At 57.6% G+C, this 57,671-nt stretch carries 45 protein-coding genes, 1 other RNA gene and 11 pseudogenes (1 of these 57 cut by a window edge); 29 read left to right on the top strand and 28 right to left on the bottom strand.

The window, feature by feature from the left end; translation table 11 throughout:
• Nucleotides 1–106: 106 nt before the first annotated feature.
• Nucleotides 107–1,120, bottom strand: a pseudogene (locus JZM24_RS12865) (MFS transporter); the annotation flags it as partial.
• Nucleotides 1,121–1,919: 799 nt separating this feature from the next.
• A pseudogene (locus JZM24_RS12860) lies at nt 1,920–3,692 on the bottom strand (penicillin-binding transpeptidase domain-containing protein).
• A 573-nt stretch (nt 3,693–4,265) separates the two neighbouring features.
• On the opposite strand from JZM24_RS12860, the gene JZM24_RS12855 reads away from it, so the two are divergent.
• Genes JZM24_RS12855 through JZM24_RS12840 form a run of 4 tightly spaced genes read left to right on the top strand, consistent with a single transcriptional unit; the run spans nt 4,266 to nt 6,869 of the window.
• Complete coding sequence (locus JZM24_RS12855) at nt 4,266–4,406, top strand: hypothetical protein (RefSeq protein ID WP_215669909.1); 141 nt, start codon at nt 4,266–4,268, stop codon at nt 4,404–4,406.
• Nucleotides 4,403–5,110 carry a metal ABC transporter ATP-binding protein gene (locus JZM24_RS12850; RefSeq protein ID WP_215669908.1) on the top strand — a complete coding sequence of 236 codons (708 nt, stop codon included), beginning with the start codon at nt 4,403–4,405 and terminating at the stop codon, nt 5,108–5,110. The genes JZM24_RS12855 and JZM24_RS12850 overlap by 4 nt, the downstream gene beginning before the upstream one ends.
• Complete coding sequence (locus tag JZM24_RS12845) at nt 5,107–5,994, top strand: metal ABC transporter permease (protein WP_215670163.1); 888 nt, start codon at nt 5,107–5,109, stop codon at nt 5,992–5,994. The genes JZM24_RS12850 and JZM24_RS12845 overlap by 4 nt, the downstream gene beginning before the upstream one ends.
• Nucleotides 5,991–6,869, top strand: a complete 879-nt coding sequence (locus JZM24_RS12840; protein WP_215669907.1) for a metal ABC transporter substrate-binding protein — start codon at nt 5,991–5,993, stop codon at nt 6,867–6,869. The genes JZM24_RS12845 and JZM24_RS12840 overlap by 4 nt, the downstream gene beginning before the upstream one ends.
• A gap of 381 nt (nt 6,870–7,250) precedes the next feature.
• Here the strand turns inward: JZM24_RS12840 and JZM24_RS12835 are convergent.
• A protein-coding gene (locus JZM24_RS12835) for an IS3 family transposase (protein WP_215670161.1) occupies nt 7,251–8,443 on the bottom strand; the annotation gives its coding sequence in 2 pieces (ribosomal slippage) (nt 7,251–8,131 and nt 8,131–8,443; 1,194 coding nt in all).
• Between the two features lie 141 nt (nt 8,444–8,584).
• Between JZM24_RS12835 and JZM24_RS12830 the strand changes: the two genes are divergently transcribed.
• Nucleotides 8,585–9,289 (top strand): hypothetical protein, encoded by a 705-nt coding sequence (locus tag JZM24_RS12830; protein WP_215669906.1) that lies wholly within the window; start codon nt 8,585–8,587, stop codon nt 9,287–9,289.
• A 155-nt stretch (nt 9,290–9,444) separates the two neighbouring features.
• Here JZM24_RS12830 and JZM24_RS12825 read toward each other — a convergent pair whose 3' ends face one another.
• Nucleotides 9,445–9,876 carry a YhbP family protein gene (locus JZM24_RS12825; protein ID WP_215669905.1) on the bottom strand — a complete coding sequence of 144 codons (432 nt, stop codon included), beginning with the start codon at nt 9,874–9,876 and terminating at the stop codon, nt 9,445–9,447.
• Between the two features lie 494 nt (nt 9,877–10,370).
• Between JZM24_RS12825 and JZM24_RS12820 the strand changes: the two are divergent.
• The 5 genes and pseudogenes from JZM24_RS12820 (at nt 10,371) to aldA (ending at nt 15,758) form a co-directional block, all read left to right on the top strand.
• A pseudogene (locus JZM24_RS12820) lies at nt 10,371–11,435 on the top strand (DUF1615 domain-containing protein).
• Nucleotides 11,436–12,124: 689 nt separating this feature from the next.
• Complete coding sequence (locus JZM24_RS12815; protein WP_215669904.1) at nt 12,125–12,559, top strand: YsnF/AvaK domain-containing protein; 435 nt, start codon at nt 12,125–12,127, stop codon at nt 12,557–12,559.
• A gap of 35 nt (nt 12,560–12,594) precedes the next feature.
• Entirely contained in the window at nt 12,595–13,422 is an 828-nt protein-coding gene (locus tag JZM24_RS12810; protein ID WP_215669903.1) for a YsnF/AvaK domain-containing protein, read from the top strand.
• Between the two features lie 6 nt (nt 13,423–13,428).
• Complete coding sequence (locus tag JZM24_RS12805) at nt 13,429–13,620, top strand: hypothetical protein (RefSeq protein ID WP_215669902.1); 192 nt, start codon at nt 13,429–13,431, stop codon at nt 13,618–13,620.
• A gap of 695 nt (nt 13,621–14,315) precedes the next feature.
• The gene (aldA, locus tag JZM24_RS12800; RefSeq protein ID WP_215669901.1) at nt 14,316–15,758 is read left to right on the top strand and encodes an aldehyde dehydrogenase; all 1,443 of its coding nucleotides are present in this window, start codon (nt 14,316–14,318) and stop codon (nt 15,756–15,758) included.
• Nucleotides 15,759–15,859: 101 nt separating this feature from the next.
• On the opposite strand, the gene JZM24_RS19210 is transcribed toward aldA, so the two are convergent.
• From JZM24_RS19210 to JZM24_RS12735, 14 genes and pseudogenes are all read right to left on the bottom strand, one after another.
• Nucleotides 15,860–16,462, bottom strand: coding sequence for an MFS transporter (locus JZM24_RS19210; protein ID WP_281418195.1), 603 nt, complete (start codon nt 16,460–16,462; stop codon nt 15,860–15,862).
• A complete protein-coding gene (locus JZM24_RS19205) occupies nt 16,446–17,201 on the bottom strand; it encodes an MFS transporter (protein ID WP_281418194.1) in 756 nt (251 codons plus the stop codon). Before JZM24_RS19205 ends, JZM24_RS19210 begins: the two co-directional genes overlap by 17 nt.
• A 395-nt stretch (nt 17,202–17,596) precedes the next feature.
• Nucleotides 17,597–18,199 (bottom strand): Ail/Lom family outer membrane beta-barrel protein, encoded by a 603-nt coding sequence (locus JZM24_RS12790; protein WP_215669900.1) that lies wholly within the window; start codon nt 18,197–18,199, stop codon nt 17,597–17,599.
• Nucleotides 18,200–18,615: 416 nt separating this feature from the next.
• The gene (gene npr / locus JZM24_RS12785; protein ID WP_215669899.1) at nt 18,616–18,888 is read right to left on the bottom strand and encodes a PTS phosphocarrier protein NPr; all 273 of its coding nucleotides are present in this window, start codon (nt 18,886–18,888) and stop codon (nt 18,616–18,618) included.
• A complete protein-coding gene (rapZ, locus tag JZM24_RS12780; protein ID WP_215669898.1) occupies nt 18,885–19,739 on the bottom strand; it encodes an RNase adapter RapZ in 855 nt (284 codons plus the stop codon). The genes npr and rapZ overlap by 4 nt, the downstream gene beginning before the upstream one ends.
• A gap of 92 nt (nt 19,740–19,831) precedes the next feature.
• A complete protein-coding gene (gene ptsN / locus JZM24_RS12775) occupies nt 19,832–20,311 on the bottom strand; it encodes a PTS IIA-like nitrogen regulatory protein PtsN (RefSeq protein WP_215669897.1) in 480 nt (159 codons plus the stop codon).
• A gap of 105 nt (nt 20,312–20,416) precedes the next feature.
• Nucleotides 20,417–20,704, bottom strand: a complete 288-nt coding sequence (gene hpf / locus JZM24_RS12770) for a ribosome hibernation promoting factor (RefSeq protein WP_215669896.1) — start codon at nt 20,702–20,704, stop codon at nt 20,417–20,419.
• A gap of 23 nt (nt 20,705–20,727) precedes the next feature.
• On the bottom strand, nt 20,728–22,161 hold the full coding sequence (rpoN, locus tag JZM24_RS12765) for an RNA polymerase factor sigma-54 (RefSeq protein ID WP_215669895.1): 1,434 nt from the start codon (nt 22,159–22,161) through the stop codon (nt 20,728–20,730).
• 47 nt (nt 22,162–22,208) lie between these two features.
• Nucleotides 22,209–22,934, bottom strand: a complete 726-nt coding sequence (gene lptB / locus JZM24_RS12760; RefSeq protein ID WP_215669894.1) for an LPS export ABC transporter ATP-binding protein — start codon at nt 22,932–22,934, stop codon at nt 22,209–22,211.
• 15 nt (nt 22,935–22,949) lie between these two features.
• On the bottom strand, nt 22,950–23,492 hold the full coding sequence (gene lptA / locus JZM24_RS12755; protein WP_215669893.1) for a lipopolysaccharide ABC transporter substrate-binding protein LptA: 543 nt from the start codon (nt 23,490–23,492) through the stop codon (nt 22,950–22,952).
• Nucleotides 23,461–24,039: an LPS export ABC transporter periplasmic protein LptC gene (gene lptC, locus JZM24_RS12750; RefSeq protein WP_215669892.1), complete on the bottom strand. Its 579-nt coding sequence runs from the start codon at nt 24,037–24,039 to the stop codon at nt 23,461–23,463. Before lptC ends, lptA begins: the two co-directional genes overlap by 32 nt.
• On the bottom strand, nt 24,036–24,599 hold the full coding sequence (kdsC, locus tag JZM24_RS12745) for a 3-deoxy-manno-octulosonate-8-phosphatase KdsC (RefSeq protein WP_215669891.1): 564 nt from the start codon (nt 24,597–24,599) through the stop codon (nt 24,036–24,038). Before kdsC ends, lptC begins: the two co-directional genes overlap by 4 nt.
• Nucleotides 24,600–24,613: 14 nt before the next feature.
• Nucleotides 24,614–25,600, bottom strand: coding sequence for an arabinose-5-phosphate isomerase KdsD (kdsD, locus tag JZM24_RS12740; RefSeq protein ID WP_215669890.1), 987 nt, complete (start codon nt 25,598–25,600; stop codon nt 24,614–24,616).
• A gap of 33 nt (nt 25,601–25,633) precedes the next feature.
• Nucleotides 25,634–26,585: pseudogene (locus JZM24_RS12735) on the bottom strand (calcium/sodium antiporter).
• A 248-nt stretch (nt 26,586–26,833) separates the two neighbouring features.
• On the opposite strand from JZM24_RS12735, the gene mlaF reads away from it, so the two are divergent.
• The 7 genes and pseudogenes from mlaF (at nt 26,834) to murA (ending at nt 32,142) form a co-directional block, all read left to right on the top strand.
• Nucleotides 26,834–27,643 (top strand): phospholipid ABC transporter ATP-binding protein MlaF, encoded by an 810-nt coding sequence (mlaF, locus tag JZM24_RS12730; RefSeq protein WP_215669889.1) that lies wholly within the window; start codon nt 26,834–26,836, stop codon nt 27,641–27,643.
• Nucleotides 27,644–27,651: 8 nt separating this feature from the next.
• Nucleotides 27,652–28,434 (top strand): lipid asymmetry maintenance ABC transporter permease subunit MlaE, encoded by a 783-nt coding sequence (gene mlaE, locus JZM24_RS12725; protein WP_215669888.1) that lies wholly within the window; start codon nt 27,652–27,654, stop codon nt 28,432–28,434.
• Nucleotides 28,435–28,438: 4 nt separating this feature from the next.
• Nucleotides 28,439–28,984: pseudogene (gene mlaD, locus JZM24_RS12720) on the top strand (outer membrane lipid asymmetry maintenance protein MlaD); the annotation flags it as partial.
• A 294-nt stretch (nt 28,985–29,278) separates the two neighbouring features.
• Nucleotides 29,279–29,914, top strand: a complete 636-nt coding sequence (gene mlaC / locus JZM24_RS12715) for a phospholipid-binding protein MlaC (protein WP_215669887.1) — start codon at nt 29,279–29,281, stop codon at nt 29,912–29,914.
• Nucleotides 29,907–30,215 carry a lipid asymmetry maintenance protein MlaB gene (mlaB, locus tag JZM24_RS12710; RefSeq protein ID WP_215669886.1) on the top strand — a complete coding sequence of 103 codons (309 nt, stop codon included), beginning with the start codon at nt 29,907–29,909 and terminating at the stop codon, nt 30,213–30,215. The genes mlaC and mlaB overlap by 8 nt, the downstream gene beginning before the upstream one ends.
• A gap of 359 nt (nt 30,216–30,574) precedes the next feature.
• Nucleotides 30,575–30,829, top strand: coding sequence for a BolA family protein (gene ibaG / locus JZM24_RS12705; RefSeq protein WP_215669885.1), 255 nt, complete (start codon nt 30,575–30,577; stop codon nt 30,827–30,829).
• A 53-nt stretch (nt 30,830–30,882) separates the two neighbouring features.
• Nucleotides 30,883–32,142 (top strand): UDP-N-acetylglucosamine 1-carboxyvinyltransferase, encoded by a 1,260-nt coding sequence (gene murA / locus JZM24_RS12700; RefSeq protein ID WP_215669884.1) that lies wholly within the window; start codon nt 30,883–30,885, stop codon nt 32,140–32,142.
• A gap of 249 nt (nt 32,143–32,391) precedes the next feature.
• Here the strand turns inward: murA and degS are convergent, their stop codons facing one another.
• From degS to zapG, 3 genes are all read right to left on the bottom strand, one after another.
• Entirely contained in the window at nt 32,392–33,456 is a 1,065-nt protein-coding gene (gene degS / locus JZM24_RS12695; RefSeq protein ID WP_215669883.1) for an outer membrane-stress sensor serine endopeptidase DegS, read from the bottom strand.
• 85 nt (nt 33,457–33,541) lie between these two features.
• The gene (gene degQ, locus JZM24_RS12690; RefSeq protein WP_215669882.1) at nt 33,542–34,912 is read right to left on the bottom strand and encodes a serine endoprotease DegQ; all 1,371 of its coding nucleotides are present in this window, start codon (nt 34,910–34,912) and stop codon (nt 33,542–33,544) included.
• 191 nt (nt 34,913–35,103) lie between these two features.
• A complete protein-coding gene (gene zapG / locus JZM24_RS12685; RefSeq protein ID WP_215669881.1) occupies nt 35,104–35,463 on the bottom strand; it encodes a Z-ring associated protein ZapG in 360 nt (119 codons plus the stop codon).
• A gap of 206 nt (nt 35,464–35,669) precedes the next feature.
• Here zapG and zapE point away from each other — a divergent pair, with 206 nt between their 5' ends.
• The 5 genes from zapE to sspB all read left to right on the top strand — a co-directional run bounded on the left by zapE (nt 35,670) and on the right by sspB (nt 39,363).
• Complete coding sequence (zapE, locus tag JZM24_RS12680; protein WP_215669880.1) at nt 35,670–36,806, top strand: cell division protein ZapE; 1,137 nt, start codon at nt 35,670–35,672, stop codon at nt 36,804–36,806.
• A 250-nt stretch (nt 36,807–37,056) separates the two neighbouring features.
• Nucleotides 37,057–37,485, top strand: coding sequence for a 50S ribosomal protein L13 (rplM, locus tag JZM24_RS12675; RefSeq protein ID WP_215669879.1), 429 nt, complete (start codon nt 37,057–37,059; stop codon nt 37,483–37,485).
• A 15-nt stretch (nt 37,486–37,500) separates the two neighbouring features.
• Nucleotides 37,501–37,893: a 30S ribosomal protein S9 gene (gene rpsI / locus JZM24_RS12670; protein WP_215669878.1), complete on the top strand. Its 393-nt coding sequence runs from the start codon at nt 37,501–37,503 to the stop codon at nt 37,891–37,893.
• Between the two features lie 323 nt (nt 37,894–38,216).
• Nucleotides 38,217–38,858 (top strand): stringent starvation protein SspA, encoded by a 642-nt coding sequence (sspA, locus tag JZM24_RS12665; protein WP_215669877.1) that lies wholly within the window; start codon nt 38,217–38,219, stop codon nt 38,856–38,858.
• A 4-nt stretch (nt 38,859–38,862) separates the two neighbouring features.
• On the top strand, nt 38,863–39,363 hold the full coding sequence (gene sspB, locus JZM24_RS12660) for a ClpXP protease specificity-enhancing factor (RefSeq protein WP_215669876.1): 501 nt from the start codon (nt 38,863–38,865) through the stop codon (nt 39,361–39,363).
• A 204-nt stretch (nt 39,364–39,567) separates the two neighbouring features.
• On the opposite strand, the pseudogene JZM24_RS12655 reads toward sspB, so the two are convergent.
• Together JZM24_RS12655 and gltB are read right to left on the bottom strand one after the other, a co-directional pair.
• Nucleotides 39,568–40,972: pseudogene (locus JZM24_RS12655) on the bottom strand (glutamate synthase small subunit GltD family protein); the annotation flags it as partial.
• Nucleotides 40,973–40,982: 10 nt separating this feature from the next.
• Nucleotides 40,983–45,387: pseudogene (gene gltB / locus JZM24_RS12650) on the bottom strand (glutamate synthase large subunit).
• Between the two features lie 691 nt (nt 45,388–46,078).
• On the opposite strand from gltB, the pseudogene mnmL reads away from it, so the two are divergent.
• The 4 genes and pseudogenes from mnmL to mtgA all read left to right on the top strand — a co-directional run.
• Nucleotides 46,079–46,963: pseudogene (mnmL, locus tag JZM24_RS19755) on the top strand (tRNA modification radical SAM protein MnmL/YtqA); the annotation flags it as partial.
• Nucleotides 46,964–47,104: 141 nt separating this feature from the next.
• The gene (gene arcB / locus JZM24_RS12645; protein WP_246580049.1) at nt 47,105–49,447 is read left to right on the top strand and encodes an aerobic respiration two-component sensor histidine kinase ArcB; all 2,343 of its coding nucleotides are present in this window, start codon (nt 47,105–47,107) and stop codon (nt 49,445–49,447) included.
• 232 nt (nt 49,448–49,679) lie between these two features.
• A complete protein-coding gene (gene elbB, locus JZM24_RS12640) occupies nt 49,680–50,333 on the top strand; it encodes an isoprenoid biosynthesis glyoxalase ElbB (protein ID WP_215669874.1) in 654 nt (217 codons plus the stop codon).
• Nucleotides 50,330–51,061, top strand: a complete 732-nt coding sequence (gene mtgA, locus JZM24_RS12635; protein ID WP_215669873.1) for a monofunctional biosynthetic peptidoglycan transglycosylase — start codon at nt 50,330–50,332, stop codon at nt 51,059–51,061. The genes elbB and mtgA overlap by 4 nt, the downstream gene beginning before the upstream one ends.
• A 7-nt stretch (nt 51,062–51,068) precedes the next feature.
• Here the strand turns inward: mtgA and dolP are convergent, their stop codons facing one another.
• The 4 genes and pseudogenes from dolP to JZM24_RS12615 all read right to left on the bottom strand — a co-directional run bounded on the left by dolP (nt 51,069) and on the right by JZM24_RS12615 (nt 54,727).
• A complete protein-coding gene (gene dolP / locus JZM24_RS12630) occupies nt 51,069–51,644 on the bottom strand; it encodes a division/outer membrane stress-associated lipid-binding lipoprotein (protein ID WP_215669872.1) in 576 nt (191 codons plus the stop codon).
• Nucleotides 51,645–51,653: 9 nt separating this feature from the next.
• Nucleotides 51,654–52,244, bottom strand: a complete 591-nt coding sequence (gene diaA / locus JZM24_RS12625) for a DnaA initiator-associating protein DiaA (protein WP_215669871.1) — start codon at nt 52,242–52,244, stop codon at nt 51,654–51,656.
• Between the two features lie 39 nt (nt 52,245–52,283).
• Nucleotides 52,284–52,579, bottom strand: a pseudogene (locus tag JZM24_RS12620) (YraN family protein).
• 15 nt (nt 52,580–52,594) lie between these two features.
• Nucleotides 52,595–54,727, bottom strand: coding sequence for a penicillin-binding protein activator (locus JZM24_RS12615; RefSeq protein ID WP_215669870.1), 2,133 nt, complete (start codon nt 54,725–54,727; stop codon nt 52,595–52,597).
• Between the two features lie 62 nt (nt 54,728–54,789).
• Between JZM24_RS12615 and rsmI the strand changes: the two are divergent.
• Both rsmI and rnpB read left to right on the top strand, forming a co-directional pair.
• Nucleotides 54,790–55,656 (top strand): annotated as a pseudogene (gene rsmI, locus JZM24_RS12610) (16S rRNA (cytidine(1402)-2'-O)-methyltransferase).
• A gap of 73 nt (nt 55,657–55,729) precedes the next feature.
• Nucleotides 55,730–56,108: RNase P RNA component class A (rnpB, locus tag JZM24_RS12605), an RNA gene on the top strand.
• Nucleotides 56,109–56,197: 89 nt separating this feature from the next.
• On the opposite strand, the pseudogene JZM24_RS12600 reads toward rnpB, so the two are convergent.
• Nucleotides 56,198–56,881 (bottom strand): annotated as a pseudogene (locus JZM24_RS12600) (pirin family protein); the annotation flags it as partial.
• 109 nt (nt 56,882–56,990) lie between these two features.
• Here JZM24_RS12600 and JZM24_RS12595 point away from each other — a divergent pair.
• Nucleotides 56,991–57,671, top strand: the 5' portion of a protein-coding gene (locus tag JZM24_RS12595) for a LysR family transcriptional regulator (RefSeq protein WP_215669868.1). It continues 210 nt past the right edge of the window; 681 of the gene's 891 nt are visible here — the first part of the coding sequence; its start codon is at nt 56,991–56,993; its stop codon lies off the right edge, out of view.

The following is a 57,671-nucleotide window of genomic DNA, read 5'->3' as shown; positions in this document are numbered from 1 at the left end:
AGACACAGGCGCACATTTATCCTGTGCCGTTTATTTCACCACGGCACACGGGCAGGCCAATGCGTGGTTACTTGCGAACGGGCGTTTTCCTCGCCACGCGATCGCCGGCATCGGCCGGTAAACGTAGCAGGTCTATCAGCCCGACGGCGGTCACCAGCAGAATTGGCCGGAAACCGAAGCGGCGCATGAGCGGCGTTGTCGCCGGTTTCATCGCCAGATTGCCGGCAAACACCGCCAATACCAGTATCCCTGCGTGAAAAGGATCCATGCCGAATCCCACCTGAAACAGCAGCGGCAACAAAAAAGGGACCGTACTGACGGTGATACGAAAGAGCGTGCCGCCGCCCATGGTAATGCGGAAGGTATGAATGCGCAGCGCATCCAGGCGCACCATCGGATGCCGCGCGCGGCGCAGGTGACGTAAGGCAATCAGTAAGGCGGCGAGTCCCACCGCCAACAACAGCCAGACCGCCGGCCAGTTGACCGGCAACTGGCTGCAAAGCTCCAGCGCGGTAACCAGACAAAGCGTTGCCAGACCCATAGAAACAAAGCCCATTTTGTCGAACGGTTGCGGGTGGCTTTCTCGGCTATTGGGAATGATGAGCCAGGCGATAATGATCGCCACAATCCCCAGCGGGATATTGATAAAGAAAATCCAGCGCCAACTGGCGTAGCTGGTAATAAATCCCCCCAGCGGCGGCCCGAGGATCGGGGCAACCAGAGCGGGCCAGGTCAGGGTGGCGATGGCGACAATGAGCTGACTTTTCGGCGTATTGCGCAACACCGCCAAGCGGCCAACCGGCACCATCATGGCGCCGCCGATGCCCTGAAGCACGCGCATGGCGATAAACTCGCCGACATTGTGCGTCAACCCGCACAGCAAAGATGACAAGGTGAAAATCAACAGGGCAAGGCTGAAGACATTGCGCGCGCCGTAGCGATCCGCCGTCCAGCCGCTGACTGGAATCAGCACCGCCAGGGTGATCAGGTAGGCGCTCATGCCGATATTCAAATCTACCGCCGCCACGCCGAAATCCCGTGCCATCTGCGGTAGGGCGGTGGCTATCACCGTGCCGTCGAGATATTCCATAAAAAACGCGCCCGCCACCAGCAGCGCCATGCCCGAAATGCCCCCCGAGACGTGCTGTGGCAGCGAAGGCTCGTCTTTCGGGGGGGTGGGTCGCGTTGCGCTGCTTGCGCCTGTTTACTCCTGGCCATAAAGTTCATTTACCGTCAAAGAGACTTATCGAAAGGTCGCCGCCGACATGCGGCTGTCGTTCTATTATTCACCCGGTTCATCCGTGCGCAAGGCGTCGTGACAGCAGTTCTGGTCGTTTTCCGGGCGATGTCGGCGCTGCGCCGGCGCGAGTCGCGGAAAGCGCTCGGGCCGTCTGACGTCCGCCGGCCGAGGGGGCGCCACGGAACCTGGAGCGGAGTCAATGACCCTTGTCTGCCTGAACGTCGCGGAAACGGGTTAGTTAAGCTTCCGTGCGACTTGCATAAGGGTAAACAGCGTCTGTCTGCCGCCCGCCATGGCATCTGCCGGTCTGCCATGACCTCTGTCGGTCGCGCGCATGGTACCGGAACCGCTGCCGTCTCATCCACGGTGTGGAAGTGGCGGTATGGAACTAGATTGGTACCAAATTGGTGATAATTAGGTGCCTTTATAGTGATCTTTAAGGGTTAGGCCGGTGCTGGCTTCCCCGTTTCTTGCGCGTGCTGCCTTAGGGTTGTTGATGGTGCCGTCAGTATTGCTGCTGCGCCGTCTGCGTCCGTGTTGCATCCACCTTAAGCGAAGCCTGAGGCCGTTTATGTCCTTAGCGCATCCACCCTAAGCGAAGCCTGGTGCCATCTGCGCTACGGGTCGCCTCCAGCGGTGTTGCTGGTCTGGGGCAGTGTGCGTCTAACGGCTCTGGCGGTTACGCGTCGCCGGCCCGGGCGTCGTTCATCACCATGGTTTTGCCGGCGGTCGGTGCCGGATTATCGGCTGCCGGCTTCTCGGGCATGGCGTCGGGCGCGATATTCATATGCCGCGACACATCGCCCATCGCCTGACCGAATATCGGTGAGGCCACCGAGCCGCCGAAATGATCGCCGGCGGTCGGATGATTGACGACGATGACCATCGCCACCTGCGGATTGCTGGCCGGCGCTACGCCGGCGGTATAGTTAATGTAGCCGCCATCGTATTTGCCGCTGGGGCCCATCTTCTCCGCGGTACCGGTTTTGATCGCCAGTCGATAACCCGGTACCGCCGCGCGCACGCCACCGCCGCCCGGCAGCGCATCGCTCTCCATCATATGCAGCACGGTACGCACAATGCCGGCATCGATGATCCGTTTGCCCATCACGGGTGGCGTCACGCGGGTGATGGACAGCGGTCTATAAACGCCCAACGAGCCGATGGTGGCGTATTCGCGCGCGATTTGCAGCGGCGTGGCGCGCAGGCCATAGCCGAAGGCAAAGGTGGCGCGTTCGATATCCGCACAGCGCAGACGGTTAAAGGGGAAATAGCCGCTGGTTTCACCGGTGATACCCAGCCCGGTGGGTTTGCCTAAACCAAAGGCTTGATAAAGATTGACCAGCACGCTGGCGGGCATCGCCATGGCGATATGCGAAACCCCGATATCGCTGGATTTCTGCAAAATGCCGGTAATGGTCAGTCGTGGCCAATGGCCGACATCGCGGATCAAATGGCCGTTGATACGATAAGGGGTAGTGTCCAGCACTGAATTGGGTTGGATCAAATGCTGCTGCAATCCGGCCATCACCACCAGCGGTTTTACCGTGGAACCCGGCTCGAAGCTGTCGCTAATAGCGACATCGCGCATGCTTTGCGGCGTCGCATCGGCAAAATTATTGGGATTGAAGGGAGGATAAGAGGCCATCGCCAGGATTTCGCCGGTGCTGACCTTGACCAGCACTGCCGCGCCGGAATCGGCTTTATTTAATATCACCCCGGCGCGCAAATGGGAATAGAGGGCATATTGATCGAATTTATCGATACTCAGCGTCACATCGGGCGCCTGTTGGGGCGCCGTATAATTGACCAAAGCGATTTCATTGTTATCGCCGTCCTGACGGTATTGCCGCATGCCCGGCTTACCCTGTAGCAGATTATCGAAACCGCGCTCGATACCATTTAGCCCCTGATTGTCGGCGCCCACGATGCCGATAAGCGGCGCCGCCGCCTCGCTCATCGGGTAATAGCGGCTGTCGTCGAACAGGCTGCTGATGCCTTTGAGATGCAGCTTCATAATATCTTGGGAGATACCCGATTCAACTTTGCGTCCGACAGAGACATAGCGGCGGGACGGATCCTGCGCGATGGTCTTTGCTAACGCCACCGGTGGTATTTTCAACGCCTCCGCCAGATAGCGCCATTTATCATCGTTGAAATCGGGATGGGCGGCCAGGATCACTTTCGGATCGGCAATGATGGTGCGCGAGGGTACGCTGAGCGCCAACACTTCGCCGTTGCGATCGGGTAAGAGTGCCGCGGTTAGTTTGAATTGGCATGGTGCGCAGCGAGCGTCGGCCTGTTTCTCAAGCATTGGCCGCTTAAAAAGTTGCAAATAGCCGACCCGAGCCAATAGCAGTAGCAAGCAGCATAAGACGCCCAAGCATAACAATGTAAAGCGGGAACCTAAATAAGGCATAGGGGCGCGCAGCGTTTTTTTGGCGGTCGACATAACGCTCTCTTAGGAAAATCAGCGGTTGTTGAAGCAGGTGAAAGTGTTACTGAATATCACCCGCGGGCGGTAGAGAATAAATGTTTCAGAAATTGAGCGCTGAAAGCCTGCGATAATAGCGCCAGAGAATTTCGCGGCCATGTTCGTCCCCCTCGGGGCGGGGTTCACGGCAAAAGACCCTGGTGTGCTAGTGCAAGTCTCCACCGTGGCGGCATAAGATACCGTTGCGAGAGAAATCATATTTTAGCCGTCATACGCGCATTTTAAACGCATGTTCGCCGTTGTTCATCGCTAATACTGCGGTACGGCGTCATCGTCAAGCGAAAATATCGCCGTGGCTTGGTGCTGTCGCGCCCGCCGTTATGCCGCACTGTCGGCAATGAAGCCGGTGAGTGCCCCGTGCTTGCCGGCGAAATTTGTCTCAACTTCAGACAGCGGCAGCGGCCCGGCCGCTGCGCCTGCCTGCTGCATATATGTTTAGAAACAAAATCCTTCAGAGGCACAGAAACCATTGCCGGCAATTCGGCGGTTGTGATATGTTATATTATAACATTTACTTTCTCGGGTAACATCATGTCCTTTGATTGTTCTTCTCGGCGCCTGACGATGGGGCGGAAGTGGCTTATTGCCTCGGGGCTGACGCGGATGCTAATGGCGCTGGCGATTCTTGCGATGCTGTGGGGTGCCATCTCCTGGTCGACGATGCTGCCATGATAACGTTGCAAAATTTGGTAACGGGATATCAAGGGCAGGGCGTAGGCGTAGCCCTGGACGGCCGCTTCGATAGCGGCAGTATGACCGCCATTGTGGGGGCCAACGGTTCCGGTAAATCCACTCTGCTGAAAACGTTGGTCGGCCTGCTGCCGCCGGTGCAGGGAACGTTATCGTTTGGCCCCGCCGGCCGGCCACGCATGGGCTATTTACCCCAGCAGGCGGAAATGGATCGCCAGTTCCCCTTGACGGTGTTTGATGTCGTGGCGATGGGCTGCTGGCCGGCCGGTGGCCTGTTGCGCCGCATCAACCGAGCCGGCCAGGCGGCTATCTGGCAGGCGCTGACACGCGTCAGCCTGGAGGTATTGGCCCAGCGCGCCATCAGCACGCTGTCCGGCGGCCAGTTCCAACGCATGCTGTTTGCCCGTTTGCTGGTGCAGGAAGCGCCGCTGATCCTGCTGGATGAGCCTTTCAGCGGGATCGATAAACCTACCTGCGGCCTGTTGATGACGGTCATTGAACAACTGCACCGCCAGGGACACACGATTATCGTGGTACTGCATGACAATCAGCTGGTGGCGCGGTATTTTCCTCAGACGCTGTGGCTCTCATCGGAACAGCCCGCGTGGGGCCCTTCGTCGCGGGTGCTGGCGCCATGGCCGGATTCGCCGGCCCCGATGCGTCCCCAACACCTGCAAAGTGTCTGAAAATGTTGCATTTATTGTTTGAGCCTTTTATCAATTACGGCTTTATGCGTCGCGCGTTGGTCGCCTGTTTCGCCCTGGCCCTGAGCACGACCCCGCTGGGTGGTTTTTTATTGCTGCGCCGCATGAGCCTGGTAGGGGATGCATTATCTCATGCCATATTGCCGGGCGTCGCCCTCGGTTATCTGCTGTCCGGCATGTCGCTTATCGCCATGGGGGTGGGCGGCTTTATCGCCGGATTGGTGGTGGCGGTTCTGTCCGGCTGGGTCAGCTCGATGACGCCGCTTAAAGAAGACGCCAGTTTCGCCGGTTTTTATCTGGGATCGCTGGCGTTGGGGGTGACGCTGGTATCGCTGCGTGGATCCAGCGTCGATTTATTGCATTTACTCTTCGGATCTATTTTGGCGGTGGATGCCGATGCCATTCGTTTTGTTGGCGCGATCGCCAGCATCACTTTCCTCAGCTTGGCGCTGATGTATCGCGCTCTAGTTATCGAAGCGTTTGACGCCGCCTTTTTACGAGTCAATCCCACTGGTTTTCCGCGTTTGATTCAGGCGCTGTTTTTGGCGCTGGTGGTGCTGAATCTGGTGGCGGGCTTTCAGATTCTGGGCACTCTGATGTCAGTCGGGTTGATGATGCTGCCGCCTGTGGCCGCGCGCTGCTGGACGACCAGCCTGCCCAAGATGCTGGCGTTGGCGACCGCTATCGGCGTGTTCTGTTCATGGAGCGGGCTTCTGTGGTCATTTTACGCTTCACTGCCGGCCGGTCCGACTATCGTGTTATCGGCCAGTCTGGTGTTTTTCCTCTCGGTATTATTAGAGCCGCGCGGTGGTATCGTACTGCTGCTGCGTCGGCGTGGCGTCGTAGTTAGCAAGGAGAAGATATGAAACGTTTTACGCTGTTATTTGCGATGGCTTTGATCATAGTCAGCCCGGCGGCGCTGGCAAAGACGGTAGACGCGGTGGCCAGCTTTTCTGTGCTGGCGGATATCGTCAGACAGGTTGGTGGCGATCATGTCAAGGTCACTGAGCTAGTCGGGACGGATGGCGATCCCCATGCCTTCGAACCGGCGCCGAAGGACAGCCAGTCGCTGGCGAAAGCGGACGTGGTGTTTGTCAGCGGGTTGGGGCTGGAAGGCTGGATCGATCGTCTGGTGACCGCCTCTGGCTATCGGGGTAAGGTTGTCACCGCGTCCACGGGGGTTAATCCCCGTCAAATGGAAGAAGATGGCAAAACCGTGACCGATCCCCATGCCTGGAACAGCGCGCGCAATGGCGCCTTGTATGCCCGCAACGTCATGAACGCGCTAATAGCGGCCGACCCGCAGGATGCAGACTATTTCCGTCAGCACGGCGAAGCCTACATTCAGAAATTGGAAAAGCTTGACGCATGGGCCAAGGCGGAATTCGCTGCCATCCCACAGGCGAAACGTAAAGTGTTAACCAGTCATGATGCTTTCGGTTATTTCGGCGCGGAATATGGCGTGCAGTTCCTTTCGCCAGTTGGGTTTTCCACCGAAGCCGAGGCCAGCGCCAGCGATGTGGCGGGATTGATCGACCAGATTAAACAGGAGCATATCGCCACCTATTTCATCGAGAACCAGACCGATCCGCGATTGGTGAAACAGATTGCCAGCGCCAGCGGCGCCAAACCCGGAGGCGAGCTGTACCCGGAAGCCTTGTCGGCCGCGGGCGGCCCTGCCGCCACGTATGAAGCGGCGTTTCGCCATAATGTCACCACACTTGCCGGCAGCATGAAGTAAACCCCCCGCCGTCGTCGCCGTGACCGGGTGACATGCCCGACCACGGCGGCGACGCAACCTTCTCTCACTAATGACGCTTTAATAGATTGTATGCATTAGGCGGTTTCAGCCGCATCGCTAGGGTAACCACGGATGGGCTGAATGAGGAATTACCGAAAGCGCTAACTCTCCTGAGGCATATTCTGGCATCGCCCGCCTTTCATCGAGGTCAAAGGCACGTTTCTGCTTATGGCAGACTCTTTACCCTTGCTCATTAAAGCCACAAAAACGCATCAGCAAAAAAATAAAAACGCCTAGGGGGGCGCTTATCGGGATAATGTCAAGGGTGCCCATGACGCAGTCATTGATCTTGCCCCGCCATCTCCGTACAGCTTTTGTATCTTAAGTTAACGAAGCACGCTGCCGCCGGTATTCTCTCGGAGAATGATATCCCAGCGCGCTGTGCGGATGGTTTTCATTGTAATGCGTGAAAGCTGCTGCAAGGTTTCGCAGGGCTGTTCTCGCATCCGGTTTTGGCATGAACTCGATATAGTCTTCCTTCATCGTCTTCACGAACCGTTCGGCCATTCTCTGCGGGCTGCTCACCGCTGTTGTGCAGGGCTCCAGATCCAGTTCTCTGGCGAACCTCTGCGTTTCATGCGCGGTATACGCTGAACCGTTGTCCGTCAACCACTGCACCGCTGTATCGGGTAACCTGTCGCCGAAGCGCTTTTCTACCGACCTCAGCATCACATCCTGCACGGTCGAACTGTCGTAGCCTACAGTGCTCGCAGCCCAGTCTATGGCCTCTCTGTCGCAGCAGTCCAGTGCGAAGGTGACCCGTAGTTTTTCACCGTTGTCGCAGCCGAACTCGAAGCCATCTGAACACCAGCGCATATCGCTTTCTGCCACCGCGATCCTGCCCTTATGCTCACGCTTCGGCCGCTCTGGTTTTCCATGTAATAACATCAGGTTATGCTCACACATGATCCTGTAAAGTCGTTTCGCATTTACCGGCGGCAGTCCCTCTGCGCGACGTTGTTTACGCAGGATTCCCCACACCCGCCGATAGCCGTAGCTGGGCATATCGATGATGATGTCGAGGATGTCCGACAGTATTTCAGCGTCTGCTTCGTCATTACGCCGGTTACAGCGCCTGTCCTGCCAGTCGGCAGAACGCTTAATCCGCAGTGACAGCGGCGCACGCGACCCGCTCATGGCGCGGCTGACCTGTGCTATTCCCCGGCCTTTGGCAACAAGGGCGTGTGCGCTATCCATTTTCGTGACTGGCCGTACTCCACGGCTTCTTTTAGGATCTCAATCTCCATCGTCTTCTTACCCAGAAGGCGCTGGAGCTCCCGGACCTGCTTCAATGCAGCTGCAAGCTCAGAGGCAGGAACAACGTCCTCCCCGGCGGTGAGGCTGCCTTCCTGATATTGCTTTTTCCACTTAAACAGCAGGCTGGGCTGGATACCGTGCAGTCGTGCGAGATGGGAGACATTCATGCCGGGCTCCATCCTCTGCTGAATAATGGCCATTTTTTCCTGAGGAGTTTTACGTTTACGGACTTCTTGACCTAACAGGATCCCGGTCATATCAAAATTGGCGTTAGTGTTAGACATATATTCAAGCCTATCTCTTATCTGGAGATACAGCTACTGTCTGGTGTTTCAGGGGGATAAATCATTCTTCCCCATACCAGCCCTATTTATCACTATCTCCTCGATGTTCTGGGATTGACCTTTGCAGAGGATACGAATATCCAGTTTGCGGCGCGCTGGCTGCGTTATTACACCGAACGTATTGACGAGGAATTCACGGCCACACCGCTGGCCGAAAAAGTACTGTTTGTTTCACACAAAGTCTGTCGCGCTCGCAACAAAGACAAACATTCCCTCATGGGGCTTACCTTACGCAACGATAAAAACCGGCGACTTTTTATTTTGGCTGATAGCTTTGATGACGATATTCCTATCCTGCACAGAATGCATTTGTTACATGAAGCTTCACAACGCCTCGCCAGCGTAAACTATTTGCATGCGCCCGTGGGGGCCGATAACGGACAGCTAAGCGAATGCGTTAACGTCTATGAAGACAGGGAGGACATCCGCGATCCGAAATTGGTTTATTACAGCGCGGATAGTCATTTTATCAATCGTTACCGGCGGGCGTTGCTTAACCCTGACCCGGAGCACGCTGAGCCGGACAAGGCGGTGCGGCAACGGAGGAATAATGCCGCTAAGGTTATGAGTAAAGCGGTATTTATCAAGCAGGTGTGGCAGGATAATTTGCTTAGGGCCAACCTGTTGCTGGACGATGCCAATACGATGGCGAAGATTATCGATGATGTGGGCACAGGAAGGCGTTTTATCCCCGACGGGCGCAGGCGCGACTCTCAAGCGATCGCCTATCGCAACTGCCGCAAAAACTCTACGCGTTAATTATTGCCTCTGGACGGCGACACAAACCGGCAGCGCAGACGAGTTACTGTTTTCCCGGGCATTGCAACAGTGCTGTAACACGACGCGTTAGCACAGGCGGCGGGAGTTAAAGTAGCCTGGTGCGGCAGCCTACGGGCCGTAAAGGGAATGTTGACTCAGGGCATCTCCCGCTGCCAGCGTAATTTTTTGCCAAAACCCAGCGTGTTGTCGGTCATTTTTACCTCCAGCAGATTCAATTGCCAGAGCGGGGAGGGGGAGGAAATCGCTTTGGCCAGCGGGAAGCGATGATAGTAGCAACCACGCGCCTGCCGTTCGGCCTCGCCTTCCAGACAGGTAATAATGCCGCGGTACTGTACGCCTTTTATCAGTGCTACCGTTTTCTGTTGTCGCGCAATAGTTCCCGCTACCCGCGCATTTTGGCGCATCAATTCGCCGTGGCGAGTTTGGTTAGAGGTCAACAACCATAGCGCCATCGCCGGCGCGTGGAACACATAAAAGCAATTGGCGCACCAGAGATCATCCATGTTGCCGGCGCACAGCGTCAGAACGTGCTGTTTGCGGCAAATGGCCGCCAGCTGATCATCCATTACGATTGCACTCCAGGTTGAACTGTCTCTTGCTGCCACAATTCGGCAGGCGTTGGCGCGTTCGCCGCTTAGCCCTGCGCCCTGGTCCCTCGTAATGTATCAGGGCCAAGCTGCCGGTCCCGCAGCGCTATGGCGTTACCGGCTGAACATCAAGACTGGCCTGTCGGACGGTACGCCGTGGCCGACGCGCCATTGTTGGCCGAAAATACTATACTGCTTTCGGCGCAGGACGCAACGTTTCCGGGCAACTATCGCCGGCCGGCGGCCCGGGGCTCTGCGGACAGCGCACCCCGTCAACTGCCTTGGGGCGAACAAAGGGGGTTAGCATCAACAGTAAGGACAATAGGTATCACTTTTTGCGCATCATTGGATGGTTTAAGTTATCTACGGCTCGCCCACTGCCTCACTCCGTCGGCGCCCGCACATGGCAGCACGACATCAGGCTCAATCCCGTCATTCACCTCGCACGCAGGCGGGGAATTAAGGCGCTTGTGATGTTAACCTTAATGCTGGGCCTTGCCGGCTGCGGCAGCCAGCAGGGTAAGCAAGCCGGCAGCGCCAAACCGGAGGCGGTGCGGGCACAAGTCCTGCGCCTGTTACCCGCCAGCGCACGCGACAGGCCGGGTTGGGCCGCCGATATCGCCACCGCGCTGTCGTCGCAGTCGATCCCCGCCAGCACGGAAAATATCTGTTCCGTCCTGGCCGTTATCGGCCAGGAGTCCAATTTTAACGCCGACCCCACCGTACCTGATTTGGCAAATATCGCCAGGCGCGAGATCGACCGCCGCGCCAAGGCACGGCATATCCCGGCGTTTGTGGCCCACGCTGCATTATTGCTTCCCTCCTCCGACGGTCGTCGCTACAGCGAACGACTGGATAAGGTACGCAGCGAGAAAGATCTCAGCGATCTGTTTGATGATTTTATCGACGGGGTGCCGATGGGACAGCAATTGTTCGGTAACCTGAACCCGGTTCATACTGCGGGCCCCATGCAGGTCAGCATCGCCTTTGCCCAGGCCCACGCCAGCCATTACCCCATGTCGGGGACGCCGCGTCAGGAGGTGTTCACCCGCCGCGGGGGGATTTATTTTGGCGTCGCGCATTTGCTTGGCTATCCGGCCGGCTATTCCCAGCCGCTCTACCGTTTTGCCGATTACAATGCCGGCTGGTACGCCAGCCGTAACGCCGCTTTTCAAGCTGCGGTTAGCCGCATTACCGGTAAAACGCTGGCGCTCGACGGCGGTGTGATCGACTACGCTTCAGACAGTCCCGGGGAGACGTAGCAGGCGCTGCTTTCGGTGCAACAAGCGCTGGGATTAAGCGACACGGCAGTCCACCGCATGCTTCAGCAGGGGGAGCGAGAAAGCTTTGCGCAAACGGCCCTCTATCGGCAGGTGTTCGCTCTGGCGGAGCGCGGCGGTAAACGGTTACCGCGGGAGAGGCTGCCCGGCATTAAACTGGCAAGCCAGAAGATCACCCGCGAATTGACAACCGCCTGGTTCGCCAAACGGGTCGATAGCCGTTTTCAGCGTTGTGCTGTCGCCGAGCATGGCGGATGACATCCGAAACGGATTTTTACGACGCACAAGCTCCCGTGCCGCCGTGTTGGTGAAGGGGGCAATGGCCCGGTTTTTTCGGTTGTTTCCTCACGGACTGTCGGCCCCCTTCGCGGGGATAAAACGCCTTTTCGGTCTGACGGGCGGCGAAATTGATCGGAAAACAGCGTATCTGGCTCTATTTGTGTCCACCAGCCCGCCCCGAACACCTGCAGGTATGGCGGCCCAGGCACCAACTCCACAGATGCCGCTAGCAAGCGCTAAAAATCCGGCATCTCCTTTTTGATCTCCTTCCACGGGCGTGCGCTAGCAACGGACCCGCTGCTGTTGTGCCGGTGTGCTCCCGCCTAAGCCAGAGATAGCCGTGAGCAACATCCCTACGCTGGGTGTTGCCAAAAAAGGCTGATGCGGTAATGAGATACCCGCAGTCATTATCGTCGGTCTGTCTTTTAGTAGAAAAACGTTTCTATCGCTAATGTGTTTTGCCAACGCTGCTTCGGTTAGGCGGTAAGGATAAGGGATAAACATATTTCACTTCCCACCGGCGAGCCCGCCTTTTTTGGGCTATTGTTGAAATGAGTAAATAATTATTTGACTCATAATTAATCAGATATTTTACCCGGTTAATAAGAGAAAATATCAGCATTATTAATCAAATAGCGCCAGTGAGGACGAGGGGGTAGAATCGAGCGATGAGCAATCAATCGGCGGATAACTCGCCGCTGCCTGCGCAAACAGAGGGGGAAGCGTCGGGAACCACTCAGTCGACTCTGTCATTAGCCCAAGAGCAGGTGGCGGTGGCGAAACGGCAGGTGGTGCAGGGCCGTGTAACGATAACGCGCCGGACGACCGAGCGTGAGGAAGCTATTGAGGCGTGGCTGAAACAGGAAAACATCGAGATACATCGTGTCGAAAAAGGGACGCCGCTGGAAAACCATCCCGCGATCCGCGAGGAAGAGGGCGTCATGATTATTCCGGTGGTAGATGAGCATGTTGAAGTGGTGCGCACATTGGTTTTCCGGGAAGAGATCCACATTCTTAAAGTGACGACCGCCGTCCCTTATCAGGAGAGTGTGACGTTGCGTAGTCAGGATATTACCATGGAAAAACAGCGGGATAATGATTAAGCGTAACAATTTACCCCTTTAACGAGGTAGCAATTATGGCACACGAAAAAATCGTAACGTTGTTCGATACCCTCCCGCAGGCGAAAGATGCCCGGCGGGAACTTGAGGCGGCCGGTTTTGCTAATCACGACGTCAGCATTATCTCCGGCGAAAACTTGCAATCGGAAGGGAAGGCAATTCGTCATCCCAGCCTGTGGCAGCCCCTGTTCGGTACCGGCGTCGATAAAGACAATGCACAACTGTATACGCAGGCGCTCGCTATTCTGGAAGCGAGCGGTGCCGCGGCTGGCGCCGGTGCTGACTATGCAGGCGGTACCGACACCGGCTATGGCCGCGATGGCGCAGAGTATGGCACGTCATCCCCTCTGGATGTACCGCAGGCCGGCGCTGCCGCTCCCGACTATGAAGATGAGGCGCTGTTGCCCGTTAGCCGCGAGGTATTGCCGGATGCGCCGGGTGCTGCACGCGATGGCTCACCGGCGTATGGCGAAGACGAGGATGCATTACGCCGTACTGCGCACCCCCATGACGCGCCGCGTGAGGAAGTCTTGCGCCTGGCGGAAGATCAGCTGGAGGTGGGCAAACGCGTCGTCAAAGAAGGCGCAACGCGCGTGCGGCGCTATGTGGAGGAGGAGGATGTGCAGGCTGATGTGGCGCTACATGAGCAACATGCCGATATCTTCCGGCGCGCCAGGGACGAACCTGCCTATCTGGATGAGGTTGACTGTTCGGATAAAACCGTCGAAGTTACCGAAACCCGTGAAGAGCCGGTTATCAATAAAACCGCCGGCATCGTGGAGGGTGTGGTGGTGCGCACCGACGGTTCCGATCGGGTCGCGCGGGTGAACGAAATCCTGCGCTAACAGGAAGTGGACATTGAGCATATTGATGATAAGCGCACCGGTGAGGAGGCATATTCGGCGACCGGCGGACATCTGTTGCGCGCTGAGGATCATTTATTAACAGAGGACGATGATCCGCTGTTGGTCGATAAAGACCGTCTCGCCGATGATGAAGGTAACGGCGCCCTCGACTCGCTGCGGGATCCCAAACGGAAATAGAGTTGGCCCTGGATTATCCGCCCATCGGGAATCTCGAAGCGGCATCCACAGCGCTGATGGAACGTTGTCCCCCCCGGGGGGACGCCAAAGCCGGGGGCAGGGTAACGCCGTTGTGGCAGGCGGTGCGGTCGCCAGGCTTTGCAGCGTGCGAACCGTACTGTTGTGACCGGCGGTGCGATCGCCGAGCCATCAAGTCAGCGGTGCTGCAGGGTTCGTTTGTGCACGGAATTAACAAAATGTGATGCTCTTCATAATTTGACAAATTTCTTGCTGCAGTGACCCTAGGATTTCCTTTTCCGGCCAGCGGAAAGGAATGCCGCGGCCAGGCCGTGATTTGTGACCGAAATCGTGTTTCTCTTTGTACTATTGCCAACTTGACCGCCTAAATGGCAGAACCGAAAAGGCGCACCGAGGGCTACGTCCGTTATCATTATCGGTTATTCCCGGCGTAGGGGTTGTCAAAACCTGTCGGCGCCAGAAGGCAAACCTGGCGCGTATGAGAAGTAATAGTCTGTTTTCAAAGCGCTTATATCTATCACTTCTTGCTGGCGCGGGTGAAACCCGTCGCCGCCCGCTGCCGTATTTTGCCCCTGTGGCGTCTGCCGCCCAATGAATTGCTTTCTCAACGAGGGCGCGGTAAAACGTGAGGCAAACGCGTAACATTTTCCCAACATTTCTTTAATGGAGCGGCTCTCATGACAGTTAAGCAGCAGAAAATGTATATCGACGGGCAATTCGTCACCCATCAGGGCGATAAGTGGATTGAGGTGCTCAACCCTGCGACCGAAGAGATAATCTCCCGCGTTCCCGACGCCGGGGTGGAGGATGTCAGAAACGCCATTGATGCCGCCGAGCGCGCCCAGGACGCCTGGGAGGATTTGCCGGCTCAGGAACGTGGCGTCTGGCTGCATAAAATCGCAGCGGGCATCCGCGCCCGCGAGCAGGCGCTCACCGACATCATTATCGCCGAAGGCGGTAAAACTCGCGCCCTGGCCAATACCGAGGTGTTATTCACCGCGGATTATCTGGATTATATGGCGGAATGGGCGCGGCGTTATGAAGGGGAAATCGTACAAAGCGACCAGCGTGACGAAAATATCTTCGTCTTCAAAAAAGCTATCGGCTTAACTACCGGTATCCTGCCGTGGAACCTCCCGTTCTTTCTGGTGGCGCGTAAAGCGGCGCCGGCGCTGGTGACCGGCAACACCATTGTGGTGAAACCCAGCCAGTTAACGCCCAATAACGCCATTGCGTTCGCCGAAATCGTCCACGAGGTCGGACTGCCGAAGGGCGTGTTCAATCTGGTGACCGGCCGCGGCTCCGTCGTAGGCAATGAACTGGCCTCCAACCCGAAAGTCGGCATGGTCAGCCTGACCGGCAGCGTGTCGGCGGGGGAACAAACGATGGCCGCTGCAGCGAAAAACATTATCAAGGTATCGCTGGAGCTGGGCGGCAAGGCGCCGGCTATCGTCATGGCTGACGCGGATTTGACGCTGGCGGTGAAGGCCATCGTCGCGTCTCGGGTGATCAACACCGGGCAGGTGTGTAACTGCGCCGAGAGGGTGTATGTGCAGGAAAGTATCAAGGACGCGTTTATCAGCCGGCTGACCCAGGCGTTTAAGGAGGTGACCTTCGGCAACCCAGCCGAACAGGACGCGCTGGATATGGGGCCGCTGATTGATGAAGTCTCCCTCAAAGGGGTGCAGGAGAAAGTAGACCGCGCCGTCTCCCAAGGCGCAACCCTGGTGACCGGCGGTAAACGGGCCGAAGGTAAGGGCTTCTTTTTCCAGCCGACTCTATTGGTAGACGTGCGCCATGAGATGGACATCATGCATGAAGAAACCTTCGGCCCGGTCTTGCCGGTGACCACCTTCTCCACGCTCGATGAGGCGGTAAACATGGCCAACGATTGCGAGTTTGGGCTAACATCGTCGATTTACACCACCAATCTTAATACCGCCATGACGGCTATTAAAAAGCCGAAGTTTGGCGAAACCTACATCAACAGAGAAAACTTCGAGGCGATGCAGGGTTTCCACGCCGGCTGGCGTAAATCGGGGATCGGCGGCGCCGACGGCCGACATGGCCTGGAAGAGTATTTGCAAACCCATGTGGTTTATCTGCAATACCAATCCTGATCTTTATACATAGGACCAGGGCGGACGCTCTGGTCCCGGGGATTGGCGCCGAGAACCGCCATGGGCTGGAAGAGTAGTTATCAACGTTTCGCATCGCGGCGTCAGACCTTTTTGCTCGCCATGTCCGGTGGTGGCGTGCCGCGGTGGCCATCCGTACGGCGGCATAACAGGTAGACGGCGGCGACGACCGATACGGCGGTAAGCGCATACAAACCGCCCGTGGTGCTACCGGTCTTCTGCTCCAGATAACCGAACACGGCAGGGGCAAAAAAACCGCCCAAATTACCGATCGAATTAATGAGTACAATCCCGGGAGCAACAATACTGACCGGCAGCGAGCCCTGGGGCATCTGCCAGAAGAACGTGGCGCTGGTTTTGGAGCCGATGCAGGCGATGCACATGGCGACAAAGCCAAACCAGGGATTGCCCAGGGTCGCTAAAAACGTGCAGAGCGCGGCGATAAGCATCGCCAGCGCTTTGTCCAGCACATGGCGGAAACGGTCACTGATTTTTCCCACCAGATTGATGGCGATAATAGCGCAAAGCCAGGGGATCGCGGTGAGCAGGCAGATATCGAACTCGCCAAACCCGTGAATGTGGCGAATAATTTGCGGTAGCCAGAAGACCAGTGTGTAGCCAGTCATCGTCATGGTGAAGAAAATCGAGCAATAAAACAGCATCTGCCGGTCAAAAAGTAGTGCCATGCGTGAGGGGGCCGCCCGACTGCAGGCGACTGCGCGTGGCTTCCTCTTCCGCCAGCACTCTGGTAAGGGCGTCGCGTTCACGCGCGCTCAGCCAACGGGCCTGCCGGGGAGAAGACACCAGAACAAATGAAGCGATAACACCAATTGCTATCGAAAAAAAACCTTCCAAAAACATCACCCATTTCCAGCCGGGGATCGTCAGCACATTATGCATGCTGAGGATGGCACCGGTTATCGGCCCGGAAAACAGAAACGCCGCCTCTGAAGCGCTTAATATCATCGCGGTTGCCCGTCCCCGGTAGGCGTTGGGTACCCACTGGCGAAAATAAAATAATATTCCCGGGAAAAAGCCGGCTTCGGCCACGCCGAGCAAGAAACGTAAAATATAGAACTGAACCGGAGAGGTAATAAAACCGGTGCAAAACACCACTAATCCACAGGTAATCATAATGCTGGTGAGCCAGACGCGGGCACCGTAACGTGCCATGAACATATTGCTCGGCACTTCAAACAGCGCATAGCCAACAAAAAACAGGCCGGCGCACAGACCAAAGGCAGCCGCGCTGACGCCGGCATCTGCCGCGAGTTGCGCTTTAATGAAACCGATATTGGACCGATCGATTTGATTGACAATAAGCATAATAACCAGCATCGGTATTATGCGTTTAAAAAACTGTCGACATGCCTGACGAATCATTTCTTCTTCGTCAGCGGGTTCAACGGCGGAATGGCGACTCATGACTAGCCTCGTATCGGATAGCTTGAGTTAGTCGAGAGTTTTGTCCGTCCCATAGCGCAAGGCCATATTACATATGCCCAATGTTAAACAATGCAAACCTGCCTTCTGTGACCTAACGCGATTTTTTATCTTGTTAGTCAACCATTTGCTGACTTGACGTTTGCCTGAAAGGGGGCCACGGCGATAGCGACCCCATGTTTAATTTTTGGACAGCTGTCACACAATCCGTCCGCTCCGCTTCCGTGGCTTCTGGCGCTACCGCACTGACGGCGCTAACAATGTCAACCGTGCAAACGGTGCCAACGGTGTTAACGGTGCTAATAGTGCTAATGGTACCAACGGTGCTAAAGAGGCTTACGGTGCTATGGCTGATACGGCGGTATGCCGCTTAGCGTTCAGAAACGATAACCGACGCCGAACAGCAATGAGTTCCGGGTGAGGGTGAGCCCGTCAGGATTGAAGCGGCTGGCTTCATAGCCCAAGTCAATGATCATATGTTCCACCGGGTTGATTTGTACGCCTGCGCCATAGGCGAAAGAGGCTCTTTGAAGCCGAGAGAGGCTATGACCTATAGCCTGCGCAGCGCCAGTCTTAAAGGTGGATTGTTTGGCGTGAAATGAATAATTATCGTAATTCACGCCGATAACGCTATAAACAGAGACGTAGTCATTGAAACGCCAGGTGGGGCCTGCCGTGAGCGATACCGCGCTATAGCGATAGCGTAAATCCTCCTGAAGCTTATTTTCGACCACCCGGTGGCTGTAGGCGTTGGCGGTCATATAGCTCAGCGAGCCGATGAGGCTGAGAGGCTCGCCCCATTCATAACGATATTTGATATTGACCCCGTCCAGCCGGCCAGTGTGAGATGGCCCGCCATCGATATCGTTTGCTATATTACTGTGCAGGTAGCCGGCGCTGAGATTATGGTAATCGGCTAAGGCTTTCACGGGTAACGCTAAGGCGGCGCCAAGGACGAGAATTGAAAACTGTGTTTTCATGAATTAATCCCTTATTAACAGTTCCTTTTTAAACAAAACACCTGCAGATGGCTACGGTGGCGAATAGCTTATTCATATTACCCGGTTAACGTAAATCCCGGTTAAATAACCCAGTTTGCTGCGGTTGGGGGATAAAGTAAAACGGTACAGCTTACGTGCAGTCAACGCTCATCCTTTAAGTGCTAATTTTATTTTGGATTGGGATTAAAGTTATAATTTAAACTGAAACACAAAATAAGACAGTAAAATTCAGAAGGAAGGTAGTATTGGAAATAGAATTTAGTTAGAATTGAAAATGAAAATGGGATTGGAAGTAATATCAGAATTGAAAGGTAATGTGGCGTTGGCATTGAAAAAAAACGTAAATACTCTACTGGTTCGCAGCTTTAGTCACAGCCCAAACCGGGGGGAAGGGGTCAGTCTTCGTCGAAACCGGCGTTAAACAGTTCGATCACCGCCGCCAGCGCCGCGATCTCGTCCGGCCCGGTGGCCTCGACTTCGATCATTCGCCCTTTGGCGGAATCCAGCATCAGTAAACCGATAACGCTGCTGGCCTCCGCCTCGGTACCGCTGTCGTTGCGCAGCATGACTTCGGCATCGAAACTTTGTACCAGTTCAAACAGATTCATTGCCGGCCGGGCATGCATACCCAGACGGTTTTTGATCTCTACCGTTTGTTTGACCGTCATGATTTGCGCTTTTCCAGAGTGCGGTGGCGGGACTGGACATTCTTGCCGCGAGAGCGAAAATAGTCCGCCAGCTGTTCGGCGATATACACAGAGCGGTGTTTGCCGCCGGTGCAGCCTATCGCCACCGTGAGATAACTGCGGTTATTGGTTTCAAGCATTGGTAGCCACAGCTCCAGATAGCTGCGGGTCTGATAGATAAAATTATGGACTTCGGTATGGCGATCTAAAAACGCCGCCACGGGACGATCCAGGCCGGTCATCGGTCTGAGCTTGGGATCCCAGTGCGGATTGGGCAGAAAACGCACGTCGAACACGTAATCGGCGTCGATGGGGATGCCGTGCTTGTAGCCGAAGGATTCAAACACCATGGTCAGTTCCCGCTCGCGCTTGCCCAGCAGGCGGGTACGCAGCATTTCGGCCAGTTCATGCACCGACATCTCCGAGGTATCGATCACCAGATCGGCGCGCGAGCGCAGCGGCTCAAGCAGCGAGTCCTCTTCATCGATGGCGCTTTCCAGCGACAGGTTGCGGGCGGAGAGCGGATGCAGCCGGCGGGTGTCGCTATAGCGGCGGATGAGGGTATTGCGATCGGCGTCCAGAAACAGCAACTGCGGGGCAAAGGCCTGCGGCAGGTTATCCATGGCCTGTTCAAAAATCTCCGGTGATTCGGGCATATTGCGCACGTCAATGCTCACCGCGGCGGAGATCTTGCTCGCCGCCAGCGTGCTGGCCAGTTGTGGCAGCAGCACCACCGGCAGGTTATCAACGCAATAAAAGCCCATGTCCTCCAGCGCGCGCAGCGCAACGGATTTACCTGAACCTGATCGACCGCTGACTATCATCAGCACCATGACGATACACTCCTCTGCCTTGCTTATTCATCCCCTGGCGATGCGGCCATGCCTCGCCCAACCTATCCCGCTTCCAGGACGGCGCCGCGGCGTCAGTCGCCGTCATCCGTTTCGGTCATAATCTGATACAGTTCCTCATCGCTTTGCGCGGCGCGCAAGCGGCGGCAGACGGTTTTGTCCGCCAGTCTCTTGGCCACCAGCGACAGAGTGTGCAAATGCACTTTGCACTGCTCTGCCGGCACCAGCAGCGCGAACAACAGGTCCACGGGCTGATTATCGATGGCGTCAAACGCTATTGGCTGTTCAAGCCGGATAAACACCCCCACCGCGCGCAGCGTGTCTTCTTCCAGCTTACCATGGGGAATGGCGATGCCATTGCCGATACCGGTACTGCCCATGCGCTCGCGCGTCAATACGGCGTCAAACACCACTTGCGGCGCCAGGTTAAGTTGTTTCGCCGCCAGTTCGCTGATAATTTCCAGCGCTCTTTTCTTGCTCTGGCAGTGGACGTCGCTGCGGGTACATTCAATGTTCAACACTGAATCGATTTGCATTGCTGTATTGTTCGTCATTTCGGGTCACTTAGGCGCTGGTTAACCTTTAAGACTCATCGGCCCGTTACCATAGGGATAACGAGCCGATGTGAGGTTTAGGTAGCGTTGTCGGCTACGGTTAAATTAATATTGTTTCAGCTTCTCTTTATGCTTGTTCAACTGCCGCGTGAGTTTATCGATCAACAAATCGATGGCGGCGTACATATCATCCGCTTCCGCAGTCGCGTGCAGCTCACCGCCGTTGAGGTGCACCGTCGCTTCGGCGATCTTCTGAACTTTCTCGACCTTCAGGACAATATAAACCTGATTGATGCGATCGAAGAACTGTTCCAGTTTAGAGAATTTTGTTGTTACAAATTCCCTTAAGGCGTCGGTGATGTCAACATGCTCTCCGGTAATGTTCAGCTGCATAGTGTCTTCCTTCTCTGTTGAGGTCAAACCAATTGTTTTCGCTGGTTCGACGGCGGGATGGATAAAGACTCTCGGTACTTCGCTACGGTACGCCGCGCCACCATGATACCCTGCTCGGAAAGCAGGTCGGTGAGCTTACTGTCGCTAAGCGGCTTCGCCGGGTTTTCCGCGGCGATTAATTTTTTCACCAGTGCGCGGATAGCCGTGGAGGATGCTTCGCCTCCCCCTTCGGTATTGACGTGGCTGGAGAAAAAATATTTCAATTCAAAGATGCCGCGCGGGCTGTGCAGATATTTTTGGGTGGTGACGCGCGAAATCGTGGACTCGTGCATATCCACCGCCTGGGCGATATCCGCCAGCACCATCGGCCGCATAAACTCTTCCCCCTGTTCAAAAAACGCCATCTGCCGCTCGACAATACAGCGCGTCACCTTCAGCAGCGTTTCATTGCGGCTTTCCAGACTTTTAATCAGCCAGCGCGCCTCCTGCAAATGGCTGCGGATAAACTGACCGTCCGCATCGTTACGGGTGTTGCTGCCCAGGGCCGCGTACTGCTGATTGATGCGCAGCGCGGGAATGCTGTCGGTATTGAGCTCCACCACCCAGCGGTTTTGCAGTTTGCGCACCAGCACATCGGGGATCACATATTGTGACTCGCCGGTGTTGATGGACTGCCCAGGACGCGGATCCAGCGACTGAATCAGCGCCATGGCCGGTTTCAGGACATCCTCTTTCAGCTTAGTAGAACGTAGCAGGGTGCGGAAATCATGGCTGCCCAGCAGGCCGAGATAATCGCTGACGATAAGCCGCGCCTCGGTGAGATAAGGCAAATCGGCCGCGAACTGCGAGAGCTGAATCAGCAGGCAGTCGCGCAGATCCCGCGCCGACACGCCGACCGGATCAAAGCGCTGGATGCGTTTTAAAACCGCCTCCACCTCATCCAGGGTGACGTTTTCGTCGCCGATGCTGTCAAGTATGTCGTCCAGCGGCACCGTCAGATAGCCGGTGTCGTCCACGGCGTCGACGATAGAGGTGGCGATAGCCCTATCGGTATCGGAAAAGGGAGTAAGCTCTACCTGCCACATGAGGTAGTCCTGCAGGGTCTGGGTGGTTTCACCCTGATAGACGGGCAATTCTTCGTCGCGATAGTCGGTACCGGTTCCAGACGGCGTCCCGGCGGAGTACATCTCGTCCCAGGTGGCGTCCAGCGGCAGCTCTTCCGGCATGTCCTTTTGTTCCATAGCCTTGCGGGTGTCGATCGATTCGCTGTCGGGCGCGTCGTGCGCTTCGACCTCGTCATGTAAATCGGCCTGTTCAAGCAAGGGGTTATTTTCCAGCGCCGTCTGAATTTCCTGCTGGAGTTCAAGCGTGGACAATTGCAACAGACGGATAGCCTGTTGCAACTGCGGGGTCATGGCTAACTGCTGACTCAGCCTGAGTTGTAAACCTTGCTTCATAAAATGCGTCAACTATCCTCACGAACCACGGCGGTAACGCCACCTTATCAGAGGCGGAACTCTTCGCCCAGATAAACCCGTTTGACCTGCTCGTCGAGCATGATGTCGGCAGGGGAGCCATGGGCGATGAGCTTACCCTGGCTGACGATATAGGCCCGTTCGCACACGTCGAGTGTCTCCCGCACGTTATGGTCGGTGATAAGAACGCCAAGGCCGCTGTCGCGCAAATGTTCGATAATTTTTTTGATGTCGATGACCGAAATCGGATCGACGCCGGCAAAAGGTTCGTCAAGCAGGATAAATTTAGGGTTGGCGGCCAGCGCCCGCGCGATTTCTACCCGGCGTCGTTCACCGCCGGACAGCGACTGGCCGAGGTTGTCGCGTAAATGGTTGATATGGAACTCTTCCATCAGCTCTTTTGCGCGGTCGTTGCGCTGTTCGCGGGTGAGATCCTGGCGGATTTGCAGCACCGCCATCAGATTGTCGAACACCCTCAGGCGGCGGAAGATCGAGGCTTCTTGCGGCAGGTAGCCGATTCCGCGGCGGGCGCGGGTATGCAGCGGCAGGAGGCTGATATCGTCATCATCGATGACAATACGCCCGGCGTCGCGGGGGATGATGCCGACGACCATGTAGAACGTGGTGGTTTTGCCCGCCCCGTTAGGCCCCAGCAATCCCACAATTTCGCCAGAGCTTACCTTCAGGCTGACGTCTTCCACCACGCGGCGCCCTTTATAGGCTTTAGCCAAATTTTCTGCGATTAATGTTGCCATGGATCTTATACCCGATTATTTCGCCGTCGCCTTGGCGCCGCTTTTATCCTGCAACTGCGCCGGTACCAGCACGGTGGTGACCCGTTTGCCTTTGTCGCTGAACGCCTCCATCTGCTGTTTCTTGACCAGATAGGTAATGCGATCGCCTTTCACGTTGCTGTCCAACTGCTCCAGATAGGCATTGCCCGTCAAGATAACCAGATCGTTGGCGGTTTCGTAGCGTACCTTCTGCGAATGTCCGCGTACCGGCTCGCCGTCGTCCTGCAACTGATAGAAGGTGACGGGATTGCCGTAACCTTCCACGACTTCGTTACCGTCCTTGCCGTCGGGACGGGTGATGACCACCTTATCGGCGCGAATATCGATTGAACCGCGCTTGACCACGACCTCACCGGTAAGGGTCACGGTATTGGTCGCCATATCCACCGCCTGCTGCGCGGAGTCGATATGAATCGGCTGCTGATTGTCGCTGGTCAGCGCCAGCGCCTGTGCGCTGGCAAGCATTAAACCGCCGGCCAGAAGCAGGCTATGGCGTATGTTGTGAATTCTGGATTTCATAAGAGGTCTTAACCTTTTCAATCAACTCGGCGGTCTTGTTGCGCAGATTGCCGCGCACCTTCATGCCGGTGGAGTTAAAGCCGGTACCATATAAGGTTACCTCATCATCCGAGGAAACGTCCTGCGTGACCAGGTTAACCACCGCGTTATCTGTTGTTATGCGTTTAAGCTGTGAGGCATCGTTCAGGCTGTCCACCTGAACATGGCCATACAGGTAAAGCATTCTGTCCTGGGTCAACTTGGCTTTATCGGCCTTTACCGTCCAGGTCGGCACTTTGCTCTCATCGAACGTGGTGGCGACCGGCCGGGTAAACCAGGTGATCTGCTGCTCGGCGAAATGATTCACGTGATCGGCCACCAGCTTGTAATTAAGCCCCCCCGCCGGGTTATAGACCACCGTGGTGGTATATTCGCTCTGATAGGTAGGCTCGCCGTTGTTCACCGGCGTCTGGGCCGGCGACGTGTCGGTATCCGCCAGGTTCCAGCCGATAAGCACCAACACCAATAATCCCAGCAGCGCCGTGGTCCAACGCGTTGTCTTGCTCATACCGACTGCCCTTTGGCATCCTCCAGCTTTCCCTGTGCCAACAGCAGCAGGTCGCAGACTTCCCGCACCGCGCCGCGACCGCCGGCAATGCGGGTAACGTAATCGGCCCTGGGCAGCAATAGCGGGTGCGCATCCGCCACCGCCACGCTCAGGCCGACCTGGTCCATGACCGGGGCATCAATTAGGTCGTCGCCCACGTAGGCGACCTGTTCCGCCGTTAACTTAAGTTTACTCAGAAGCGCTCTAAAGGCCAAAGTCTTATCCGATTGCCCATGGTAAAGATGCCTAATGCCAAGCGTGGCGCAGCGGTCCTCCAGCAGCCTGGCGGAGCGGCCGGTAATGATAGCGACCTCAATGCCCGATGTCAGCAGGCAGCGAATGCCGTAGCCATCGCGCACGTTGAAGGCTTTAAGTTCTTCACCGTGATTGCCCATATAAATCAAGCCGTCGGACATGACGCCATCCACATCGCAAATCAACAGACGGATACGCCGGGCGCTTTCCAGCACCTGCAGCGCTACCGGCCCATAGCATGTCTCGACGATGGGGGTCTGTTGCATGACGTTATTCCTTGTTATATCACGCCGGCGCGTAGCATATCATGCATATGCACTACACCTAATAGATGGTCATCTTGCGCCACCAGCAGCGAAGTGATGTGGCGCGCCTGCATGAGATTAAGCGCTTCCACCGCCAGCATGTCGGGCGCGACGCGTACGCCACCCGGGGTCATGACATCGGTAATGCGCGCCTGATTGAGATCAATACCCATATCAAACACCCGCCGCAGGTCACCATCGGTGAAAATCCCGGCGATGACATTGTGCGCATCGCAAATCACCGTCATGCCAAGATTTTTGCGGGTGATCTCAAGTAGCGCATTGCGCAGCGAGGCCGTGCGGGCGGTGAGCGGCATTTCATCGCCGCTGTGCATGATATCGCTTACGCGTAGCAGCAGTTTGCGTCCTAATGCGCCGCCCGGATGGGATAAGGCGAAGTCCTCGGCGGTAAATCCCCGCGCCCGCAGCAGCGCCACCGCCAGCGCGTCGCCCATGACCAGCGCGGCGGTGGTGCTGGCGGTTGGCGCCAGGCCCAGCGGGCAGGCTTCTTCAGGCACATGCACGCACAAATGAATTTCCGCCGCTTTTCCCATGGTGCTCTCCGGTTTGCCGGTCATGCAGATGAGGGGGATGTGCAGACGTTTGAGCACCGGAATCAGCGCCAGGACCTCGTGGGATTCACCAGAATTGGACAGCGCGATGACGATATCCTGCGGCGAAACCATGCCCAAATCACCATGGCTGGCCTCGCCGGGATGGACAAAAAACGCCGGCGTACCGGTACTGGCGAAAGTGGCGGCCAGCTTGCGGCCGATATGGCCGGATTTGCCCATGCCCATCACCACCACTTTGCCGGCGCAGCGAAACAGCGCTTCGCAGGCGCGGCGAAAATCGTTGTTGATATATTGATCCAGCTGCGCCAGACCCGCCCGCTCAATAGCGAGAACTTCCTTGCCGGCGGCGATAAAGTCAAAGGCCGGCGCTAATGTATTCTGCGACATAAAACATATCCTGATTATTCGCGGCGCTGGAAGCTAGATTAATAGCACTGCGAGATAGGCGATGAACCCACACACCAGCAAGGCCCCCGACAGGCGATTTATCCGGCGTCGTTTGCGCAGGCACAGGGCGGCGAGGATAACGCTCGCCGCCAGCATGACCCAATAATCGCGGGCAAAAGCATCGGGATTGAACGGGCCGGGGGAGAGCAGCGCGGGAACGCCCAACACAATAACACTATTGAAGATATTGGAGCCAATAACATTGCCCAGCGCAATATCATTTTCTCCCTTGAGCGCTCCGGCGACAAGCGTCGCCAGTTCCGGCAGGCTGGTGCCGATCGCCAGCACCGTCAGGACGACCACCAGATCGCTCAGGCCAAAATAGCGCGCCAGCACGCTGGCATTATCGATAACCATCCGCGCCGAGATAGGCAGAATAATAAACGCCAGCACCAGCCACAGGACGGCGACGGTATTATTGCTATCCTGCGGCAGCTCCGCCAGTTGTTCGCGGGTCAGCGTGTCGCTGCTCTCGCGCAGCGCCAGCCGGGAGATGGTCACGATAATCAGCAAATAGCCCTCCGCCAGCAGCAAAATGCCGTCCAACCTGCCGAGGCTATGGTCCGCCAGCAGCAGGCCGCACAGCAGGGTAATCAGCAGCAGGAGCGGCAACTCGCGCCGCACTATCTCGGAGCGGAAGGTGACCGGGCGGATAAGCGCCGCGCAGCCGACAATCAGCATGACATTGATAATGTTGGAACCCAGGATATTGCCGACCGCCATGTCAGTCTGGTCGTTAAGCGCGGCGGTAACCGACACCAGCAATTCCGGCAGAGAGGTGCCGAAGGAAACGATGGTGCAGCCGATGAGGCCAGGGAGCAACACCGAGCGAGCGGCTTAATACGGCCGCACTATAGACCAATCTGTCCGCGCCATAAACCAATAGAATGAGGCCAATAATGAATAATGACGTGGCAAAAAGCATGATAAATCCTTGGCTTGAGCAAAAACCTGTTCCGTTGGCGCATCATAGCCCTTTAAGGGTGACGAAAGGCGGTCAATAAACGCAAACTGGCATTAATTTTGACCGTCTAACGGCTAAAAGTAAAACACGACGATAAAGTTATCCGCGGCGACGGGCCTGATTGGTCGAGAAAAGTTCGATGAAATGGCTTGCTTGCTTTACTATCATCACTGCAGACCGTGGGTGTAGGAAGAAAAGGACAGTCAACTATGAACCAGAGCGATAACCTGGTCGAGATTCGCGGATTAAGCTTTCGTCGGGGCGATCGCGTTATTTTCGATAATATCAGCATGCAGTTTCCGCGCGGCAAAGTGACGGCGATCATGGGACCATCGGGCATCGGTAAAACGACGCTGCTGCGCCTCATCGGCGGTCAGTTGCCGCCGGACAGCGGCGAAATCTGGGTAGATGGCGACAATATACCCACCTTGTCGCGCCGCCGGCTGTATGAGGTACGAAAAAAAATCAGCATGCTTTTCCAGTCCGGTGCGCTGTTTACTGACATTAACGTCTTCGAGAATGTGGCATTCCCGCTGCGGCGGCATACGTGTTTGCCGGAGCCGGTGCTGCGCAGCACGGTGCTGATGAAGCTTGAGGCAGTGGGGTTGCGCGGGGCGTCATCGCTGATGCCGGCCGAGCTGTCCGGCGGTATGGCGCGCCGTGCGGCGATGGCCCGGGCTATCGCGTTGGATCCTGAGCTGATTATGTTCGATGAGCCGTTTGTGGGACAAGACCCGATCACCATGGGGGTGTTGGTCAAGCTTATTGACGAGCTGAATCATGCGCTCGGCGTTACCTGTATCGTCGTGTCCCACGACGTGCCGGAGGTATTGAGCATCGCCGATTACGCCTATATTGTGGCCGAGCAGCACGTCGTGGCGGAAGGGACGCCGGCCAGCCTGCGTGACAATCAGGACTCGCGGGTGAGGCAATTTCTCGACGGTATCGCCGATGGGCCTGTTCCCTTTAACGTTCCCGCCGAAGATTATCAGACCCAGCTATTGGGCGCAGGGAGTTAACCTCAGTCATGGTACGAGAAGCAATCGCGTCCTTCGGACGCCGGGGGATCAACATCTGCCACGGTTTTGGCCGGGCCGGTGTCATGCTATTTAATGCGCTGATAGGCAAACCGGCGCTGCGCGAACAATGGCCGCTGCTGGTCAAACAACTTTACGGCGTCGGCGTATTATCGCTGGTGATTATTATGGTATCTGGCCTGTTTATCGGTATGGTGCTGGGGTTGCAGGGCTACATTATCCTCACCACCTACAGCGCGGAATCCAGCCTGGGCATGCTGGTCGCGCTATCGCTGTTGCGCGAGCTGGGGCCGGTGGTGACCGCGCTGCTGTTTGCCGGCCGGGCGGGTTCTGCGCTTACCGCCGAGATAGGCTTGATGAAGGCCACCGAGCAGCTTTCCAGTCTGGAGATGATGGCGGTGGATCCGCTGCGCCGGGTAGTGGCTCCGCGTTTTTGGGCCGGCGTTATCAGTATGCCGCTGCTGACGGCGATTTTCGTTGCGGTTGGCATCTGGTGCGGCGCCGTGGTCGGCGTCGAATGGAAAGGAATCGACAGCGGCTTCTTCTGGTCCGCAATGCAGGGTGCCGTGGACTGGCGGCAAGATTTGGTAAACTGTGTCATCAAGAGTGTGGTTTTCGCTATCACCGTCACCTGGATTGCGCTTTTCAATGGTTACGACGCAATCCCGACCTCCGAAGGGATAAGCCGCGCAACCACTCGCACGGTGGTGCACGCTTCGCTGGCGGTGTTGGGATTGGATTTTGTGCTGACGGCACTGATGTTTGGGAACTGAGTGAATGCAAACCAAAAAAAGTGAAATCTGGATCGGCGCGTTTATGATTATCGCCCTCTGCGCCATCGTGTTTCTTTGTTTGAAGGTGGCGGATATCCGTTCGGTGAGCAATGCCGCAACTTATCGAATCAGCGCTTCTTTCGATAACATCGGCGGTCTTAAGGTGCGTTCGCCGGTGCGGGTTGGCGGGGTGGTTATCGGTCGGGTCACGGATATTACCCTCGATCCGCAAACCTATACGCCGAAAGTCACCATGGACATTGAACAGACCTATAATCATATACCCGATACCAGTTCCCTGGCGATCCGCACCTCGGGCCTGTTGGGGGAACAGTATCTGGCGCTGAATATCGGTTTCGATGATCCGGAAATGGGCACCTCTATTCTGAAAGACGGCGGTGTGATCCAGGATACCAAGTCGGCCATCGTGCTGGAGGATTTGATCGGTCAGTTCCTCTACAAGAGCGGAAGCGGCGACAATAACGCCGCCGGCGCGGACCAGACTAACGGCGCCGATAACGGCAATGTGACCGGCGCAGGCCAGACTAACGGCGCTAATAGCGGTAATGGCGCAGGCGCAGGCCAGACCAATGGCGCCGATAGCGGTAATGGCGCCGGCGCGGGCCAGACCAACGGCGCTAATAGCGGTAATGGATCCTCCGGCGCAGTCCAGAGTAGCAGCAACGGCGGTGCGTCCGCTCAATAGCGTTATTCCCGCGGTCGGATAGGTTTTACGGCCGTCGCCTTATCATTGATACCAGGCGACGCGCGTATGTCGTCAGCGTCACCACCCGGTTGTCCCGTCCCACCAGGCGCGGCGGCGCAACCCTAACAGGAGAAATGCATGCTTAAACGTTTATTAATGGTGGCGCTGCTGGCGATTGCGCCACTAACACAGGCTGCCGATCAGACCAACCCTTATCGTTTGATGAATGATGCAGCGAGCAAAACCTTTACCCGCCTGAAGAATGAACAGGGCAAAATCCGTCAGGATCCCAATTATCTGCGCACCGTGGTGCGGGAAGAGTTGCTCCCCTATGTGCAGGTGAAATATGCCGGCGCGTTGGTGCTGGGGCGCTATTACCGCGAGGCGACGCCGGCGCCGCGCGACGCCTATTTCAAAGCGTTCCAGGACTATCTGGAACAGGCCTACGGCCAGGCGCTGGCGCTTTATAGCAACCAAACCTACCAAATCGCGCCGGAAAAACCGTTCGGTGACGCTACGATTGTGGCTATTCGCGTCACGATTATTGACCAGGGCGGCCGGCCGCCGGTACGCCTTGATTTCCAGTGGCGTAAAAACAGCGTCTCTGGCAACTGGCAGGCCTACGACATGATAGCCGAAGGGGTCAGCATGATTACGACCAAGCAAAACGAGTGGGCCTCCACGCTGCGCACCAAAGGCATCGACGGGCTGACCCAGCAATTGCAGGCCGCCGCCAGGACGCCGATTACCCTGGATAAGCAGCGCAATGGCTGAGGGACTGAGCTTGCTTACGCAGGGGCAAACATTAATCCTGCAGGGAGAGCTGGATCGCGATACGCTGCTAACGCTTTGGCAACAACGGCAGTCGTTGCTTGACGGTGTCCGTTTTCTGGATGTCTCCGATCTGCGGCGCGTTGATTCCGCCGGGGTGGCGCTGATGCTGCATTTTTATCATTATCAGCAGCAGCGGGGCGCTACGCTTGCGCTTACCGGCGTCACCGATAGACTGCGTACGCTTATCGCGCTGTACAAACTGCAGGCGATCCTGCCCTGCACGCCGTCTGTGGGCACCTGACCCGTCCCTGCAGCGCCTCGCGCCTCGCATTGACAGGCTGACCCTTCACTGCGGCGCCTCGTGCGCTACGTTGATAGGCTGACCCGTCACTGCGGCGCCTCACGCGCTGCGTTGAAGGCCGTCGCGTCACTGCGCCGGCGTCACACGTACCGTTATCATCATCCTAGCTTTTTTGGCAAACGTCGCGCACGATGGTTTAACAGGTCGTCGCGCCGCTCCCCGCTGCCTTGTCTACCGTCATGGTGATCCCAGGCGGGACGACGTAAAGAATCACGTTTAATTGCTTTGCCTGTTCCCGAGCGCGGCGGATTCCTCTAAGATAGCGGTCTGATTCCCGACCCTGAAAAGACAGACTTTATATGGAAACAAGTGAAATCAAAGCGGTGCTGATGAAAGCCCTGGCGCTGGACGAAGCCCACGTAAGCGGCGACGGTAGCCATTTTCAGGTTATTGCGGTCAGTGAGCAGTTCGCCGGCATGAGCCGGGTGAAAAAACAGCAAACGATATATGCGCCGCTGATGGCGTATATTTCGGATAACCGCATCCACGCCTTATCGATCAAAGCCTACACCCCAGACGAGTGGCAGCGCGATCGCAAGCTGAACGGTTTTTAAATGTTGATCCTGGCGGCCAACAGCCTTCCCGTTAAATACAGAGAGCAGTCGTAATGGATAAATTTCGTGTCCAGGGTCCTACCCGGTTAAGCGGCGAGGTCACCATTTCGGGCGCCAAAAATGCCGCGTTGCCGATTTTATTCGCCGCGTTGCTGGCGGAAGAGCCGGTTGAGATACAAAACGTTCCCAAGTTAAAAGATATCGACACCACCATGAAACTACTCGGCCAGCTCGGCGCCAGAGTTGAACGGAATGGGTCGGTGCATGTGGACGCCAGCGACGTTGACGTTTACTGCGCGCCCTATGAGCTGGTGAAAACCATGCGTGCATCGATTTGGGCGCTGGGGCCGCTGGTGGCTCGTTTCGGCCAGGGGCAGGTCTCTTTACCGGGAGGCTGCGCCATCGGCGCGCGTCCCGTGGATTTGCATATCAGCGGCCTGGAGCAGTTGGGCGCCACCATCAAGCTGGAAGAGGGCTACGTCAAAGCTTCGGTGGACGGCCGTTTGCGCGGTGCGCATATCGTCATGGATAAAGTCAGCGTCGGCGCCACGGTAACGATTATGAGCGCCGCGACATTGGCAACCGGCACCACCATCATTGAAAATGCCGCCCGCGAACCGGAGATTGTCGACACCGCCAATTTCCTTATTACTCTGGGCGCGAAAATTAGCGGTGCCGGTACCGATAAAATTACCGTCGACGGCGTTGAGCGACTCGGCGGCGGCGTCTATCGCGTACTGCCCGATCGCATTGAAACCGGCACTTTTCTGGTGGCGGCGGCTATCTCCCGCGGCCGCGTGGTGTGCCATGCCACCCGCCCCGATACGCTGGATGCCGTCCTGGCCAAGCTGCGCGAAGCGGGCGCGGATATCGCCGTCGGCGACGACTGGATAAGCCTGGATATGCACGGCCAGCGCCCGAAAGCGGTTACGGTGCGCACCGCCCCGCATCCCGGTTTTCCCACCGATATGCAGGCGCAGTTCAGTCTGCTTAATCTGGTAGCCGACGGGACCGGCGTAATAACCGAGACTATTTTTGAAAACCGTTTCATGCACGTCCCCGAACTGATTCGGATGGGGGCACATGCGGAAATCGAAAGTAACACCGTTATTTGCCACGGCGTTGAGACGCTGTCGGGGGCACAGGTGATGGCGACCGATTTGCGCGCCTCCGCCAGCCTGGTGCTGGCCGGCTGTATCGCCGAGGGCGTAACGGTGGTGGACCGCATTTATCATATCGATCGCGGTTACGACTGCATCGAGAAAAAATTGCGGCGTATGGGCGCCAATATCGAACGGATCAGCGGCGAGTAAAGCCGCGCTCGCCGTTTTGCTCACGGGCGCGCGCTGCGGTTTGGTGTCCCGCTCGCCGGGGTGGCCTTTGTGGTTTGGTGTCTTGCTCGACGGGTCGGCCTTTGTGGGCTGGCGGCTGGAACGGCCGTGAGCCGATTGTGTACCTTCTGCCGCCCGCCCTTAGCTGCCGCCGTATGCCGGCGGGCGCAGCGCTTTACCTGCCACTATGCCCTACCGCCGCCGTAACGTCACTGTTGCGGACACGGCAGGTTAATTTGAGGCCGGGTACTCCTGAATAGTGACCTCCACCGTCAACTTCTTGCCGTTACGCAGGATCTCGACCGGAATGCGCGATCCGGGACGAATTTCCGCCACCTGATCCATCGTTTCAATGGCGGAGATGGCAGGTTTGTGGTTTACGCTCAGGATCACATCCTCCACCTGAATGCCGGCTTGCGCCGCCGGGCCGCCGTGGGTCACTTCGTTGACGATGATCCACTGAATACGATCAAGGCCGCCGCCGTTGTGCATCGGTGCCACTTCACGGCCGCCGATACCGATATAACCGCGGATCACCCGGCCGTCGCGAATCAGCTTGTTCATCACCTTGGTGGCCAGCGCGGTAGGAATGGCAAAACCGATCCCTTCCGGTGTTTCGCCGTTGTTGCTTTTATCGAACGACAGGGTATTGATGCCCACCAACTCCCCTAGCGTGTTAATCAGCGCACCGCCGGAGTTGCCGTGATTGATAGACGCGTCGGTCTGCAGGAAATTTTGCCGCCCGGAGGGGCTAAGGCCGATGCGGCCGGTGGCGCTGATAATGCCCTGGGTGATGGTCTGTCCCAAATTGTAGGGATTACCGATGGCCATGACGACGTCGCCGATGTGAGGCTGCCGGTTGGGATTGATGGGGATCACCGGCAGGTTACTGGCGTCGATTTTCAGCACCGCCAGATCGGTCAGGCTGTCCGAACCGACCAGCAGCGCTTCAAAGACCCGGCCATCCTGCAATGCGACAATAATCTGCTCAGCATCGTTGATAACATGTTTGTTGGTCAGCAGGTAGCCTTTCTGATTCATAATCACGCCAGAGCCTAGCGTGCGAATTTCCAGCTGATTGTGGGCGCTGCTGTTCATGCTGCGATTGTAGACATACACCACCGCCGGCGCAGCGCGTCGCACCCCCTGATTGTAACTGACGGGCTGTTCGCTATCGTTATTATCGTCAGGGTGCAGTAATTGGCCGGTAGTGGAGCGAAGCGTAGGCACCAGTACCAGCAACATGGCTGCGACAATGAAACCGATGATCACGGCACGAAGCAACTTTAGGAGCATGGGACTCGCAGGGGTAATGGAAAAAGCGGCAGGATAGCACGAGTTAAACGGACACCGCAGCGCCGGCGTCCGTTTTTTTAATTGCTTAGCGCAATAACAAGAAAATACTCGCGTCGCCACGCACGATATTCAGCGCCATGACCGACGGTTTGGCCTCCAGCACTTTGCGTAGCTGCGCCACGCTTTGTACCCGTTCTCGGTTCAGACCGACAATCACATCGCCCTTTTGCAAACCGATTGCGGCGGCGGGGGAGTCTTTTACCACTTCCTCCACCTGAACGCCCTTAGTGCCGTCTTTCAACTGGCCATTGCTGAGGGAAGCCCCTTGCAGCGCTGGGGTGAGGATCTCTTCGCTGGTAGTGGCGGATGAACTGTCATCCAGGACCACCGAGGCCGTTTGCGCTTTGCCGTTGCGCAGCAGGCCAAGCTTGACGGATTTACCGGGCGCGGTAGTACCGACCTTGACCCGCAGTTCGGCGAAACTCTGAATCGGCTTGCCTTCCACCGAAACAATGATATCGCCGGCTTTGATACCGGCTTTGGCGGCGGCGGAATTCGGCAGCACTTCGCTGACGAAGGCGCCACGCTGAGCATCGATATTGAAGGCTTTGGCAATATCGGCGGTCAGCTCGGTGCCTTTGATGCCCAATTGGCCGCGTTTGACTTCGCCATATTCAATTAATTGCTGACTCAAGTTTTTGACGATATTGCTGGGGATAGCGAAACCGATACCGATGTTACCGCCCCACGGCGCCAGAATGGCGGTATTGATACCAATCAGCTCGCCGTTGAGGTTGACCAGCGCGCCGCCGGAATTGCCGCGGTTAATGGAGGCGTCGGTCTGGATGAAGTTTTCCAGGCCCTCCAGATTAAGGCCGCTGCGGCCCAGAGCGGAAACGATACCTGACGTGGCGGTCTGGCCGAGACCGAACGGGTTGCCCACCGCGACGGCGAAATCCCCGACTTTCAGAGTGTCGGAGTCGGCCATGGTCACCTCGCTGAGGTTTTTCGGCGCCGGCAAATGCAATAGCGCCAGATCGGTCTGCTCATCGTGCCCGACCAGTTTGGCATCAAATTCACGGCCGTCATTAAGCTGCACTTTAATCTTGTCCGCGCCGTTGACCACATGATTATTAGTGATCACATAGCCTTTCGCGGCGTTGATGATGACCCCCGAACCCAACCCTTCAAACGGGCGCGTCCCACCGTTGCCACCCGGGGTGTCGGGCCAGAAGAAGTATTTGAACTCCTTAGGCAGCGCGGGACGTCGGATCGGTTGGGAGCCCTCGACGTGAACGCTTACTACCGCTGGCAGAACTTTAGTCAGCATGGGCGCCAGGCTTGGCATGGATTGCCCCGCCACTTCGGCCGGCAACGCCGCACGCGATGCCGAAAAGGGAATCAGGCTCAGCCCGATGCTGAGTGCCAGTGCGCTGAAGAGTGGTGTCGTTTTCATTGTAACCTTAACTCGCTCGTTTTCATATCAGATACCCTGGTCCAGGCACCCGGTGACGGCATCATAATCGCCACTATGACCCTGCCGGGCGGGGAAAATTCAGCCTAGGGGCGCGCCGACGCTGGCAACACCACGGGTTGTGGGCGCTATTTTCGCAAGCCGCGCGTCGTGCGCAGCAAGACGCTGGCGCTTTACGGGTAATCCCGCGGCTGCATTTCCGCCGGGATTTGATCGTTGTCCGCTTCCGCCTCGGTAAGGCGATAGCGGAACGGATTATCTTTACTACGCTGATCCGGCAGCAGGCTATTGGAGCTCTTGGACATATGCTGATAGAGCTGACGGTAATCGTCGGCCATATTGTCCAGCAATTCCGCGCTGCGGGCGAAATGGCTGGTCAGCTCTTGACGATACTCGTCCAGATCGGCTTTGCTTTTCTCCAGCTCGTGCTGAAGCGTTTGCTGCTGACGCAGCTTACGGTTACCGAAACGCATGGCGACCGCACCGATAATAATGCCCACCACCAATCCGATCAGCGCATATTCCCAGGTCATAATGACTCCTATTTTTGACTTCGTTGTCCCGTAGGGTTTAATACACAGCTAGCTTCACTATAACCGCTAACGCGCCATCAGTGGAACCGGAGAGTGTGACGACGGGTTACCAGCCGGGGCGCCGGGCTATTGTGTTCGACCGCGCCGCTGTTTAGGATGTGCGGCACGCGCTTTTTTTAACCTTTCATTCAGGGAACGTCAGCCACATGCAAGCCACTTCGCCGTTGTCCCTTTATCAGCAGATGCTGGCGCAAGGGGAGTATCAGCCCGATGACGTCCAGGCCGCCGCCATCGCCCGTCTGGACCACATTCACCAGCAGTTGAGTGCGGCGCAAACCGCCGCCAGCGCCCCATCGGGCCTGCTCGGCCGGCTGGGCAAAAAATGGCTGGGCAAAAGCGAGCGCGCAACCGACGAACCGGTCCCGGGTTTATATATGTGGGGCGGGGTGGGCAGAGGCAAGACCTGGCTGATGGATTTATTTTACCGCAGCCTGCCCGGCGAGCGTAAACTGCGGCTGCACTTCCACCGCTTCATGCTGCGGGTGCATGAGGAGATGACCCGCCTGCAGGGCCACCAGGATCCGCTGGAGATCATTGCCGACGGCTTCAAGGCCGAAACCGACGTACTCTGTTTCGACGAATTCTTCGTGACCGATATTACCGACGCGATGCTGCTTGGCACCCTGATGCAGGCGCTGTTTGCGCGCGGGATTACGCTGGTGGCCACCTCCAATATTCCACCGGACGATCTTTACCGTAACGGCCTGCAGCACGCGCGTTTTCTGCCGGCCATAGAACTTATCAAACGCCACTGCGCGGTCATGAATGTGGATGCCGGCATTGATTACCGCCTGCGCACCCTGACGCAGGCCAATTTGTGGCTCACTCCCCTTGGTTACGAGACCGACCGGGCGATGGCGCAGATGTTCAGCGCCTTGGCGGGGAAACACCTTGCCCTGGACGGCGATGCGCCGGCGCTGGAAATCAATCACCGCCCGCTGCCGACATTAGGCGTGACCGATGGCGTGGTGGCGCTGGATTTCGCCGAGTTATGCGGCGGCACGCGCAGCCAAAACGACTATATCGTGCTGTCTGAACGCTTTCACAGCGTTCTGCTGCATAATGTGCAGCCGATGGGCGGCGATCAGGAGAATACCGCCCGCCGCTTTCTGGCGCTGGTGGATGAGTTTTACGAACGCCGCGTCAAGCTGGTGGTCGGCGCCAGCGTGCCGATGTCGGCGTTGTATCATGGACAGCTGCTGCGCTTCGAGTATCAGCGCTGCCTGTCGCGTTTGCAGGAAATGCAGAGCGAGGAGTACCTCAGACTGGCGCATCAGCCTTAGCGAGGTGTCCCAGGCTGGCGCATCAGCCCTGATAAGGTAAAAAAGGGGTCGATCTTTGTGGTCGACTTCTCTATAATCTAATCTTGCGACCCCACGTTACATTGAGGTTTTTTCCCAAAACTTCAATTGCGCCAGCAACGGCTACTCGAAGGGGTAGGTTTTCTGGACTGAAAGCCGTGTGAGCCTCATAACTGTTCATTGAAGCGTTTGGGTGTTCACCAACGTGTAACTTAAATTGGGTAAGCTTTTAATGAAAACTTTTACAGCAAAGCCGGAAACGGTCAAACGTGACTGGTATGTTGTCGACGCTGAAGGGAAAACCCTTGGCCGTCTTGCTACCGAACTGGCTCGTCGTCTGCGCGGCAAGCATAAAGCGGAATATACGCCGCATGTGGATACCGGTGATTATCTTATCGTTCTGAACGCTGACAGAGTAGCCGTTACCGGCAACAAGCGTAACGACAAGATCTACTATCATTACACCGGCCACGGCGGTGGTATCAAACAAGCGACCTTTGAAGAGATGATTGCTCGCCGCCCTGAGAGTGTGATTGAAATCGCGGTTAAAGGCATGCTGCCAAAAGGCCCGCTGGGTCGTGCTATGTTCCGTAAACTAAAAGTTTACGCCGGTACCGAGCACAACCACGCGGCACAGAAACCGCAAGTTCTGGACATTTAATCGGGATTATAGGCAATGGCTGAAAATCAATATTACGGCACTGGTCGCCGCAAAAGCTCTTCCGCTCGCGTCTTCGTTAAGGCGGGCAGCGGCAACATCGTTATTAACCAGCGTAGTCTGGATCAGTACTTCGGTCGTGAAACCGCCCGCATGGTGGTTCGTCAGCCGCTGGAACTGGTCGACATGGTGGGCAAACTGGATTTGTACATCACCGTTAAGGGTGGCGGCATCTCTGGGCAGGCAGGCGCCATTCGCCACGGTATTACCCGTGCGCTGATGGAATATGACGAAACGCTGCGCGCAGATCTGCGCAAAGCCGGTCTCGTTACTCGTGATGCCCGTCAGGTTGAACGTAAGAAAGTCGGTCTGCGTAAAGCACGCCGTCGTCCGCAGTTCTCCAAACGTTAATTTCGCAGTATTCACTGCAGCAAAAAAGCCCGGACCCGTCCGGGCTTTTTTATTTATCGCGTCCTGACCCGCCTGGAATATCCACCGCAGCCAGTTATTCACGCTGATTTGCCATATCGTGCCCCACAAAACAGGCAAAATCTGATAAACTAGCCAACGCTTATATGCCTGTTTACTCGGCTGGCGTTTTGTTAACCAGTTGCAAGCTTTTCGGCTCCGGTTGCCGCGGGCAAAGTGGCTACGGGTTAACGGCGGACAAATCAGGAAAATAACCCTGGGTTAGGGTTATTCGCGGTATTTTCTCAATAAACTTGGAGGTTTTCATGGCTGTCGCTGCCAACAAACGTTCGGTGATGACGCTGTTTTCCGGCACGACCGACATTTTCAGCCATCAAGTACGCATCGTGCTGGCGGAAAAAGGGGTGAGTGTCGAAATTGAGCAGGTTGAGATGGATAATCTGCCGCAGGACCTGATTGACCTTAACCCTTACCGCACCGTGCCGACGCTGGTCGATCGCGAGCTGACGCTTTATGAATCCCGCATTATCATGGAATACCTGGATGAACGGTTTCCTCATCCGCCGCTAATGCCGGTTTATCCGGTGGCGCGCGGTACCAGCCGCCTGATGATGCACCGCATCGAGAACGATTGGTATACGCTGATGCGCAAAATCGAGCAAAGCAGCGGCAGCGAAGCGGACAATTCCCGCCGTCAGCTGCGCGAGGAACTGCTGGCGGTGGCGCCGGTGTTTAACGAAGCGCCGTTCTTTATGAGCGAAGAGTTCAGCCTGGTGGATTGCTACCTGGCACCGCTGCTGTGGCGTTTACCGCAGCTGGGTATTGAACTGGCCGGCGCGGGGGCCAAAGAGCTGAAAGGGTATATGACGCGCGTATTTGAACGCGATGCCTTCCTGGCCTCGCTGACCGAAGCCGAGCGCGAAATGCGCCGGCAGACCAGGGGGTAATGGGATGGAGGTGACTCAGCTTTCGCCGCGCCGACCATATCTGTTGCGGGCTTTTTACGAATGGTTGCTTGATAATCAGCTGACGCCGCATCTGGTAGTGGATGTCACCGTGGATGGTGTGATGGTGCCAATGGAATTTGCCCGCGACGGGCAAATCGTGCTGAATATCGCACCGCGCGCCGTGGCGAATCTGACGCTGGGCAACGACGACGTGCAGTTTAATGCCCGCTTTGGCGGTGTACCGCGCCAGGTAGTAGTGCCGATGGCGGCCGTGCTGGCTATCTACGCGCGCGAAAACGGCGCCGGCACCATGTTCGAGCCTGAAGTGGCCTACGAGCAGCTGGCCCTGGCAGACGACGACAGCGCTAGAGAGCCGGCGCCGGAAACCGTCATGTCGGTGATCGATGGCGACCGGACGGATAATGCGCAGGCTGACGACCCCGAGGACGAGCCGCCCACGCCGCCACGCGGCGGTGGACGTCCATCATTGCGCGTGGTGAAGTAAGCAACTGCGGCGCCGGGGCGTTTTGCGCCGCAGACGAAACGCTGTGCGAGCCGCACCACATACACCTAAAGCCGCATTGGGCATCGTCGGGGTTTTTCTCGCCGCAAACGAAACGCTGACTGAGTCGTACCCTAGACATGCAAAAGCCGCACCCGGTATCGCCGGGGCGGCTTTTTTCTCGACGCAACGCAGAAGAAAGCGTTTATACTTCCAAATAATCCATGATGCTTTTCGCCCTTCAGCGATGGCGGTGACTACCAGATCAGAGCCGAGTACCGCGTCTCCGCCGGCGAAGATTTTTGGATTGCTGGTCTGGAAGGCGGCCGCGCCGTCTTCCGGCGCCATGATCCGGCCGACTGTCCATCTCGACGATGAAATCGGCCAGCCAGCTCATCGCGTGCGGGCGAAACCCGAAGGCAACGACCACCGCATCGGCATCAACAATATGCTCGGAGCCGGCGACGATTTCCGCGCGGCGCCGGCCATGGGCATCCGGCGCGCCCATGGCGGTTCGCACCATCTTCACGCCGCAAACCCGGCCATCGGCGTCCACTTCGATGCTTACCGGCTGCAGATTGAACATGAATTCCACACCTTCCTCGCGCGAGTTCTTTACTTCCCGGCGCGAGCCCGGCATATTTTCCTCGTCGCGGCGATAGGCACAGATAACCCGGCTGGCGCCGTGGCGAATCGAGGTGCGAACACAGTCCATCGCGGTATCGCCGCCGCCCAGCACCACCACGCGCTTGCCGCTCATGTTGACGTAGGGTGCATCGTCGGGGTTACCAAAGCCCATCAGCTCGCGGGTATTGGTGACCAGAAACGGCAAGGCGTCGTATACGCCGGGCGCGTCCTCGTTGTCCAGCCCGCCGCGCATGGAGTGATAGGTGCCGACGCCCAGGAAGACCGCATCGTATTCCCCCAGTAAATCGCTGAGCTGCACATCTCTACCGATTTCGGTATTCAGACGGAACTCGATGCCCATTTCGGTGAAGATCTCGCGGCGCTTGATCATCACCTCTTTCTCCAGCTTAAAGGCGGGGATACCGAAAGTCAGTAGGCCGCCGATTTCCGGATAACGGTCAAAGACGACCGCTTGCACGCCGTTGTGCGCCAGAACGTCAGCGCAGGCCAGCCCCGCCGGACCGGCACCGATAATCGCCACCCGCTTGCCGGTGGCAACGACGTTGGCGACGCTCGGTTTCCAACCCATTTCAATAGCTTTATCGTTGATATAACGCTCGATATTACCGATGGTGACGGCGCCGAATTCATCGTTCAGCGTGCAGGAGCCCTCGCACAGGCGATCCTGCGGGCAAACCCGGCCGCACACTTCCGGCAGACTGTTGGTCTGATGGGACAGTTCGGCCGCTTCGATAATCCGTCCCTCGTTGGCAAGTTTCAGCCAATTGGGAATGTAGTTATGTACCGGACATTTCCATTCACAGTAAGGGATGCCGCAGGAGAGACAGCGGTACGCCTGCGCTTTGGATTGCGAGTCGGAGAACGGCTCGTAGATTTCCACAAATTCAATTTTACGCACCTTCAGCGGCTTTTTCGGCGGATCCACACGCTGCAGGTCAATAAATTGATAGACATTTTGACTCATCATTAACCTCTTACTGCGCTTGCACGCGTAATTCTGCCGCGGAGCGGCTGCGGTGGCCCAACAACGCTTTCACATCGCTCGATTTTGGTTTCACCAGCGCGAAGCGACCCGCCCAGGCCGGCCAATCGGCCAGCAGCTCCTCGCCGCGGTGCGAGCCGGTCAAATGAACGTGCTCGGTAATCAACCCGCGCAGGTGCTCTTCGTGAATGGCCAAATCCGCCACGGCTAACACTTCCACCAGTTCCGAATTCACACGTTTGCCGAAATCGCCATGTTCATCAAGCACGTAAGCAAAACCGCCGGTCATGCCCGCGCCGAAGTTGACGCCGGTACGGCCTAGCACGCACACAATGCCGCCGGTCATGTACTCGCAGCCGTTGTCGCCCACGCCTTCCACCACCGTGATGGCGCCGGAGTTACGCACCGCGAAACGCTCACCGGCCCGGCCCGCCGCAAACAGCTTGCCGCCGGTGGCGCCATACAGGCAAGTATTGCCAATGATCGTCGCTTCGTGACTCAAAAACGCCGAACCGACCGGCGGCCGCACTACGATGCTGCCGCCCGCCATGCCTTTACCGACGTAATCGTTGGCGTCGCCGGTCAGCGTCAGCTCCACGCCGCCGGCGTTCCAAACGCCGAAGCTTTGGCCGGCGGTGCCGGTAAGGTGCGCTTTAATCGGATCCGCGGACAGGCCCTGATCGCCGTGGATATCGGCGATGGCGCCCGACAGCGACGCGCCTACCGAACGATCGGTGTTATGAATATCGAAGTAAAAGGTCTTGCTTTGGCGCGCGTCGACATAAGGCATCGCCTGCTGCAGCAAGCTTTTATTCATCGAGCCCGGATCAAACGGCGGGTTGCGCTCCTCGGTGCAATACAGCGCCTTGCCCGGGTGCGGCGTGGCGGTGGCGAGCAGCGGCGCCAGATCCAGCTTATTCTGCCGGGCGGTAATTCCATCGAGCTCGCACAGCAGATCGGTGCGGCCTATTAGATCAACCAGACGGGTCACGCCCAGCTCCGCCATGAGTTCGCGGGTTTCCTGCGCGATAAAGTGGAAATAATTCGTCACGCGTTCCGGCAGCCCGTGGTAATGATCGCGGCGCAGCTTTTCGTCCTGGGTCTCAACCCCGGTGGCGCAATTATTAAGGTGGCAAATACGCAAATATTTGCAGCCCAGCGCCACCATCGGCCCGGTGCCAAAGCCGAAACTTTCGGCACCGAGGATGGCCGCCTTGATGATGTCCTGGCCGGTTTTAAGGCCGCCGTCCACCTGCAGGCGGATTTTATGGCGTAGTCCGTTAGCCACCAGCGCTTGCTGGGTTTCCACAAGACCCAATTCCCAGGGCGAGCCGGCGTGTATTTTACCGAGGAGAGCGGGCTGGCGCCGGTACCGACGTCGTAGCCGGCGATGGTTATCAAATCCGCATAGGCTTTGGCCACGCCGGTGGCGATGGTGCCGACACCGGGTTCGGACACCAACTTGACCGAAATTAGCGCCTTGGCATTGACCTGTTTGAGATCGAAAATCAGCTGTGCCAGATCTTCTATCGAGTAGATATCGTGGTGCGGCGGCGGAGAAATCAGCGTGACGCCGGGCACCGAATAACGCAGGCGCGCGATATAGGGGGTGACTTTATCACCCGGCAGCTGGCCCCCTTCGCCGGGCTTGGCGCCCTGCGCCACCTTAATCTGAATGACGTCGGCATTGACCAGATAAGCTGGCGTCACGCCGAAGCGGCCGGACGCCACCTGTTTAATACGCGACACTTTATCGGTACGGTAACGGGCCGGATCTTCACCGCCCTCGCCGGAGTTGGAGAAACCGCCCATCCCGTTCATCGCCTGGGCCAGCGACTCATGGGCCTCCGGGCTGAGCGCGCCGATGGACATGGCGGCGGTATCGAATCGCTTATACAGATGCTCCGCCGGCTCTACCTGATCCAGCGCCACCGCCTGGCCGTTGGGTTTTAACTGCAGCAGATCCCGCAGCGTCGCGACCGGGCGCTGATTGACCAGACAGGCATACTGGCGATAGTCCCGCCTATCGCCGCTGCGCACCGCCTGTTGCAGGGTGTTCACGACATCGGGATTATAGGCGTGGTACTCGCCGCCGTGGACATATTTAAGCAGCCCGCCCTGATCAAGCGCTTTGCGCTTCAGCCAGGCCCGTTTTGACAGGTTCAGTAAATCAGGCTCGAAATCGCTAAAGCTGGCGCCGCCGATGCGGCTGACCACGCCATGGAAGCACAGATCGGTCAGATCGCGATGCAGGCCGACCGCCTCGAACAGCTTTGAGCAACGGTATGAGGCGACGGTCGAAATGCCCATTTTGGACATGATCTTGTACAGCCCCTTATTGATGCCGTTGCGGAAGTTCAGCATTACCGTGCGGTAATCTTTATCGATGGTGCCGTTATCCACCATGCCGGCCAGACTTTCATAAGCCAGGAACGGATAAATCGCGGTGGCGCCAAAGCCCAGCAGCACCGCAAAGTGATGCGGATCGCGGGCGCTGGCGGTTTCCACGATCAGGTTGGCATCGCAGCGCAGGTTTTTTTCCACCAGGCGGGTATGGATGGCGCCCACCGCCATCGGCGCCGGCACCGGTATGCGGCCCGGCGCGATAGCCCGGTCGGTCAACACCAGCAGCACCGTGCCCTGGCGCACCATTCAAAGGTGATATCCAGTTTATTAGCGCGGTAATGATCGCCGGCCTGGGTGGTGAGCTGGGTAAAGTCGGAATACAGTAATATCGGCGATTTGAACGCCAGCCGGTACGCTTGGCCTTCCGCTTCGCTAAAGACATTCATTTCACGACCGATACAGGTGGCCAACGACATCACATGGGCCTCGCGCAGCGAATCGATAGGCGGGTTGGTCACCTGGGCGAACTGCTGGCGGAAATAGTCATAGATGACCCGCGGCCGGCTGGAGAGCACGGCAAACGGTGTATCGTCGCCCATTGAACCGGTCGCTTCTTGACCGTTTTCCCCCAGCACGCGGACGATGGCGTCGAGCTCTTCAAAGGTATAGCCAAACTGTTTTTGGTAGCTGCCAAGCAGATCATTATCCAGAGCACGGAATCCGACCTGATCGTCCGGCAAATCCTCGAATGGCGTCAGGCGGCGCACATTGCGCTCCATCCACTCTTTGTACGGGTGGCGGCTTTTCAGATCGTTATCGGTTTCCGCCGAATGCAGAATGCGCCCGCTGGTGGTGTCTATCACCATCAATTCCCCGGGCCCGACGCGGCCTTTTTCCACCACTTCGTCCGGCTGGTAATCACAGATGCCTATTTCGGAGGCGCAGGTGATAAGCTTATCCGTGGTAATGACGTAGCGTGCCGGACGCAGACCGTTGCGATCCAGGTTACAGGCGGCGAAGCGACCGTCGGACATCACCAGGCCGGCCGGACCGTCCCAGGGCTCCATGTGCATCGAGTTAAAATCGAAGAAAGCGCGCAGCTCCGGATCCATGTTGGGGTTGTTCTGCCAGGCGGGCGGCACCAGCAGGCGCATGGCGCGGATGAGATCCATCCCGCCGCTTAAAAACAGCTCCAGCATATTATCCAGCGAACTGGAATCCGAGCCGGTTTCATTGACAAACGGCGCGGCGTCCTGCAAATCGGGGATCAACGGCGTTTTCAGTTTGTAGGCGCGAGCGCGCGCCCATTGCCGGTTACCGGTAATGGTATTGATTTCGCCGTTATGGGCCAGATAGCGGAACGGCTGGGCCAGCGGCCAGCGCGGGACGGTATTGGTCGAAAAGCGCTGGTGGAACAGGCAAATGGCCGATTCCAGACGTAAATCCGCCAAATCCAGGTAAAAGCGCGGCAGGTCTGACGGCATGCATAGGCCTTTATAGACGGTCACCAGATTGGACAGGCTGCAAACATAGAAGCTGTCGTCGGTGACGCGCTTTTCAATACGGAGGCGCGCCACATACAGGCGACGTTCCATATCGCGCGGACGCCAGCCGGCCGGGGCGTTGACAAAAATTTGTTCGATGCGCGGCAGCGAAGACAGCGCGATATCGCCCAGCACGTCGGCATTAATGGGGACTTCACGCCAGCCGGCGATGGACAGGGTCTCGTTTTGCATATCTTCTTCGACGATGCGGCGGCTGGCGCGGGCTTCTTCTTGGTCCTGACTCAAGAACATCATGCCAACGGCGTAATTTTTCGCCAGCCGCCAGCCGCGCCCCTGCGCCACCATACGATAGAAGCGATCGGGTTTTTGCAATAATAACCCGCAGACGTCGCCGGTCTTACCGTCGGCCAGGATCGCGCCACGATGCTGCATGCGGGCCAGCGCATGAATGGCGGTGCGTACGACTTTATGGCTGGGCTCGCCCTCTATGTGGGCAATCAGGCCGAAGCCACAGTTGTCCTTCTCGTGCGTATTATCGTACAACATATCGTGAACCTCCACAGGCTCCAGCTAACTCACACAACCTGCTGCGAGGAGGCGAATCGGTATGGAACGGCAGCGGATGGCAGGATGAAACCATCTCTGCGCTCTGCTGTACCGCTCTCAATCAATACCTCTCGTGGCGGTCAGACACTGATAAACGACTAGTATTAAGGAGGAGTCTTCAATAACTGCATAAATATGACGAGTCGTTGCCCCGTCAGGATTTCTTCCAGCGGCCCTCCAAACTAACGATAATCACCACGCAGGTCAAATATCCATGTAAAGGGCGGTGATAAGGGAAATTTATGGATTAACTATTTGATAGATAATAATAAAGTGTGATTTTCACTCCTATTTCAGGGGGGTGTAAGGGGGGTTGAGTGATGCAATGTCTCACTATAGTGCAGCGTCGTCATCTATGCACCATGCTAGTGATCGGTGTTTTTTCAGCATGATATTCTGCTGTGAGATTTTTTCCGATGCATGGCACTGTATTACAGGATTAGTGCGCTTTTGAATGGATCATGGAGGTGGAATAAGAATTATTAATCCAGGGTAAAGTGATTTAATTCTCGATTGCAATGCATAATTATGCCGATGTTGTGGGTCGGGCAGGGTAATTGATCCCGGTCAGCCTTTGGCGATGGGAAAAAGCGTAAGCTGCGGGGCGATGGACACACCGGATCCCTAGACTATGCAGTTACACCAATTAGTCAATATGTTTGGCAACGATCTTCAGCGCCGCTACGGCGAGAAGGTCCATAAACTCATCCTGCACGGCGGGTTTAGCTGCCCTAACCGCGACGGCACGCGGGGACGCGGGGGCTGTACTTTTTGTAATGTCGCGGCGTTCAGCGATCCCACCAGGCAGGATTATCCCGTTGCCGAACAGCTTGCCGGCCAGATTGCAGGGGTCGATCGCGCCAAACGCTATCTGGCTTACTTCCAGGCCTATACCAGTACTTATGCAGAAGTGCAGGTATTGGACCGTCTGTATCGACAGGCGCTCGGTCAGACACAAATTGCCGGCTTATGCGTCTGGACCCGACCGGACTGCGTGCCTGCCTCAGTGCTGGATCTTCTGGCCGGTTACCGCGATAGGGGTTATGAAATCTGGCTGGAGCTGGGATTACAAAGCGCACAGGATAAAACCCTGCGGCGCATCAATCGTGGTCATGATTATGCCTGTTATCAACGCACCGTCGCGCAGGCGCAGGCGCGTGGGCTGAAAGTCTGCACGCACCTTATTGTCGGTTTGCCCGGCGAAGACGCGACGGCGTGCCTCGACACCCTCAATAAGGTCGTGGCGGAGGGCGTGACGGGCCTGAAATTGCATCCGCTGCATATTGTTGAGGGCAGCATACTGGCGCGCGCATGGCGGGCGGGCCGGCTGACGACGCTGACGCTGGATGCCTATGCCGACATCGCCGGCGAAATGATCCGCCATACGCCGCCCGACATCATTTTCCATCGGGTGTCCGCTAATGCCCGCCGTCCCGTGCTGCTTGCGCCACAGTGGTGCGAGAACCGATGGCATGGCATGCTGGCCGTCTACCACTACCTGCAGCAAGAGGGACCGCAGGGGAGCCGCCCTCGGCAGACCCTGGCGGCTCCCGGCTGCCGCAGGCGGTTGCGCCACCTACGGCAGCGGCGCACGCGGACTGGTTCAGTGGGAAATATTTACGGTATGATTCAACTATTGTCCTTAAAGGAATCTCTTATGAAGCAAATTCGCCTGCTGGCCCAATACTACGTCGACCTGATGGTGAAGCTCGGTCTGGTGCGCTTCTCGCTGCTGCTGGCTTCCGCGATTGTGGTACTGGCGATGATTGTGCAGATGGCGGTCACCATGGTGCTCAGAGGCGAAGTGGAGAATATCGATGTTGTACGCTCAATCTTCTTTGGCCTGTTAATCACCCCGTGGGCGGTCTATTTCCTGTCGGTGGTGGTGGAACAGCTTGAAGCGTCACGCCAGCGGTTGTCGCGTCTGGTTGATAAGCTTGAGGAAATGCGGAACCGAGATTTACAGCTTAATGCCCAACTGCAAAACAACATCGCCCAGCTCAACCAGGAGATGGCAGATCGTGAAAATGCCGAAGAAGCGCGGCGCCGGGCGATGGAAAAATTGACCGAGGAAATGGCGCGGCGGGAACAGGCGCAAATTGAACTTGAGCAACAATCATCGCTGCTGCGCTCCTTCCTCGATTCGTCGCCAGATTTGGTGTATTACCGTAATGAAAACAAGGAGTTTTCCGGCTGCAACCGTGCCACTGAGTTGCTGACCGGCAAAAGTGAAAAACAGCTGGTGGGGCTGACGCCGCGCGATGTGTACTCCCCGGAGATTGCCGAAAAGGTAATCGAAACCGATGAAAAGGTGTTTCGCCATAACGTCTCGCTCACCTATGAGCAATGGCTGGAATACCCCGATGGTCGCAAAGCCTGTTTTGAGCTGCGTAAAGTGCCGTTTTACGATCGCATCGGCAAGCGCCATGGCCTGATGGGCTTTGGCCGCGATATAACCGAGCGTAAGCGATATCAGGACGCGTTGGAAAGCGCCAGCAGGGAGAAAACCACCTTTATCTCTACCATCAGCCACGAGCTGCGTACGCCGCTTAACGGCATCGTGGGCTTAAGCCGTATTTTGCTGGATAACCGATTGACGCAAGAGCAACACAACTATCTGAAAACCATTCATGTCAGCGCGGTGACCCTGGGCTATATCTTCAACGACATTATCGAAATGGATAAGCTGGAGCGCCGTAAGGTCAGGCTGGATAATCAGCCGTTGGATTTCACCGACTTCTTGATGGATCTTGAAAACCTGTCCGGCCTGCTGGTGCAACCGAAGGGGTTGAAGCTGGTGATGGCGCCGCGCCAGCCGCTACCCCGCAGTATCATTGCCGATGGCACCCGCCTGCGGCAAATCTTGTGGAACCTTATCGGCAATGCCGTGAAATTCACCCGTCAGGGCGAGATTGTCATCCGCATCTGGCGTGAACAACCGGACCGTTTATGCTTTGACGTACAGGATTCCGGCATCGGTATTCCCGAAGAGGAGCAAGAGAAAATCTTCGCCATGTACTATCAGGTGAAAGGGCAGCACGGCGGCAAACCGGCGACCGGTACCGGGATCGGACTGGCGGTGTCCAAGCGGCTGGCGCAGGCCATGGGCGGCGATATCACCGTCAGCAGCCTTCCCGGCCAAGGCTCCTGCTTCTCGTTATCAATTGTGGCGCCGGAAGTGGCGCACGAGCAGGAACCTTCCGAGGACGAAGAAGAGATGCCGCTGCCGGCGCTGAACGTGTTGCTAATGGAAGATATAGAACTTAACGTGCTGGTGGCCCGTTCGGTGTTAGAAAAGCTCGGCAGCAGCGTGGAGGTCGCGATGACCGGTAAGGACGCGCTGGCGATGTTCGATCCCGACGAGTTCGACCTGGTGCTGTTGGATATCCAATTGCCGGATATGACCGGCCTGGATATCGCCAGCCAGCTGAAAAGCCGCTATCAGGGACGGCAGATGCCGCCGCTCATCGCCCTGACCGCCAATGTATTGAAGGATAAACGGGAATATCTGGCGTCCGGCATGGATGATGTGCTGAGTAAACCCCTGGAGGTAGCGGCGCTCACCCAAGTGATAAAGACGTTCTGGGATCATGCCGACAGCGCCGGCACCGAGGCGACGACCGTGCAAACCGCAGTGGACAAAAGTCGGCAGGTATTGGACACCGCCATGCTGGAGCAGTACATGGAACTGGTGGGGCCGTCGTTGATTCATCAAAGTCTGGCGATGTTTGAAAAAATGATGCCCGGCTATCTGGCGATCCTTGACTCCAACATGACCGCCCGCGATCGGCAGGGTATTGCGGAAGAGGGGCATAAGATCAAGGGCGCGGCAGGATCGGTGGGCTTACGCCATTTGCAGCAGCTGGCGCAGCAGATCCAAAGCCCAGAGCTGCCGGACTGGTGGGATAACGTCCAGGAGTGGATTGACGAGTTGAAGCAGGAATGGCGTCACGATGTGCAAACGTTGCGTGATTGGGTTCAGCAGGTAGAAAAAAAATGACCCCGACTTATGCCGGGGTGCGCGAAGATTGCGCCAACACCAGGGAAACTGTATACCGTCGTCATGGCTTAACGGCGGTCGAGGGACGGGGAAAAAACGTCACCAACATTTATGAATAAACCATAGCAAAACAACAGAATAATGTTACAAGATCCATTAAAATTTGGGATGTAGTACAGATTTTGTCAATGGAAATAACAAGTTCACCTACCAGACAGAAGGAATGTAGCCAATGAAACGGATCGGTATCGTGTTGAGCGGCTGCGGCGTCAATGACGGCAGTGAAATCCAGGAGGCGGTGCTGACGCTGCTGGCCATCGATCGCGCGGGGGCCGATGCGGTCTGTTTTGCGCCCGATATACCGCAGTTGCAGGTAGTCAACCATTTAAGCGGCGAGCAGACCGATGAACGGCGCAATGTGCTGGTGGAGGCGGCGCGGATCGCCCGCGGCCAAATTCAGCCGTTATCGGTAGCCAATGCCGATGATCTTGATGCGCTCATCGTCCCCGGCGGCTATGGTGTGGCAAAAAATCTCAGCAATCTGGCACAAACGGGCGCTGATTGTGAGGTTGATGCCGAGCTAGCGCGCCTGGTGCAGGCACTGCATCTGCAGCGTAAGCCCCTGGGTTTTATCTGTATCGCGCCGGCGCTCTTGCCCAAAATACTCGCTGTTCCGTTACGGTTAACGCTGGGCACCGATGTCAACGCCGCCGAAATGGTGGACGCCATGGGGGCCATCCATGTCACTTGCCCGGTGGACGACATTGTTATCGATGGCGATAACAATATCATCACGACGCCGGCCTATATGCAGGAGACCTCCATCGCCGAAGTGGCCAAGGGGATCGATAAGCTGGTGGCGCGCGTGCTGGAATTTATCCCATGAAGCGTGGTAGCGGCGATCCGTTCCTGCTGCGGCGCCTTTGTCGCTGGCTGATGAGGGGCTGCCTGGCCCTAATGGCGCTGTGGCTGCTGGCGATAGTGCTGTTTGCTTTCGTACCGGTGCCGTTCACCGCCGTCATGGCGGAACGGCAGATAGACCATTGGTTGAGAGGCGATTTTCACTATGTCGCCCACTCGCGCTGGGTGCCGATGCGGGCGATTGCGCCGCCGATGGCGTTAGCGGTGATGGCGGCCGAAGACCAGAAATTCTCCCGCCACTGTGGATTTGATATCACCGCTATCCGCGATGCGCTTAATCACAATGCCCGTAGCCGGCATGTCCGCGAGGCGTCAACCCTGTCACAGCAGACGGCGAAGAACCTGCTGCTGTGGGGCGGGCGCAGCTGGCTGCGAAAAGGTCTGGAAACCGGACTGACGCTCGGGATTGAGGGGGTATTGACCAAGCGACGCATTCTGACCGTGTATTTGAATATCGCGGAATTCGGCGAGAGGATTTTTGGCGTGGAGGCGGCGGCACAGCGGTTTTTTCTTAAACCTGCCAGCCGGCTGACCGCCGAAGAGGCGGCCCTGCTGGCGGCGGTGTTACCCAACCCGCTGAGTTTGCGCGCCGACGCGCCCAGCGCCTATGTCCGCCAGCGGCAGCGCTGGATCTTGCGCCAGATGCGGCAAATGGGCGGCGATGCCTATCTGGTGCAGGCGGGCCTGCGCTAAACCGTGGTTACTGCAAGTAGGTAAAGGCGGTGGTGACGTGTTTCACGCCGTTTACCTTACTGGCGACTTCGGCCGCGGCTTTGCCTTCAGCGTTGGTCACAAGCCCCAACAGGAAGACTTCGCCGTTCTCGGTAGTCACCTTCACGTTGGACGATTTGACCGCGTCGCTGGCCAGCAGCTGTGAACGGATCTTGGTGGTGATCCAGGTATCCATGGACGCGCGTCCAAACGACACCGGCTGCCCCTGGCGAATTTCGTTATACACCTCGGTTGCGCCGTCGACCCCCAACGCAATCTGCTTGGCACGCTCGGCAAGCTCAGGGGTCGGTGCCTGGCCGGTCAGCAGGACCTTGCCCTGATAAGCCGTATTGACGATGCGCGCGTCTTTTTTCAGTTGTTGATCTTTGGCCAGCGCATTGGCGACCCGCGCCTCAAGGGTGCCGTCATCGACCTGCGTGCCGACGGTGCGGGGATCGGTGGCGGTTTTGGTGGCGACCGCGGCGGTGCCAACCACCACCGCGCCGACGCATCCTTGCAGCATCAGGGCGGTGCACAGCAATACTAATGGCGTATGTACCTTCATCTGGGCTCCTTAATCGTCCAGGTGGGGAAACAGCTTATTATCTATCAAATCACACAAACAGTTCACGCTGAGCATATGCATCTCCTGGATCCGCGCGCTGCGATGGGACGGGATGCGGATTTCTACGTCCTGTTGACCCAGAAGGCCAGCCAATTCGCCGCCGTCGTAACCCGTCAGGGCAATAATTTTCATATCCCGCGTAACGGCTGCCTCGACGGCTTTCACGATATCACGGCTGTTGCCGCGGGTGGAGATCGCCAGCAGAATATCGCCGACCTGCCCGAGCGCGTGCACCTGCTTGGCGTAGATTTCGTCATGCTGGCGATCGTTGGCGATGGCGGTCAAGACGACGGTATCCGCATTCAGCGCCATTGCCGGCAGGCTCGGGCGCTCGGCTTCAAAGCGATTCAGCATGCAGGCGGCGAAGTGCTGCGCGTTAGCGGCGGAGGTGCCGTTGCCGCAGCATAAGATTTTTTTATCGTCGAGCAGCGCCTGCGCCAGCACGTTGGCGGCATGGGCGATGGCGTCCGGCAGGGCCTCCGCCGCCGCAATCTGCGTTTGAATACTCTCGGTAAAACAGCCTTTTATTCTTTCCAGCACGTTTAACAACCTGATAAGTCAAAAAATGAATGGACGTCATTACGGTGCGCCGAAGGCGTCTTTCAGCCATTCTACCCGGCTTCCGGTAATGGCGATAATATCGAAACGACAAGCGGCGGTGTCGAAACTGGCGTCGCGCTGCGCCAGCCAGACTTGCGCGGCGTGACGCTTTCGGCGGCGGTGCCATAGCTGTCGCTGCGACGGTAGCGCACTTCGACGAACACCCAGGTAAAGCGATCCCGCATGATTAAGTCAATCTCGCCGCCGCGGATATGCATATTGGCGGCGACAAAGCGCAGGCCGGCCTGCTCAAGGCGGCGGCGCCGCCCGCGCACCCCGTGAGCGGCCGCTTACTGCGCCGCTATCGGCTGGCCCCGTTGGTATTTCAGCCATGACAACGTCCTGTTGATCACGCAATCCGGTGTTGCCGACAGCGTGCCGGTTTCGCCGGCGACCTGGAAGCCCGGAATTTGCCGCATTTCGCTGAAGTGATTAGCCAGCGTCCAGGCATCCATGCCCATGGCGTACAGCCGCACCAGCGAATAATCGCCGTGGAACTGAGCGCTTATCTGCGACAGCAGCGCTGGATTGGCACCGGTCAGCAGCGGAATATCGCTGAATTCCAGCCCCTCCATCTCCAGCCGGTAATCGGGACCGGCATCGGCCTGATAGCTGCGCGAACTGCCATACAGCGCCAGCCGGGCGCGCGAGCTGACGCGCATATCGATCATCGGCTTAATCAGCGCCAGTTCGTCATGGGTGGCAATGATATAAACCGCGTCAATACTGCCGCCGGCGCTGCCGGACGGCGAAACCGCGCCATTATCCTGCGGCGCGGGGATGGTCAGGCCGGCAATGGTCACCGCCGCATTGGCCGGGGCTTCGCTCGCGGCTACCGGCGTGCCGGTCAGCTGGATGCCGGCGCCGCTATTGATGTTCTGTTTCAGCTCGGCGGAGGAGCCGAAGCGCTGTTCCAGCACTGTGGCGCCGCCAGCCTGATGCCAGGCGTCGGAAAACGCTTTCGCCACCCTATCGCCCAAGGCGCCGCGCGGCAACAGCAACAGCGGCTGCTGACGGCCTTGCTGGTGGATATGATTGGCCGCATCGCGCGCCTCATCTTCCGGAGACAGGGCAAAATAGCAGATGTTAGGCCGCGACTGTAGGTGCTCCGGCTGGTTGAGCGCCAGGATGTTCAGCGTGCCGGCGGATGCGGCGCCGGGGTTATCGTTATACAGCCGCTCCACATCGTTTTTCAGCAGCGGACCGATTATCATGCTGGCGCCCTCGCGCTGCGCCTGCGCCAGAAGCGCCGGCAGCGGCTGACTAGACGTATCATAAACTTTCACCTGCACGCCGCTGGCGGCGGGGGTTGCCGTCGACGGTCCGCCGGTGCTTTGCCCGCTAAGGGTCGTCGCCTGCGGTGTAGTGCCGGCGGCGGAGGCCTGCCCGTCGGCGCCCGATGCAGCGGGGTCAGGACCGGTGCCGGGAGCGGTCACCGGTCCGTCCTGATTGGCGCTGCCGCCGGCTGGCGCTGTCCCCGCCGTCCCGTCGTTTTGAGTAACGCCATCGGCGGACTGGCCCGCGGCGCTCGGGTCCTGTTCCGGCGCGCTTTGTTGCGTCGTCAGGCCGTTTTTCGCCGCCGAGAACCCTTGCTGAATTGCGTTGGAGAAGACCTGCGCCTGGCCGTTCAGCGGCAACAGCAAAGCAATGCCCCCCACCGAGGACGAGGCATAGTTTTGCACCTGACTGAGCGGTGTGGGCAGCGTTTTCGCCGCCGGGTTTTGCGGATAGCGGGTCTGCCAGTCTTTGATGGCCGCCTGCAGCAGCGTGGGATCCTGGCGATTGTCCTGGTATACGCGCAGCAGATCCAGCCAGCCCTGCAATACGTTCTCATCGGCATTAATCACCAGATTGCTCTGCGGAGACGGGAGCGACACCAGCGTTTGCCAGGTTTTATCGATATTTTGCTGGCGCGCCGCCGGATCGGACAACAACGGTGCTTGGGCGATATAGGCGCGCACCAGATCCAGCGAAGGCCGGCTCTGGCCGGCAGCGATCATCGCCTGGGCAAAGCGCAGACGCTGCGGCGCGTCGAGGGAGGCGATGTCAATTTGCTGCAGGGCAGCGGCGGCGCTTTGCGGCTGATGGGAGGCCAGCGCGAATTCCGCGCTCAGCAGCAGGCGTTCACGCTGGCGCGCCGCATCAAGCTGGGGCGGCAGGGCGGCGAGCTGCTGCTGCGCCTGCGGCAGGCGCCCTTCTTTGATCAGCGCGCGAATGGCGAGTAATTGGTAGTCGGTCTTGGTATCATTGTTACTTTGCTGCATCTGCTGCAAATAATAGTCGGCATTGGCGTTGGCCGGGATGGCCGCGCGGCCGGTCTGGCTTTCCGGACCCTGGGCGGTACAGGCGGCCAGTATCAACGAGGCCAGCACGACGGGAAGAAGACGTCCTGTTTTGAAACCCAATACATAAGAGGAAAGCATACTGTATCCAGTGATGTTTTTTTCAAGATGCTCAATATTAAATCGGCAATCCGGATGAAACAATGAATCAACACCAACAAGCGGATATTTCCGCATCAACGCTTTATGTGGTACCGACTCCCATTGGTAATCTGGAGGACATCACCCGGCGGGCGCTGTCTGTCCTGCAGGGCGTTGATCTTATTGCCGCTGAGGATACCCGTCATACCGGTCTATTGTTACAACATTTTGCCATAAATGCGCGGCTGTTCGCGTTGCACGACCATAACGAACAGCAAAAAGCGGACATTTTACTGGCGAAGCTGCAAGACGGGCAGAGTATAGCGCTGGTGAGTGACGCCGGCACGCCGCTTATCAACGACCCGGGATACCATCTGGTGCGCCGCTGCCGCGAGGCCGGTATCCGCGTGGTGCCGTTGCCGGGCGCCTGTGCGGCCATCACCGCGCTGTCGGCCGCCGGGCTGCCGTCAGACCGTTTTTGCTATGAAGGTTTCCTGCCGGCGAAGCGCAAATGGCGTCTCGATTCTCTGCGGGCGCTGACGCAGGAGCCGCGTACGCTGATTTTTTACGAGTCCACCCACCGGCTGCTGGAGAGCCTGGAAGATATGGTGACCGCCTGGGGGCCGCTGCGCTATGTGGTACTGGCGCGGTAGCTGACCAAAACCTGGGAGACGCTGTATGGCGCGCCGGTCGCTGAGCTTTTGGCCTGGGTGCAGGAGGATGAGATGCGTCGCCGCGGCGAGATGGTGCTTATCGTCGAAGGCTATCACGCGCCGGCCGACGTGCTGCCGACGGAGGCCCTGCGCACCTTAGCACTATTGCTGGCCGAATTGCCGCTGAAAAAAGCCGCGGCGCTGGCGTCGGAGATCCACGGCGTGAAAAAGAACGCGCTGTATCGCCATGGCCTTGAGCGGCAGCAAAAAGCGTAATGCGGCGCTGACCTGTTGCCGGCACCGTATATCGCAGATGACAAGCGCCGGGAAAGTCCCTATACTGCGCCCCGGAGTTGACCAGACAGTCGCCGCTTCACCGTCGTCCCCGCAAGGGGAAACAGGGGGAGGGGAGGAAAGTCCGGGCTCCACAGGGCAGGGTGCCAGGTAACGCCTGGGGGGTGCAAACCCACGACAAGTGCAACAGAGAGCAAACCTCCGATGGCCCGCGCAAACGGGATCAGGTAAGGGTGAAAGGGTGCGGTAAGAGCGCACCGCGCGGCTGGTAACAGTTCGCGGCACGGTAAACTCCACCCGGAGCAAGGCCAAATAGGGGTTCACATGGTACGGCCCGTACTGAACCCGGGTAGGCTGCTTGAGCCAGCGCGTGAGCGCTGGCCTAGATGAATGACTGTCCACGACAGAACCCGGCTTAACGGTCAACTCCCCTCTTGCGTTAACCCCGCGCCTTATCCTGGCGCGGGTTTTTTTTGCCGTTGGCGTACGCCGGCTTAGACTGTCGGGCGGTCGCCGCCGGCCAAATCAATAGCGCCCGCAGCGGTGCGGCGGCCCGCAGCGTAAGCGGTTGTTCATCATAGACAAAGGCGCCGTCGCCGCAGGCAAGAAGCCCGCGCGCGCGCCGCGGCCCGCCAATCTCCCCCTGACCGTAGACCGATTGCAAATAAGCACGCCGGCCGTTGAGCGGCACCGTCAGGCTTTCTCCCGCCGCCAGCGTCACCTGGTGTACCCACGCCTGCTGGCGCAGCTGTAGGATGCCCTGCTCGCCCTGCGGCGAGGCCAGCAAGACGTGGGCGGCAGCGGGCAACGTAAGAGATTGTACCGCGGGGTTGTCCCGCGTGGGGCAGGCGTCGAGCCATAGCTGCATTCGGGTCAGTGCCACGGTACCGACATTGTGCTCGCTGTAGCTTACGCTGGGGCGGGCGGCCAGCATCAGCGCCTCGCCGGCCGCCACCCGGACGGCGTTGCCATTGCTATCGCGGTATTCTGCTTCGCCGCGCAAGATGATATTCAGTACATCGACCGGCGGGTAGGTTCGCGACTGAAAGGCGGCGCCGCCCGCCAGCACTTCCTGATTCAGCGCCCGCAGCGAGGCGTAATGCATAAAGGCCGGGTCGAAATAATGGCCAAAGGAAAAGGTATAGCGTGCCTGTAACCAACCGAAGTCCGCCTGGCCGCATTGTTGGGCTGTTCTGCAAGTAATCATGGCGTAATCTGTTTTCGCGGGGTCTGGCTAAAGTGTAAGCGGCTGGACGGCGGATTGTTAGCAAGTTAATCTGGACGCTATATTCAAAAATCCTGAATGAGAACAACCGATGGCCAAAGACCGGGCATTAACGCTGGAAGCCTTGCGGGTGATGGACGCTATCGACCGCCGAGGCAGCTTTGCCGCCGCCGCTGACGAGCTGGGGCGTGTTCCTTCGGCGTTGAGCTACACAATGCAGAAGTTGGAGGAGGAGCTGGATGTGGTGCTGTTCGACCGGTCCGGCCACCGTACCAAGTTCACCAATGTCGGCCGCATGTTGCTGGAGCGCGGACGGGTGTTGCTGGAGGCGGCCGACAAGCTCACCACCGATGCCGAAGCGCTGGCGCGCGGCTGGGAAACCCACCTGACGCTGGTGACCGAAGCCTTGGTCCCCGCCGAGAAATTGTTTCCGTTGATCGATAAGCTGGCGCGTAAGGCCAATACCCAGGTGTCCATTATCAATGAAGTGCTGGCCGGCGCCTGGGAGCGGCTGGAACAAGGGCGGGCCGATATCGTCATTGCCCCGGATCTTCACTTCCGCGCGTCGTCGGAAATCAACAGCCGCAAACTGTACCGCTTGCTTAACGTTTACGTCGCCAGCCCCGACCATCCGATCCATCAGGAGCCTGAGCCGCTGTCCGAGGTTACCCGCGTCAAATATCGCGGCATCGCCATCGCCGATACCGCCCGCGAGCGGCCGGTGCTGACGGTGCAGCTACTGGATAAACAGCAGCGCCTGACGGTGAGTACT

The sequence above is a fragment of the Candidatus Sodalis endolongispinus genome, assembly GCF_018777395.1.
GTDB classification, from domain to species: Bacteria; Pseudomonadota; Gammaproteobacteria; order Enterobacterales; family Enterobacteriaceae; genus Sodalis_B; species Sodalis_B endolongispinus.
Note: the sequence above shows the minus strand (reverse complement) of the source record. Positions and strands in the feature narration are given on the sequence as shown.

Excerpts from the sequence above, each read along its gene's own strand:
- JZM24_RS12850 (WP_215669908.1), top strand. The coding sequence starts at position 4,403 with ATGATAACGTTGCAAAATTTGGTAACGGGATATCAAGGGCAGGGCGTA.
- sspA (WP_215669877.1), top strand. The coding sequence starts at position 38,217 with ATGGCTGTCGCTGCCAACAAACGTTCGGTGATGACGCTGTTTTCCGGC.
- JZM24_RS12810 (WP_215669903.1), top strand. The coding sequence starts at position 12,595 with ATGGCACACGAAAAAATCGTAACGTTGTTCGATACCCTCCCGCAGGCG.
- dolP (WP_215669872.1), bottom strand. The coding sequence starts at position 51,644 with ATGAAGGTACATACGCCATTAGTATTGCTGTGCACCGCCCTGATGCTG.
- mlaC (WP_215669887.1), top strand. The coding sequence starts at position 29,279 with ATGCTTAAACGTTTATTAATGGTGGCGCTGCTGGCGATTGCGCCACTA.
- elbB (WP_215669874.1), top strand. The coding sequence starts at position 49,680 with ATGAAACGGATCGGTATCGTGTTGAGCGGCTGCGGCGTCAATGACGGC.
- JZM24_RS19205 (WP_281418194.1), bottom strand. The coding sequence starts at position 17,201 with ATGAGTCGCCATTCCGCCGTTGAACCCGCTGACGAAGAAGAAATGATT.
- ptsN (WP_215669897.1), bottom strand. The coding sequence starts at position 20,311 with ATGACGAACAATACAGCAATGCAAATCGATTCAGTGTTGAACATTGAA.
- mlaF (WP_215669889.1), top strand. The coding sequence starts at position 26,834 with ATGAACCAGAGCGATAACCTGGTCGAGATTCGCGGATTAAGCTTTCGT.
- hpf (WP_215669896.1), bottom strand. The coding sequence starts at position 20,704 with ATGCAGCTGAACATTACCGGAGAGCATGTTGACATCACCGACGCCTTA.
- degQ (WP_215669882.1), bottom strand. The coding sequence starts at position 34,912 with ATGAAAACGACACCACTCTTCAGCGCACTGGCACTCAGCATCGGGCTG.
- JZM24_RS12815 (WP_215669904.1), top strand. The coding sequence starts at position 12,125 with ATGAGCAATCAATCGGCGGATAACTCGCCGCTGCCTGCGCAAACAGAG.
- lptB (WP_215669894.1), bottom strand. The coding sequence starts at position 22,934 with ATGGCAACATTAATCGCAGAAAATTTGGCTAAAGCCTATAAAGGGCGC.
- lptC (WP_215669892.1), bottom strand. The coding sequence starts at position 24,039 with ATGAGCAAGACAACGCGTTGGACCACGGCGCTGCTGGGATTATTGGTG.
- kdsD (WP_215669890.1), bottom strand. The coding sequence starts at position 25,600 with ATGTCGCAGAATACATTAGCGCCGGCCTTTGACTTTATCGCCGCCGGC.
- JZM24_RS12825 (WP_215669905.1), bottom strand. The coding sequence starts at position 9,876 with ATGGATGATCAGCTGGCGGCCATTTGCCGCAAACAGCACGTTCTGACG.
- degS (WP_215669883.1), bottom strand. The coding sequence starts at position 33,456 with ATGCTCCTAAAGTTGCTTCGTGCCGTGATCATCGGTTTCATTGTCGCA.
- rapZ (WP_215669898.1), bottom strand. The coding sequence starts at position 19,739 with ATGGTGCTGATGATAGTCAGCGGTCGATCAGGTTCAGGTAAATCCGTT.
- lptA (WP_215669893.1), bottom strand. The coding sequence starts at position 23,492 with ATGAAATCCAGAATTCACAACATACGCCATAGCCTGCTTCTGGCCGGC.
- mlaB (WP_215669886.1), top strand. The coding sequence starts at position 29,907 with ATGGCTGAGGGACTGAGCTTGCTTACGCAGGGGCAAACATTAATCCTG.
- ibaG (WP_215669885.1), top strand. The coding sequence starts at position 30,575 with ATGGAAACAAGTGAAATCAAAGCGGTGCTGATGAAAGCCCTGGCGCTG.
- rpsI (WP_215669878.1), top strand. The coding sequence starts at position 37,501 with ATGGCTGAAAATCAATATTACGGCACTGGTCGCCGCAAAAGCTCTTCC.
- murA (WP_215669884.1), top strand. The coding sequence starts at position 30,883 with ATGGATAAATTTCGTGTCCAGGGTCCTACCCGGTTAAGCGGCGAGGTC.
- mtgA (WP_215669873.1), top strand. The coding sequence starts at position 50,330 with ATGAAGCGTGGTAGCGGCGATCCGTTCCTGCTGCGGCGCCTTTGTCGC.
- JZM24_RS12840 (WP_215669907.1), top strand. The coding sequence starts at position 5,991 with ATGAAACGTTTTACGCTGTTATTTGCGATGGCTTTGATCATAGTCAGC.
- arcB (WP_246580049.1), top strand. The coding sequence starts at position 47,105 with ATGAAGCAAATTCGCCTGCTGGCCCAATACTACGTCGACCTGATGGTG.
- JZM24_RS12615 (WP_215669870.1), bottom strand. The coding sequence starts at position 54,727 with ATGCTTTCCTCTTATGTATTGGGTTTCAAAACAGGACGTCTTCTTCCC.
- JZM24_RS12790 (WP_215669900.1), bottom strand. The coding sequence starts at position 18,199 with ATGAAAACACAGTTTTCAATTCTCGTCCTTGGCGCCGCCTTAGCGTTA.
- aldA (WP_215669901.1), top strand. The coding sequence starts at position 14,316 with ATGACAGTTAAGCAGCAGAAAATGTATATCGACGGGCAATTCGTCACC.
- JZM24_RS12855 (WP_215669909.1), top strand. The coding sequence starts at position 4,266 with ATGTCCTTTGATTGTTCTTCTCGGCGCCTGACGATGGGGCGGAAGTGG.
- rplM (WP_215669879.1), top strand. The coding sequence starts at position 37,057 with ATGAAAACTTTTACAGCAAAGCCGGAAACGGTCAAACGTGACTGGTAT.
- rpoN (WP_215669895.1), bottom strand. The coding sequence starts at position 22,161 with ATGAAGCAAGGTTTACAACTCAGGCTGAGTCAGCAGTTAGCCATGACC.
- kdsC (WP_215669891.1), bottom strand. The coding sequence starts at position 24,599 with ATGCAACAGACCCCCATCGTCGAGACATGCTATGGGCCGGTAGCGCTG.
- sspB (WP_215669876.1), top strand. The coding sequence starts at position 38,863 with ATGGAGGTGACTCAGCTTTCGCCGCGCCGACCATATCTGTTGCGGGCT.
- JZM24_RS19210 (WP_281418195.1), bottom strand. The coding sequence starts at position 16,462 with ATGGCACTACTTTTTGACCGGCAGATGCTGTTTTATTGCTCGATTTTC.
- mlaE (WP_215669888.1), top strand. The coding sequence starts at position 27,652 with ATGGTACGAGAAGCAATCGCGTCCTTCGGACGCCGGGGGATCAACATC.
- zapE (WP_215669880.1), top strand. The coding sequence starts at position 35,670 with ATGCAAGCCACTTCGCCGTTGTCCCTTTATCAGCAGATGCTGGCGCAA.
- zapG (WP_215669881.1), bottom strand. The coding sequence starts at position 35,463 with ATGACCTGGGAATATGCGCTGATCGGATTGGTGGTGGGCATTATTATC.
- npr (WP_215669899.1), bottom strand. The coding sequence starts at position 18,888 with ATGACGGTCAAACAAACGGTAGAGATCAAAAACCGTCTGGGTATGCAT.